This is a genomic window from Streptomyces filamentosus, assembly GCF_014654895.1.
GTDB lineage: Bacteria > Actinomycetota > Actinomycetes > Streptomycetales > Streptomycetaceae > Streptomyces > Streptomyces filamentosus.
On sequence record NZ_BNBE01000001.1, the window covers coordinates 2,851,911 to 2,905,924 of the forward strand.

The 54,014-nt window shown below is 73.2% G+C and carries 58 protein-coding genes, 1 tRNA gene and 1 riboswitch (2 of these 60 cut by a window edge); of the genes, 31 read left to right on the forward strand and 28 right to left on the reverse strand.

Annotated features, from left to right (window positions below; translation table 11 throughout):
- The 4 genes from IE326_RS12910 to IE326_RS12925 all read right to left on the reverse strand — a co-directional run.
- A protein-coding gene (locus IE326_RS12910) for a fibronectin type III domain-containing protein (protein ID WP_150229379.1) crosses the window boundary here: on the reverse strand, positions 1–309 show its 5' end (the start). 1,737 nt of this gene lie to the left of the window's left edge; the window shows 309 of its 2,046 coding nt (coding positions 1–309); the start codon lies at positions 307–309; the stop codon falls past the left edge of the window.
- Between the two features lie 95 nt (positions 310–404).
- On the reverse strand, positions 405–1,898 hold the full coding sequence (locus tag IE326_RS12915) for a precorrin-2 C(20)-methyltransferase (RefSeq protein ID WP_190041568.1): 1,494 nt from the start codon (positions 1,896–1,898) through the stop codon (positions 405–407).
- Positions 1,895–2,530, reverse strand: a complete 636-nt coding sequence (locus tag IE326_RS12920) for a precorrin-8X methylmutase (protein WP_150229376.1) — start codon at positions 2,528–2,530, stop codon at positions 1,895–1,897. The genes IE326_RS12915 and IE326_RS12920 overlap by 4 nt, the downstream gene beginning before the upstream one ends.
- A 2-nt stretch (positions 2,531–2,532) precedes the next feature.
- Positions 2,533–3,846, reverse strand: coding sequence for a ferredoxin-like domain-containing protein (locus tag IE326_RS12925; protein WP_190042232.1), 1,314 nt, complete (start codon positions 3,844–3,846; stop codon positions 2,533–2,535).
- Between the two features lie 79 nt (positions 3,847–3,925).
- Positions 3,926–4,056: riboswitch (cobalamin riboswitch) on the forward strand.
- Between the two features lie 40 nt (positions 4,057–4,096).
- Between IE326_RS12925 and cobN the strand changes: the two genes are divergently transcribed.
- A complete protein-coding gene (cobN, locus tag IE326_RS12930; protein ID WP_190041569.1) occupies positions 4,097–7,702 on the forward strand; it encodes a cobaltochelatase subunit CobN in 3,606 nt (1,201 codons plus the stop codon).
- A gap of 45 nt (positions 7,703–7,747) precedes the next feature.
- Here cobN and abc-f read toward each other — a convergent pair whose 3' ends face one another.
- Together abc-f and IE326_RS12940 are read right to left on the reverse strand one after the other, a co-directional pair.
- Entirely contained in the window at positions 7,748–9,343 is a 1,596-nt protein-coding gene (abc-f, locus tag IE326_RS12935) for a ribosomal protection-like ABC-F family protein (protein WP_190041570.1), read from the reverse strand.
- Between the two features lie 133 nt (positions 9,344–9,476).
- The gene (locus IE326_RS12940) at positions 9,477–9,824 is read right to left on the reverse strand and encodes a DoxX family protein (protein ID WP_150229370.1); all 348 of its coding nucleotides are present in this window, start codon (positions 9,822–9,824) and stop codon (positions 9,477–9,479) included.
- Between the two features lie 92 nt (positions 9,825–9,916).
- Here IE326_RS12940 and IE326_RS12945 point away from each other — a divergent pair, with 92 nt between their 5' ends.
- Complete coding sequence (locus IE326_RS12945; protein WP_229915313.1) at positions 9,917–10,357, forward strand: MarR family winged helix-turn-helix transcriptional regulator; 441 nt, start codon at positions 9,917–9,919, stop codon at positions 10,355–10,357.
- 158 nt (positions 10,358–10,515) lie between these two features.
- Positions 10,516–11,391 carry an alpha/beta fold hydrolase gene (locus tag IE326_RS12950; RefSeq protein ID WP_150229366.1) on the forward strand — a complete coding sequence of 292 codons (876 nt, stop codon included), beginning with the start codon at positions 10,516–10,518 and terminating at the stop codon, positions 11,389–11,391.
- Between the two features lie 13 nt (positions 11,392–11,404).
- Here the strand turns inward: IE326_RS12950 and IE326_RS12955 are convergent, their stop codons facing one another.
- Positions 11,405–12,373 carry a S8 family peptidase gene (locus tag IE326_RS12955; protein ID WP_150229364.1) on the reverse strand — a complete coding sequence of 323 codons (969 nt, stop codon included), beginning with the start codon at positions 12,371–12,373 and terminating at the stop codon, positions 11,405–11,407.
- 141 nt (positions 12,374–12,514) lie between these two features.
- On the opposite strand from IE326_RS12955, the gene IE326_RS12960 reads away from it, so the two are divergent.
- Both IE326_RS12960 and IE326_RS12965 read left to right on the forward strand, forming a co-directional pair.
- On the forward strand, positions 12,515–13,495 hold the full coding sequence (locus IE326_RS12960) for a DUF1648 domain-containing protein (protein ID WP_190041572.1): 981 nt from the start codon (positions 12,515–12,517) through the stop codon (positions 13,493–13,495).
- A 2-nt stretch (positions 13,496–13,497) separates the two neighbouring features.
- Positions 13,498–13,854 (forward strand): GntR family transcriptional regulator, encoded by a 357-nt coding sequence (locus tag IE326_RS12965; RefSeq protein WP_150229360.1) that lies wholly within the window; start codon positions 13,498–13,500, stop codon positions 13,852–13,854.
- A 77-nt stretch (positions 13,855–13,931) separates the two neighbouring features.
- On the opposite strand, the gene IE326_RS12970 is transcribed toward IE326_RS12965, so the two are convergent.
- Entirely contained in the window at positions 13,932–14,963 is a 1,032-nt protein-coding gene (locus tag IE326_RS12970) for a D-2-hydroxyacid dehydrogenase family protein (RefSeq protein WP_190041573.1), read from the reverse strand.
- Between the two features lie 95 nt (positions 14,964–15,058).
- Between IE326_RS12970 and IE326_RS12975 the strand changes: the two genes are divergently transcribed.
- From IE326_RS12975 to IE326_RS12995, 5 genes are all read left to right on the forward strand, one after another.
- Entirely contained in the window at positions 15,059–16,561 is a 1,503-nt protein-coding gene (locus IE326_RS12975; RefSeq protein WP_229915314.1) for a hypothetical protein, read from the forward strand.
- Positions 16,562–16,722: 161 nt separating this feature from the next.
- Positions 16,723–17,136 carry a VOC family protein gene (locus IE326_RS12980; RefSeq protein ID WP_150229356.1) on the forward strand — a complete coding sequence of 138 codons (414 nt, stop codon included), beginning with the start codon at positions 16,723–16,725 and terminating at the stop codon, positions 17,134–17,136.
- Between the two features lie 17 nt (positions 17,137–17,153).
- The gene (locus tag IE326_RS12985) at positions 17,154–17,396 is read left to right on the forward strand and encodes a helix-turn-helix transcriptional regulator (protein ID WP_150229354.1); all 243 of its coding nucleotides are present in this window, start codon (positions 17,154–17,156) and stop codon (positions 17,394–17,396) included.
- A complete protein-coding gene (locus tag IE326_RS12990) occupies positions 17,393–17,902 on the forward strand; it encodes a pyridoxamine 5'-phosphate oxidase family protein (protein ID WP_190041574.1) in 510 nt (169 codons plus the stop codon). The genes IE326_RS12985 and IE326_RS12990 overlap by 4 nt, the downstream gene beginning before the upstream one ends.
- A 109-nt stretch (positions 17,903–18,011) precedes the next feature.
- Complete coding sequence (locus IE326_RS12995) at positions 18,012–18,479, forward strand: iron chaperone (protein WP_190041575.1); 468 nt, start codon at positions 18,012–18,014, stop codon at positions 18,477–18,479.
- Positions 18,480–18,496: 17 nt separating this feature from the next.
- On the opposite strand, the gene IE326_RS13000 is transcribed toward IE326_RS12995, so the two are convergent.
- The gene (locus IE326_RS13000) at positions 18,497–19,372 is read right to left on the reverse strand and encodes an NAD-dependent epimerase/dehydratase family protein (protein ID WP_190041576.1); all 876 of its coding nucleotides are present in this window, start codon (positions 19,370–19,372) and stop codon (positions 18,497–18,499) included.
- Between the two features lie 199 nt (positions 19,373–19,571).
- On the opposite strand from IE326_RS13000, the gene IE326_RS13005 reads away from it, so the two are divergent.
- The 3 genes from IE326_RS13005 (at position 19,572) to IE326_RS13015 (ending at position 23,880) form a co-directional block, all read left to right on the forward strand.
- Positions 19,572–20,051, forward strand: coding sequence for an SAM-dependent methyltransferase (locus IE326_RS13005; RefSeq protein ID WP_150229347.1), 480 nt, complete (start codon positions 19,572–19,574; stop codon positions 20,049–20,051).
- A 155-nt stretch (positions 20,052–20,206) separates the two neighbouring features.
- On the forward strand, positions 20,207–21,487 hold the full coding sequence (gene glsA / locus IE326_RS13010; protein WP_150229345.1) for a glutaminase A: 1,281 nt from the start codon (positions 20,207–20,209) through the stop codon (positions 21,485–21,487).
- Positions 21,488–21,678: 191 nt separating this feature from the next.
- On the forward strand, positions 21,679–23,880 hold the full coding sequence (locus tag IE326_RS13015; RefSeq protein WP_190041577.1) for an FG-GAP repeat domain-containing protein: 2,202 nt from the start codon (positions 21,679–21,681) through the stop codon (positions 23,878–23,880).
- 95 nt (positions 23,881–23,975) lie between these two features.
- On the opposite strand, the gene IE326_RS13020 is transcribed toward IE326_RS13015, so the two are convergent.
- Positions 23,976–24,551 carry a YdeI/OmpD-associated family protein gene (locus IE326_RS13020; RefSeq protein WP_190041578.1) on the reverse strand — a complete coding sequence of 192 codons (576 nt, stop codon included), beginning with the start codon at positions 24,549–24,551 and terminating at the stop codon, positions 23,976–23,978.
- Between IE326_RS13020 and IE326_RS41855 the strand changes: the two genes are divergently transcribed.
- Positions 24,470–24,856: a TetR-like C-terminal domain-containing protein gene (locus IE326_RS41855; RefSeq protein ID WP_190041579.1), complete on the forward strand. Its 387-nt coding sequence runs from the start codon at positions 24,470–24,472 to the stop codon at positions 24,854–24,856. The two genes, IE326_RS13020 and IE326_RS41855, sit on opposite strands and share 82 nt — an antisense overlap.
- Before the next feature lie 303 nt (positions 24,857–25,159).
- Entirely contained in the window at positions 25,160–25,375 is a 216-nt protein-coding gene (locus tag IE326_RS13030) for a DUF6243 family protein (protein ID WP_190041580.1), read from the forward strand.
- A gap of 132 nt (positions 25,376–25,507) precedes the next feature.
- Here IE326_RS13030 and IE326_RS13035 read toward each other — a convergent pair whose 3' ends face one another.
- A complete protein-coding gene (locus IE326_RS13035) occupies positions 25,508–26,173 on the reverse strand; it encodes a TetR/AcrR family transcriptional regulator (RefSeq protein WP_190041581.1) in 666 nt (221 codons plus the stop codon).
- 169 nt (positions 26,174–26,342) lie between these two features.
- Between IE326_RS13035 and IE326_RS13040 the strand changes: the two genes are divergently transcribed.
- Entirely contained in the window at positions 26,343–27,839 is a 1,497-nt protein-coding gene (locus IE326_RS13040) for a serine hydrolase domain-containing protein (RefSeq protein WP_190041582.1), read from the forward strand.
- Between the two features lie 234 nt (positions 27,840–28,073).
- Here the strand turns inward: IE326_RS13040 and IE326_RS13045 are convergent, their stop codons facing one another.
- On the reverse strand, positions 28,074–28,412 hold the full coding sequence (locus IE326_RS13045) for a MerR family transcriptional regulator (RefSeq protein WP_150229333.1): 339 nt from the start codon (positions 28,410–28,412) through the stop codon (positions 28,074–28,076).
- A 765-nt stretch (positions 28,413–29,177) separates the two neighbouring features.
- On the opposite strand from IE326_RS13045, the gene IE326_RS13050 reads away from it, so the two are divergent.
- Complete coding sequence (locus IE326_RS13050) at positions 29,178–29,534, forward strand: GvpU-like protein (RefSeq protein WP_150229331.1); 357 nt, start codon at positions 29,178–29,180, stop codon at positions 29,532–29,534.
- Positions 29,535–29,757: 223 nt separating this feature from the next.
- Here the strand turns inward: IE326_RS13050 and IE326_RS13055 are convergent, their stop codons facing one another.
- The 4 genes from IE326_RS13055 to IE326_RS13070 all read right to left on the reverse strand — a co-directional run bounded on the left by IE326_RS13055 (position 29,758) and on the right by IE326_RS13070 (position 33,036).
- The gene (locus IE326_RS13055) at positions 29,758–30,099 is read right to left on the reverse strand and encodes a CBS domain-containing protein (protein ID WP_373310187.1); all 342 of its coding nucleotides are present in this window, start codon (positions 30,097–30,099) and stop codon (positions 29,758–29,760) included.
- Positions 30,096–31,658 (reverse strand): DEAD/DEAH box helicase, encoded by a 1,563-nt coding sequence (locus IE326_RS13060; protein WP_190041583.1) that lies wholly within the window; start codon positions 31,656–31,658, stop codon positions 30,096–30,098. The genes IE326_RS13055 and IE326_RS13060 overlap by 4 nt, the downstream gene beginning before the upstream one ends.
- Before the next feature lie 253 nt (positions 31,659–31,911).
- Entirely contained in the window at positions 31,912–32,115 is a 204-nt protein-coding gene (locus IE326_RS13065) for a cold-shock protein (protein ID WP_030747648.1), read from the reverse strand.
- Positions 32,116–32,814: 699 nt separating this feature from the next.
- Positions 32,815–33,036, reverse strand: coding sequence for a CarD family transcriptional regulator (locus IE326_RS13070; RefSeq protein WP_190041584.1), 222 nt, complete (start codon positions 33,034–33,036; stop codon positions 32,815–32,817).
- A gap of 141 nt (positions 33,037–33,177) precedes the next feature.
- On the opposite strand from IE326_RS13070, the gene IE326_RS13075 reads away from it, so the two are divergent.
- Together IE326_RS13075 and IE326_RS13080 are read left to right on the forward strand one after the other, a co-directional pair.
- A complete protein-coding gene (locus IE326_RS13075) occupies positions 33,178–34,032 on the forward strand; it encodes a hypothetical protein (protein ID WP_190041585.1) in 855 nt (284 codons plus the stop codon).
- A 580-nt stretch (positions 34,033–34,612) separates the two neighbouring features.
- The gene (locus tag IE326_RS13080) at positions 34,613–35,035 is read left to right on the forward strand and encodes an STAS domain-containing protein (protein WP_190041586.1); all 423 of its coding nucleotides are present in this window, start codon (positions 34,613–34,615) and stop codon (positions 35,033–35,035) included.
- A gap of 458 nt (positions 35,036–35,493) precedes the next feature.
- On the opposite strand, the gene IE326_RS13085 is transcribed toward IE326_RS13080, so the two are convergent.
- From IE326_RS13085 to IE326_RS13110, 6 genes are all read right to left on the reverse strand, one after another.
- A complete protein-coding gene (locus tag IE326_RS13085) occupies positions 35,494–35,766 on the reverse strand; it encodes a hypothetical protein (protein WP_030747630.1) in 273 nt (90 codons plus the stop codon).
- Between the two features lie 37 nt (positions 35,767–35,803).
- Positions 35,804–36,070, reverse strand: coding sequence for a hypothetical protein (locus IE326_RS13090; RefSeq protein ID WP_030747627.1), 267 nt, complete (start codon positions 36,068–36,070; stop codon positions 35,804–35,806).
- A gap of 105 nt (positions 36,071–36,175) precedes the next feature.
- Positions 36,176–36,385 (reverse strand): hypothetical protein, encoded by a 210-nt coding sequence (locus IE326_RS13095; protein WP_037707069.1) that lies wholly within the window; start codon positions 36,383–36,385, stop codon positions 36,176–36,178.
- Positions 36,386–36,389: 4 nt separating this feature from the next.
- Positions 36,390–36,944 (reverse strand): DUF5994 family protein, encoded by a 555-nt coding sequence (locus IE326_RS13100; protein ID WP_190041587.1) that lies wholly within the window; start codon positions 36,942–36,944, stop codon positions 36,390–36,392.
- 217 nt (positions 36,945–37,161) lie between these two features.
- On the reverse strand, positions 37,162–38,367 hold the full coding sequence (locus tag IE326_RS13105) for a PP2C family protein-serine/threonine phosphatase (RefSeq protein ID WP_190041588.1): 1,206 nt from the start codon (positions 38,365–38,367) through the stop codon (positions 37,162–37,164).
- A 140-nt stretch (positions 38,368–38,507) separates the two neighbouring features.
- Complete coding sequence (locus IE326_RS13110; protein WP_190041589.1) at positions 38,508–38,780, reverse strand: hypothetical protein; 273 nt, start codon at positions 38,778–38,780, stop codon at positions 38,508–38,510.
- A 226-nt stretch (positions 38,781–39,006) separates the two neighbouring features.
- Here IE326_RS13110 and IE326_RS13115 point away from each other — a divergent pair, with 226 nt between their 5' ends.
- Positions 39,007–39,531 (forward strand): DUF5994 family protein, encoded by a 525-nt coding sequence (locus tag IE326_RS13115; protein WP_229915315.1) that lies wholly within the window; start codon positions 39,007–39,009, stop codon positions 39,529–39,531.
- Between the two features lie 18 nt (positions 39,532–39,549).
- Here the strand turns inward: IE326_RS13115 and IE326_RS13120 are convergent.
- A tRNA-Gly gene (locus IE326_RS13120) sits at positions 39,550–39,620 on the reverse strand.
- A gap of 410 nt (positions 39,621–40,030) precedes the next feature.
- Between IE326_RS13120 and dcd the strand changes: the two genes are divergently transcribed.
- Both dcd and IE326_RS13130 read left to right on the forward strand, forming a co-directional pair.
- Entirely contained in the window at positions 40,031–40,606 is a 576-nt protein-coding gene (gene dcd, locus IE326_RS13125) for a dCTP deaminase (RefSeq protein ID WP_030495892.1), read from the forward strand.
- A gap of 13 nt (positions 40,607–40,619) precedes the next feature.
- A complete protein-coding gene (locus IE326_RS13130; RefSeq protein WP_150229323.1) occupies positions 40,620–41,117 on the forward strand; it encodes a phosphoribosyltransferase in 498 nt (165 codons plus the stop codon).
- A gap of 96 nt (positions 41,118–41,213) precedes the next feature.
- Here IE326_RS13130 and IE326_RS13135 read toward each other — a convergent pair whose 3' ends face one another.
- The gene (locus IE326_RS13135) at positions 41,214–42,080 is read right to left on the reverse strand and encodes a Yip1 family protein (protein WP_150229321.1); all 867 of its coding nucleotides are present in this window, start codon (positions 42,078–42,080) and stop codon (positions 41,214–41,216) included.
- A gap of 182 nt (positions 42,081–42,262) precedes the next feature.
- Here IE326_RS13135 and IE326_RS13140 point away from each other — a divergent pair, with 182 nt between their 5' ends.
- Positions 42,263–42,757, forward strand: a complete 495-nt coding sequence (locus IE326_RS13140; RefSeq protein WP_190041590.1) for an early set domain-containing protein — start codon at positions 42,263–42,265, stop codon at positions 42,755–42,757.
- Between the two features lie 59 nt (positions 42,758–42,816).
- On the opposite strand, the gene IE326_RS13145 is transcribed toward IE326_RS13140, so the two are convergent.
- Positions 42,817–45,075 carry a (Fe-S)-binding protein gene (locus IE326_RS13145; protein WP_190041591.1) on the reverse strand — a complete coding sequence of 753 codons (2,259 nt, stop codon included), beginning with the start codon at positions 45,073–45,075 and terminating at the stop codon, positions 42,817–42,819.
- A gap of 162 nt (positions 45,076–45,237) precedes the next feature.
- Positions 45,238–45,921, reverse strand: coding sequence for a sugar transferase (locus IE326_RS13150; protein WP_190041592.1), 684 nt, complete (start codon positions 45,919–45,921; stop codon positions 45,238–45,240).
- Between the two features lie 246 nt (positions 45,922–46,167).
- Between IE326_RS13150 and dnaK the strand changes: the two genes are divergently transcribed.
- From dnaK to IE326_RS13175, 5 genes are all read left to right on the forward strand, one after another.
- Positions 46,168–48,003 carry a molecular chaperone DnaK gene (gene dnaK, locus IE326_RS13155; RefSeq protein ID WP_150229314.1) on the forward strand — a complete coding sequence of 612 codons (1,836 nt, stop codon included), beginning with the start codon at positions 46,168–46,170 and terminating at the stop codon, positions 48,001–48,003.
- Positions 48,000–48,626 (forward strand): nucleotide exchange factor GrpE, encoded by a 627-nt coding sequence (gene grpE / locus IE326_RS13160; RefSeq protein WP_150229312.1) that lies wholly within the window; start codon positions 48,000–48,002, stop codon positions 48,624–48,626. Before dnaK ends, grpE begins: the two co-directional genes overlap by 4 nt.
- A gap of 34 nt (positions 48,627–48,660) precedes the next feature.
- Positions 48,661–49,836 carry a molecular chaperone DnaJ gene (gene dnaJ / locus IE326_RS13165; protein ID WP_150229309.1) on the forward strand — a complete coding sequence of 392 codons (1,176 nt, stop codon included), beginning with the start codon at positions 48,661–48,663 and terminating at the stop codon, positions 49,834–49,836.
- A gap of 4 nt (positions 49,837–49,840) precedes the next feature.
- Positions 49,841–50,287, forward strand: a complete 447-nt coding sequence (locus IE326_RS13170) for a heat shock protein transcriptional repressor HspR (RefSeq protein ID WP_150229306.1) — start codon at positions 49,841–49,843, stop codon at positions 50,285–50,287.
- Positions 50,288–50,469: 182 nt separating this feature from the next.
- Positions 50,470–51,486, forward strand: a complete 1,017-nt coding sequence (locus IE326_RS13175) for a helix-turn-helix transcriptional regulator (RefSeq protein ID WP_190041593.1) — start codon at positions 50,470–50,472, stop codon at positions 51,484–51,486.
- Here IE326_RS13175 and IE326_RS13180 read toward each other — a convergent pair.
- Positions 51,483–52,484 (reverse strand): helix-turn-helix transcriptional regulator, encoded by a 1,002-nt coding sequence (locus IE326_RS13180; protein ID WP_229915316.1) that lies wholly within the window; start codon positions 52,482–52,484, stop codon positions 51,483–51,485. The two genes, IE326_RS13175 and IE326_RS13180, sit on opposite strands and share 4 nt — an antisense overlap.
- A 171-nt stretch (positions 52,485–52,655) precedes the next feature.
- Between IE326_RS13180 and IE326_RS13185 the strand changes: the two genes are divergently transcribed.
- Both IE326_RS13185 and IE326_RS13190 read left to right on the forward strand, forming a co-directional pair.
- The gene (locus IE326_RS13185) at positions 52,656–52,931 is read left to right on the forward strand and encodes a hypothetical protein (protein ID WP_190041594.1); all 276 of its coding nucleotides are present in this window, start codon (positions 52,656–52,658) and stop codon (positions 52,929–52,931) included.
- On the forward strand, positions 52,928–53,248 hold the full coding sequence (locus IE326_RS13190; RefSeq protein ID WP_030747585.1) for a Rieske (2Fe-2S) protein: 321 nt from the start codon (positions 52,928–52,930) through the stop codon (positions 53,246–53,248). Before IE326_RS13185 ends, IE326_RS13190 begins: the two co-directional genes overlap by 4 nt.
- Before the next feature lie 178 nt (positions 53,249–53,426).
- Here IE326_RS13190 and IE326_RS13195 read toward each other — a convergent pair whose 3' ends face one another.
- On the reverse strand, positions 53,427–53,831 hold the full coding sequence (locus tag IE326_RS13195; RefSeq protein ID WP_190041595.1) for a pyridoxamine 5'-phosphate oxidase family protein: 405 nt from the start codon (positions 53,829–53,831) through the stop codon (positions 53,427–53,429).
- A 127-nt stretch (positions 53,832–53,958) separates the two neighbouring features.
- Between IE326_RS13195 and clpB the strand changes: the two genes are divergently transcribed.
- Positions 53,959–54,014 carry the beginning of an ATP-dependent chaperone ClpB gene (gene clpB / locus IE326_RS13200; protein ID WP_150229295.1) on the forward strand. The gene runs 2,530 nt beyond the window's last position, so only the first 56 of its 2,586 coding nucleotides appear in the window; it begins with the start codon at positions 53,959–53,961; its stop codon lies beyond the right edge, outside the window.

The following is a 54,014-nucleotide window of genomic DNA, read 5'->3' on the forward strand; positions in this document are numbered from 1 at the left end:
GGCCTCGGCGGTGAAGGTGAAGGGGCCGCCGGAGCCGAAGTCGCGGGTGAGGGTCCAGCGGACGGAGAAGTTGTCCTTGGGGAGGGTGACGCCGGCCGGGTCGCCGTAGCCGTAGTTCTCCGCGATGGCGGAGTCGCAGGTCGTCAGCTTGGGCGTGCCGGTGAGCGTGGTGTTGGCGTAGTACTCCGCCTTCCACTGGGGAGAGGCACAGGTGACGGCCGCGGCGGCCGGCGTGGCGGCCGACAGGAGACCGGAGGCGACGAGGGCGGCCGTGACGGCCAGCGCGCCCGGTCGGGGACGAGTGATCACGAAGGAGGGCCCTTTCCGGACCTGCGGGAAGCACGGGTATCGCCTGTGTGACTCACGGGGGCGGGGGAGGGTTGCCCCCGCCCCCGCCCCGGATCTCAGCCGTACCGCCGCGGCGTCCACGCGATCGTGCGCCCGTCGCCCCGCTCGACCGCACGGGTCTGGGAGGAGCCGACGAGGAGGAGGGTGCGCATGTCGACCTCGGAGGGTTCCAGGGTCTTCAGGGTCACCACGCGGACGGACTGCTCGGGGCCGCCGACGTCGCGGGCGACGACGACGGGGGTGTCGGGGGAGCGGACCTCCAGGAGGAGGTCGCGGGCGGCGGCCACCTGGTGGGTGCGGGACCTGGAGCCCGGGTTGTAGAGGGCGAGGACGAGGTCGGCCTCGGCGGCGGCGCGGAGCCGGGCGGCGATGACGTCCCAGGGCTTGAGCCGGTCGGAGAGGGAGATGGTGGCGTAGTCGTGGCCGAGGGGGGCGCCCGCGGCGGCGGCGGCCGCGTTGGCGGCGGTCACCCCGGGGAGGACCCGTACGGGGACGTCCGCGTACTCCGGCTCGCAGGCGACCTCCAGGACGGCGGTGGCCATGGCGAAGACGCCGGGGTCGCCGCCGGAGACGACGGCGACCTTGTGGCCGCGGCGGGCCAGGTCGAGGGCGAACTCGGCGCGCTCCGACTCGACCTTGTTGTCGGAGCCGTGCCGGACCTGGCCGGGGCGCAGGACGGGGACGCGGTCGAGGTAGGTGGTGTAGCCGACGAGGACGTCGGCGTTGACGAGCGCGCCGCGCGACTCGGGGGTCAGCCAGGGCGCGCCGGCGGGGCCGGTGCCGACGACGGTGACCTCGCCCGTCTCCCGTACGGGGTTCTCCCGGTCGATGCGGGAGGGCAGCACGGCGACGGAGAAGTACGGGACGGTCGACGGGTCGACGTCCGCCAGCCGCTCCGTCCGCTCGCCCGCCATGAACGCCCGCTCCACGTAGCGGGCGTCGTCGAGGCGTCCGGCCCGTTCCAGGGCGCGCCGCACGGCGGGGAAGGTGCGGCCGAGCTTCATGACGACCGCCGAGTCGGTGCCGGCGAGGCGGGCCGTCAGCTCGTCCTCGGGGAGGGTGCCGGGGACGATCGTCAGGACCTCCTCGGCCTCGCACAGCGGCTCGCCGAGCCGGGCGGCGGCGGCGCTGACGGAGGTGACGCCGGGGATGACGGTGGTGTCGTAGCGGTCGGCGAGCCGCTTGTGCATGTGCTGGTAGGAGCCGTAGAAGAGCGGGTCGCCCTCGGCGAGGACGGCGACCGTGCGGCCCGCGTCGAGGTGGGCGGCGAGCCGGGCCGCGGCCTCCTCGTAGAAGTCGTCGAGGGCGCCCCGGTAGCCGCCGGGGTGGTCGGTGGTCTCCACCGTGAGCGGGTACATCAGCCGCTCCTCGATGTGGTCCTCGCGCAGGTGCCCGGCGGCGATGGAGCGGGCTATCGAACGGCCGTGGCGGGCCGAGTGGTAGGCGATCACGTCGGCCTCGGCGATCGCCCGCACGGCGGCGAGGGTGAGGAGCTCCGGGTCGCCGGGGCCGAGCCCGACGCCGTACAGCTTGCCGGTCACGGTGCTCATGCCTGGATCTCCGGTTCGTGCGCGAGGGCGTTGAGGGCGGCGGCGGTGATGGCGCTGCCGCCGCGCCGGCCGCGGACCACGAGGTATTCGAGGCCCAGGTCGTTGGCGGCGAGGGCGTCCTTGGACTCGGCGGCGCCGATGAAGCCGACGGGGATGCCGAGGACGGCGGCGGGCTTCGGCGCGCCCTTCGCGATCATCTCCAGGAGGTGGAAGAGGGCGGTGGGGGCGTTGCCGATGGCGACGACGGAGCCTTCGAGGCGGTCGCGCCACAGTTCGAGGGCGGCGGCGGAGCGGGTGGTGCCCAGCTCGGCGGCGAGCGCGGGCACGGCCGGGTCGGACAGCGCGCACAGCACCTCGTTGTCGGCGGGCAGCCGCTTGCGGGTGACGCCGGAGGCGACCATCTGCGCGTCGCAGAGGATGGGGGCGCCGGCCCGGAGGGCGGCGCGGGCGTCCGCGACGACCCCGGGGGAGTACGCGATGTCCCGGACGAGGTCGGTCATGCCGCAGGCGTGGATCATGCGGACGGCGACCGTGGCGACGTCGGCGGGCAGGGCGCCGAGGTCGGCCTCGGCGCGGATCGTGGCGAAGGAGCGGCGGTAGATCTCGGCGCCGTCCTTCTCGTACTCGTACATCCTCAGCTCTCCATCGGTGTCGTGCGGGCCGCCGCGACGGCCTCGGCCAGGGCGGTGCGGGGGACGGGGACGCCGTCCAGCAGATACGTGTCGGGGCCGAGGGCGGTGACCTCGGCGCGGGCGCCGTGCGGGTGGCCGCAGCGGCGCTCGCAGCCGGAGTAGTGCACGGGCAGCGGCCCGCCGGGGGCGAGGGCCGCGTCCGCCCGCACGTCGGCGAGGGACTTGGCGCAGCCGGGCGTCCCGGTGCAGGCGGTGACGCCGGTCCGGGGGTCGGCGGGGTCGGTGACCAGGCCGTGGGCGGCGAGTGCGGGCAGCCGGCCGGCCCCGGGGCCCACCACGACCGCCCCGCGCCACGGCGTGAGCCGCACCTCGTCCGCGCCCTCGCCGAGCGCCCGCAGCTGCCCGGCGGTCAGCCGCCCGAGCGGGGCGAGGACGTGCACGGCGCGCTCCCCGACCGGCCCGGGCGGGGGCGGCGGCGTCGCGGGGAAAGAAGGAAGGAGGGGTACGGGCTCCGCGGTGATCCCCGCGCGGGTCAGGGCGCCGCCCCACTCCGGGAGGTTCCCGGGCGGGAGCTCGCGGGGCCGCCACGCCCCGGTCCCGGCGGCCTCGGCGGCGTCCAGGAAGGCGAGGGCGCAGGCGAGGGCGGCGGAGACGGCGGCGCGGGCGCCGGGGGCCTCCGCGCCGGCCGCGTCGCCGGCGTCGGTCCCGGCACGGGCACCGGCACCGGCGCCGACGGCGGGCAGCCGGAAGGTCGCGGAGCCCACCGTCAGCAGCGTCTCGCCGCCGGGTGCTGCGATCAAGGTCACATCGCCGCCGAGGCCGGCGACGTCGCCGCGGCCGTCGTCGAGGACGAAGAGGAAACGGCCGGAGAGGGCCGCCGCGCGGGGTTCCGCGCAGAGGGCGGCGTCCAGGGCGCGGGCCCACAACTGCACGTCGGCGTGGCCGAGTCCGTCGAGTCCGGCGGCCGGGGAGGCCACGACGTTCCGGACCCGCTCGTGGGTGGGGGAGGGCAGCAGTCCGCCGTCGGCGAGGAGCGCGGCGAGACGGGCGCCGCAGCCGTCGCGCAGGCCGCGCAGCTCGGCGTTGCCGCGCGAGGTGACGGAGACGCTGCCGTCGCCCAGGTCCTGGGCCGCGTCGGCCAGCAGCAGGAGCTGACGCCTCGTCAGTCTGCCTGCGGGGAGGCGGAGTCGGGCCAGGAGGCCGTCGGCGGCGGCGTGCAGCCGGAGCGCCCCGGGGCACGCGTCGCCACGGTCCCTTATCGGAGCTTCGCCCGGTTCGGGCGGTGTGGTCGGGGTCGGCGGCATGGCGGCGAGCATACCCACGGGGAACCGGACGACCACCGGGTGTGATCCGGCCGACTCCCCGGCCCCCTCCGGTACGCCGACGGCACGCTCTACTATGCAGATCGGCATGGGGTCCCAGGACCCCGGGGAGGAAGCCCGGTGAGAATCCGGCGCGGTCCCGCCACTGTGAACCCGTACCGGCGACGGTAGGGGCGAGTCAGGAACTCCCGCCGACCACACGACCCGGGGCGCGGAAACCCCGAGGAAGGGCCTGAGCCTCGCCATGCTCCTGCTGCTGTCGCACTCCGACACCGACCTGCTCAGCGCCCGTGCGGCCGGCGGTCCGGTGGAGTACCGCTTCGCCAACCCCGCCCGGCTCCCCCTCGACGACCTCCCGGCGCTCCTCGACGGCGTCGACCTCGTCCTGGTCCGCCTCCTCGGCGGCGTCCGCTCCTGGGAGGAGGGCCTCGACGCGCTCCTCGCCACCGGGAAGCCGGTCGTCGTCCTCAGCGGCGAACAGGCCCCCGACGCCCAGCTGATGTCCGCCTCCACCGTGCCGGTCGGCGTCGCCACCGAGGCGCACGCCTACCTCGCCCACGGCGGCCCCGGCAACCTGGAGCAGCTGGCCCGCTTCCTCTCCGACACGGTCCTCCTCACCGGCCACGGCTTCGAGGCCCCGGCCGCCGCCCCCACCTGGGGCCCGCTGGAGCGCACCGCGAGGGCCACGGACGGCCCGACGGTCGCCGTGCTCTACTACCGCGCCCACCACATGAGCGGGAACACCGCCTTCGTCGGCGTCCTCTGCGACGCGATCGAGGACGCCGGGGCCCGCGCGCTGCCGCTGTACGTGGCGTCCCTGCGCGCCCCCGAGGAGGAGCTGCTCGCCGCCCTGCGCGGGGCCGACGCGATCGTCACCACCGTCCTCGCCGCCGGCGGCACCAAGCCGGCCGCCGCGCAGGCCGGCGGCGACGAGGAGGCGTGGGACGCGGGGGCGCTCGCCGCGCTCGACGTGCCCGTCCTCCAGGCGCTGTGCCTGACCGGCTCGCGGGCGGACTGGGAGGAGAACGACGAGGGCCTGTCGCCGCTGGACGCGGCCGGCCAGGTCGCCGTCCCCGAGTTCGACGGCCGCCTCATCACCGTCCCGTTCTCCTTCAAGGAGATCGACGAGGACGGCCTGCCCGCGTACGTCGCCGACGCCGAGCGCGCCGCCCGCGTCGCCGGGATCGCCGTCCGCCACGCGCGCCTGCGGCACATCCCGAACGCCGAGAAGAAACTGGCGCTCGTCCTCTCCGCGTACCCCACCAAGCACTCCCGCATCGGCAACGCCGTCGGCCTCGCCACCCCCGCCTCCGCCGTCGCCCTGCTGCGCCGGCTGATCGAGGAGGGCTACGACTTCGGGCCCGGGGCCGACCTGCCCGGCCTGGTCTCCGGCGACGGCGACGAGCTGATCCACGCCCTCATCGAGGCCGGCGGCCACGACCAGGACTGGCTCACCGAGGAGCAGCTGGCGAAGAACCCGGTCCGCATCCCGGCCGCCGACTACAAGCGCTGGTACGCCGAACTCCCCGCCGAGCTGCGCGAGAAGGTCGAGGAGCACTGGGGCCCGCCGCCCGGCGAGATGTTCCTCGACCGGTCGCGGAACCCGGAGGGCGACATCGTGCTCGCCGCGCTGCGGCGCGGGAACCTCCTCGTCCTCATCCAGCCGCCGCGCGGCTTCGGCGAGAACCCGATCGCGATCTACCACGACCCCGACCTGCCGCCCTCGCACCACTACCTCGCCGCCTACCGCTGGATCGCGGCGCGCGCGGAGGACGGCGGCTTCGGCGCCGACGCCATGGTCCACCTGGGCAAGCACGGCAACCTGGAGTGGCTGCCCGGCAAGAACGCCGGCCTGTCCGCCGCCTGCGGTCCCGACGCCGCCCTCGGCGACCTGCCGCTCGTCTACCCGTTCCTCGTCAACGACCCGGGCGAGGGCACCCAGGCCAAGCGCCGCGCCCATGCCACCCTCGTCGACCACCTCGTGCCGCCGATGGCCCGCGCCGACTCGTACGGCGACATCGCGCGCCTGGAGCAGCTGCTCGACGAGTACGCGCAGATCTCCTCCATGGACCCGGCGAAGCTGCCGGCGATCCGCGCCCAGATCTGGACCCTCATCCAGGCCGCCAAGCTCGACCACGACCTCGGTCTCCAGGAGCGCCCGGAGGACGAAGGCTTCGACGACTTCCTGCTGCACGTCGACGGCTGGCTGTGCGAGGTGAAGGACGCCCAGATCCGCGACGGCCTGCACGTCCTCGGCGGCGCCCCCACCGGCCCCGAGCGGGTCAACCTGGTCCTCTCCATCCTGCGCGCCCGCCAGATCTGGGGCGGCACCCAGGCGCTGCCCGGCCTGCGCGAGGCGCTCGGCCTGGACGAGTCCGCCGCCACCCGCACCACCGCCGACGAGGCGGAGGCGAAGGCCCGCGAGCTGGTCGAGGCGATGGAGGCCGCCGGGTGGTCGGCGGACGCGGTCCCGGCGGTGGCCGCCGCGTACGGCTCCGAGGTCCACGACGTGCTCCGCTTCGCCTGCGAGCAGGTCGTGCCGCGCCTCGCCGCCACCACCGACGAGCTGACGCACGCCGTGCACGCCCTGAACGGCGGCTTCGTGCCCGCCGGACCGTCCGGCTCGCCGCTGCGCGGCCTGGTCAACGTGCTGCCGACCGGCCGGAACTTCTACTCCGTCGACCCCAAGGCCGTGCCGTCCCGGCTCGCCTGGGAGACCGGCCAGGCGCTCGCCGACTCCCTCCTCACGCGCTACCGCGACGACAACGGCGAGTGGCCGAGCTCCGTGGGCCTCTCCCTGTGGGGGACGAGCGCGATGCGCACGGCCGGCGACGACGTCGCCGAGGCCCTCGCGCTGCTCGGCGTCCGCCCGCTGTGGGACGAGGCGTCCCGCCGCGTCAACGGCCTGGAGCCGATCCCGCTGGAGGAGCTGGGCCGGCCGCGCGTCGACGTCACCCTGCGCATCTCCGGCTTCTTCCGGGACGCGTTCCCGCACGTCATCGGCCTCCTCGACGACGCCGTCCGGCTGGTCGCGGGCCTCGACGAGCCCGCGGAGGCCAACCACGTCCGCGCCCACGCCCAGGCCGACCTCGCCGAGCACGGCGACGAACGCCGCGCCACCACCCGCATCTTCGGCTCCCGCCCCGGCACCTACGGCGCGGGCATCCTCCAGCTGATCGACTCGCGGGACTGGCGCACCGACGCCGACCTCGCCGAGGTGTACACGGTGTGGGGCGGTTACGCGTACGGGCGCGGGCTCGAAGGCCGCCCGGCGCGCGCGGAGATGGAGACCGCGTACAAGCGGATCGCGGTCGCGGCGAAGAACACCGACACCCGCGAGCACGACATCGCCGACTCGGACGACTACTTCCAGTACCACGGCGGCATGGTGGCGACCGTCCGCGCGCTGCGGGGCACCGCCCCCGAGGCGTACATCGGCGACTCCACCCGCCCGGAGAGCGTCCGCACCCGCACCCTGGTCGAGGAGACCTCCCGCGTCTTCCGGGCGCGGGTGGTCAACCCGCGCTGGATCGAGGCGATGCGCCGCCACGGCTACAAGGGCGCCTTCGAGCTGGCGGCGACCGTCGACTACCTCTTCGGCTACGACGCCACCACCGGCGTCGTCGCCGACTGGATGTACGACAAGCTCACCCAGGAGTACGTCCTCGACGAGACCAACCGGGCCTTCCTCCAGGAGGCCAACCCCTGGGCCCTGCACGGCATCGCGGAACGCCTCCTGGAGGCCGAGTCGCGCGGCATGTGGGAGAAGCCGGACCCGGAGACCCTGGCCGCCCTGCGCCAGGTGTTCCTGGAGACGGAGGGCGACCTGGAGGGCTCCGACGACGAGTAGTCCGTGCCCGGGCCGCGCCCTCCGGAGCGATCCGGGAGGCGCGGCCTAGCTCCTCACGAGGGCGTGGACCGGGGCCAGTTCGAGACGGCGGCCCCGGAAGCCCTGCCGCAGGCGGCGGTCGTGGCTGACGATCACCAGCGTGCCCCGGTAGGCCGCGAGCGCGGCCTCGACCTCCTCCACGAGGGCCGGGGCCAGGTGGTTGGTCGGCTCGTCGAGGAGGAGCAGGTCGGCCGGCGCGGTCACCAGCCGGGCCAGTTCCAGTTTGCGGCGCTGGCCCGTCGACAGCAGGCGGACCGGGGTCGTCAGGTCCCGGGCCGCGAAGAGCCCGAGGGCGAGCAGTTCGTCCTCGCGGCCCTCTCCGAAGACCTCGCCCACCGTACGGGGGTCGTGGGGCGAGGCCGTGTCCTGGCGGAGCATGCCGATCCGGGCGGGCACGGTCACCGTGCCCGCGTCCGGGGCGACCTCGCCCGCCAGGACCCGGAGGAGGGTGGTCTTCCCCGCGCCGTTGGGGCCGGTGACGAGCAGCCGCTCGCCCGCTTCGAGGTGCAGCGCGTCCAGCCGGAGCCGGCCGTCGACGCGCACCCCGGTCAGGGTGACGGCCGCGCCCTCGCCCTCGGGCTCCGCCCGGAAGCGCAGCGGCTCGGGCGGCGCGGGCACCGGGTGCTCGGTGAGCCGGGCCAGCCGCTCGCGGGCGGCGCGGATCCGGCTCATCGCCCCGTGCGCCCGCGACCGGGCCCGGAAGGCTCCGGCCCCGCTGAAGGCGGCGGGGGCCTTGCGCGGGATGGCGGAGAAGCGGTCGATGTTGCTGTCGGCGAGGGCCCGGTGACGGGCCAGTTCCTCCTTCCACTCCTCGTGCTCGCGGACCCGGCGGGCCCGTTCGGCGGCGCGCCCGGCGAGGTAGCCGGCGTAGCCGTCGCCGTAGCGGCGCAGCACGTGCCGGTCCTCGTCGACCTCCAGGACGGCGGTGGCGACGCGGTCGAGGAAGGCGCGGTCGTGGGAGACGGCGACGACGGTGCCCCGGTGGGCGAGCAGCCGCTCCTCCAGCCAGGCCACGGCCTCGTCGTCCAGGTGGTTGGTCGGCTCGTCGAGCAGCAGCAGTTCGGGTTCGGCGGCGAGCACGCCGGCCAGCGCGAGCCGGGCCCGCTGTCCGCCGGAGAGCGTGGCCAGCGGCCGGTCCCGGTCGAGCGGGGCGGTCTCGCCGAGCCGTCGCAGCACGGTCGCCACCCGCCGCTCGGCCCCCGCGCCGCCGCGCGCCTCGTGGGCGGCGAGCAGGGCGGCGTACCGGTCGAGTCCCGCGGGGGTGAGGGCGGCCTCCGCCTCCCGGATCTCCCGCTCCAGCTCCCGGATCTCCGCGAGCGCGTGGTCGACGGCGTCGCCGACGGTCGCGGTCGCGGGGAGGTCGAGGGTCTGGGCGAGATGGCCGAGGCCGCCGGGGGCGTCGACGGCCACGGTGCCGTTGTCGGCGGCTTCGAGGCCGGCGAGGAGCCGGAGCAGGGTGGACTTCCCGGAGCCGTTGTCGCCGACGACGCCGAGGCGTTCGCCGGGACGGACGGTGAGGGAGGCCCGGTCGAGGACGGTCCGGTGGTGGACGTACCGGTCGTCGTAGCGCTTGGTGACCTCGGTGAGTTGTGCACGGAACAAGGGCGGTCTCCTGCCGTCGGGGAGGCGAGACGTGACGTCTCGTTGATTCGACGGTAGAGGACCCCCGGGGATTTGACAAGACGAATCGTCTCGTCTTGTCGGGGAGCGGGTGAGCGGAGGCCCGGAGGAGGGGTCAGGCGCTGGCTATGCGCAGCACCAGCGCGACCGCCGGGAGGACGGCCAGGGCGACGGCCGGGGCGATCGCGTAGTCCTTCACGCGCACGTGGGAGACGACCGCGCCCACGAAGTAGAGGACCAGGCCGATCGCCGCCGCCTCGCCGAGCACCGGGACCACCAGGCCGGCCAGCAGGCCCAGCGCTCCGGCCAGCTTGGCCGTGCCCAGCCAGGGCAGCCAGCCGTCCGGCACGCCGACCTTCGTCATGCTCCCCACGACCGCCGGGTTGCGGGTGAAGGTCGCGAAGGCGGAACCGGCCATGGCGAGGGCGAGCAGGGCGGCGAGAACGGCGTAACCGATGAACATGGGGGGACTCCAACGATCCGGGTACGAAAACCATTGAAGAGTAACAACGATTTATCTCGCTCCACAATGTGGTTGTTGTTACGGTGGACGACATGGCAGCCCACCCGACCGACCGGCTCGGTTTCCTCCTCTCCTTCCGCGGAGAGCTCACCGGCGCCCGCATCCGGGCCGCCCTGGGCGTCGCCGGGCTGCACCCGCGCAACGCGATGACCCTCATGCAGCTCGCCCCCGCGCCCATGAGCCAGCGCGACCTGGCCGCCGCCATGGAGATCGACCCCAGCCAACTGGTCGCGATCCTCAACGAACTGGAGGCGGAGGGGCTGGCCGAGCGCCGCCGCGACCCCGCCGACCGGCGCCGCCACATCGTCGAGATCACCCCGGCCGGAGCCGCCGTCCTCGACCGCGTCGACCAGGCCGTCGGCGAGGCCGAGCGCGAGCTCTTCGCCGACCTCACCGAGGCCGAACGGACCCTGCTCCGCGGCCTCCTGGACCGCGTCGTCGTCGACCCGGCCGCCCACGAGTGCGGCGAGTAGAAAAGCCGCCGCCCCCCGGCAGGTACGCCGAGCGGAAGAGCCGCCCCCTCCGCGAGTGCGGCGCTTGGAAAAAAGTTCGAAAAGATCGCGGCGGGCCGATGAGTTCTCCGGCCCGCCGTCGTCTACCCCCGTGAGAGCACACCACGGAGGAGAGAACGATGGCCGAGCCCACCACCCACACCCTGGAGACCGACGGCGCGACCCTGCGCTACGACGTCCGCCCCGGCACCGGCACGGAGCCGCGCCCCCTGCTGCTCATCGGCTCCCCCATGGACGCGACCGGATTCACCACGCTCGCCTCGCACTTCGCCGACCGCACCGTCGTCACGTACGACCCGCGCGGCGTCGGCCGCAGCGAGACCGCCGAGGGCGCGCCGGTGGAGATCCTCCCCGAGGAGCACGCCGACGACCTGGCCCGCCTGATCGAGGCGCTGGACGCCGGTCCCGCCGACGTCTTCGCCAGCAGCGGGGGCGCCGTCAACTCCCTGGCCCTGGTGGCCCGCAGGCCCGAGCTCGTGCACACCCTCGTCGCCCACGAGCCGCCCGCCGCCGGGATCGTGCCGGACGGCGCCGAGGCCCTGGCCGCCTGCGAGGCCGTCCGCGCCGCCTACCTGGAGGACGGCCTGGGCGCCGGCATGGCCCGGTTCATCGCCCTCGTCGGCCACGAGGGCCCGATCCCGGCGGACTGGGCGGACCTCCCCGTCCCGCCGCCGGAGACCTTCGGCCTGCCGGCCGGGGACGACGGCCGCCGGGACGACCCGCTGCTCGGCCGGAACATGCGCGGCTGCACCTCCTACGTCCCCGACACCGAGGCCCTGAAGGCCGCCGCGGCCACCACCCGGATCGTCGTCGCCGCGGGCGAGGAGTCCCGGGAGCAGCTCGCCGCCCGCGCCGGTGCCGCGCTCGCCGACCGGCTCGGCAGCCCGCTCGCCGTCTTCCCCAGCCACCACGGGGGCTTCCTGGGCGGCGAGTTCGGGCAGCACGGCGCTCCGGAGGAGTTCGCGAAGGCCCTGCGGGCGGTCCTGGAGGGCTGAGCCCCCCGCCGGGTCACTTCTTGCCGGCCGCCGCCTTCACGGCGGCGGCCGCGTCCACGTTCCCCAGGCCCAGCTTCACGTCGCCCGAGGGGTTCTCGGCGGTGTCCCGGATCGTCGTCATGATCTCGGCCGGGCTCAGGCCCTGCTGGTGCAGGAGCGCGGCCACGGCGGAGACGTACGGCGAGGCCATCGAGGTGCCGGAGAGCTTCCCGTACCCCGAGGTGTTCTTCAGGGTCTCCTTGGCCGTGTACGTCGGCAGGGTGGAGAGGATGTCCACGCCGGGCGCCGCGACCGCGTTCTGCGCGCCGAAGTTGGTGAAGGAGGCCGGCTTCCCGTTCCGGTCGGCGGCGTTGACGACGAGGACCGGGGTGGTCAGGGCGTAGGGCTGGAGGAGGGTCGCGTCGTTCCCGGCGGCGGCGACCACGACCGCCCCCTTGCCGTTGGCGACGGAGATCGCGTCGTTGAGGACGCCGCCCTTGAGCAGCCGGGCCATCAGGCCGGACTCGCCGAGGGAGAGGTTGATGACGTCGGCGCCGTGCTGGGCGGCCCAGACGATCCCCTTGGTGATGTTCGCGTCGCTGCCGCTGCCGTCCGCGCCCAGCACCCGCACCGGCATGATCTTCGCGCCCGGCGCGCCGCCCGCGATGCCGACGCCGTTGTCGGTGTGGGCGGCGGCGATGCCGGAGACGTGGGTGCCGTGGCCGTTGAGGTCCTTCGGCTCGTCGTCGCCGTCCACGAAGTCGTAGCCGTCCACGAGCCGTCCCTCGAGGTCGGGGTGGTCGAGGTCCACGCCGGTGTCGACGACGGCGATGACCGTGTCGTCGCCCTCGGCCGTGCCCCACGCGGCGGGCAGTTCCAGCGCGTCGAGCGCCCATTGCTGGGCCCGCAGCGGGTCGGGCTCGTCGTCGCTGCCGCAGCCGGCGGTGAGGGCGGCGGTGAGGGCGGCGAGGGCGGTGAGGGCGGCGGCGGACCGACGGCGCATGAAATCTCCCCATTCGGCGGCATTAGTCAGCGTTTGAACCAGTGAACAGGGGGTGGCGGGGGCCCGCATCCGGAGTCAAGGAGAGGAGGGACGCTCCATCAAAGCGACTTGTTCTAGTAGAGTGCAAACAAGGAGGTTGTCATGAACCCTGTCGCACCCCCCGCGCCGCTCCGGTCCGGACTCCACGCCCCGCTCCGGCTCCGCATCCTCACCGCGCTCCCCTTCGTCCTCGCCGCGGGCACCCACCTGCTGCTCCTCGCGCTCTGGTCCGACCGGCTCCCGGACCGGCTCGCCACCCACTTCACCCTCGCGGGAGAGCCCGACGGCTTCACCGGGCGGACCGCGTTCGCCGCCGCCGGCACGGTGGCGCTGCTCGTCCTCGGCGCCGCCTGGACCCTCTTCACCCAGCGCGCCGCCCTGTGGGGCGCGTGGCTCACCGCGGGCCTGCTCGGCACGCTGCTCTGCCTCCTCCTCGGCGACAACCTGGACGTCACCGACCCCGCCGCCGTCTCCTTCCCCCTCGGCGGCCTCGCCGTCGCGGCGGGCGCCGGCGCCGTCCTCGCGCTCGCCGGGCACGCCCTGTCCCGGCTGGTCCCGCCGGAGGACGGCCCCGCGCACGACACGGGCGTCGACCCGGAGGCGCCCCGGCTCGACCTCGGCTCCGGCGAGGTCGCCGGCTGGTCCCGGGCCACCGCCTCCGCCCCGCTCACCGCCCTCGGCCTGCTCCTCCTCGCCGTCGGCGCCGTCGCCCCGCTCCTCGGCGGCCGGCTCCTGCTGCCGCTCGCCGTCCTCCTCGCCGTCCCCGGCCTCGCCCTCGCCCGCGTCCGGGTCAGCGTCGACCGGCGCGGCCTCACCGTCCGCTCCACGCTCACCCCCCGCCCCCGCGTCCACGTGCCGCTCGCCGACATCGCGGGCGCCGACGCCCGGGACGTGCACGCCCTGCGCGAGTTCGGCGGCTGGGGCTACCGCTTCCGCGCCCGCCGCACCGGGATGATCCTCCGCTCCGGCGAGGCCCTGGTCGTCCGCCGCGGCGACGGCCGCGAGTTCGCCGTCACCGTGCCCGACGCCCGTACCGCCGCCGCCCTGCTCAACACCCTCGTCGAACGCCGTGGAAGGCTCTGACCGTGCTCTTCCGCGTCGACCCCGCCTCCTCCGTCCCGCTCGGCGACCAGATCGCCGCCTGCGTCCGCGGCGCCCTCGCCGACGGCACCGCCGCCCCCGGCGAACGCCTCCCGGCCGCCCGGGAGCTCGCCGACTCCCTCGGCGTCAACGTCCACACCGTCCTGCGCGGCTACCAGCGGCTGCGCGAGGAGGGCCTCATCGAACTCCGCCGGGGCCGCGGCGCCCTGATCGTCCCCGGCGCCACCGCCCCCGACCGCGCCCGGCTCCTCTCCCGCCTCCGCGAGACCGCCGCCGAGGCCCGCGAACTGGGCCTCACCGAGAAGGAGTTCCTCGACCTGGCCCGTACCGCCCTCGGCTAGGGAGCGGTGCGGGAACGGTACGGGAGTGGTGCGGGGAAGCGGTACGGGGCGGCCCCGGGCACGACTCGGGGCACGGCTCAGGAAGCGGGACCGCCCAGCTCGCGGACCGGCGCGCCCGCCAGATACGCCTCGATGTCCTCCACCGCCTGCCCGAAGTACCGGGCGTAGTTGGCCTCGGAGACGTACCCCAGGTGGGGGAGGGCGAGGACGTTCGGCAGGGTGCGGAGGGGGTCGCCGGCCGGCAGCGGTTCCGTCTCGTACACGTCGAGCCCGGCCCCCGCGAACCAGCGCCCGCGCAGCGCCCGCAGCAGTGCCGGGCCGTCCACGAGCCCGGCCCGCGAGGTGTTCACCAGGTACGCCCCCGGCCGCATCGCCCGCAGCTCCGGCTCGCCGACGATGCCGCGCGTCCGGTCGGAGAGCACCAGGTGCAGCGAGACGACGTCGCTCGCCGCGAACAGCTCCGCCTTGTCCTTCGCGAGCCGCACGCCGTCCCCGTGCGCGGCGACCCGCTCCTCCGTCAGGTTCGGGCTCCAGGCCAGGACGTCCATGCCGAAGGCCCGGCCGACCGCGGCGACCCGGCCGCCGATCTTCCCCAGCCCCAGCAGGCCCAGGGTGCGGCCCGCGAGGTCGCCGCCCACGGTCGACTGCCACGGCCCGCCCTCGCGCACCGCCCGCGCCTCCGTCGTCACGTGCCGGACGAGTCCCAGGATCAGCGCCCACGTCAGCTCGGCGGGCGGCTCGGATCCGCTGGCGGTGCCGCAGACGGTGATCCCGCGCTCCCGGCAGGCGGCCAGGTCGATCGAGGCGTTCCGCATCCCCGAGGTGACGACCAGCCGCAGCCGGGGCAGCAGGTCGAGCAGGGCGGCGTCGAGCGGCGTCCGCTCCCGCATCACCACCAGGATCTCGCAGTCCCCGACGGCGGCGGCCAGGGCCTCCCGGTCGGCCAGGTGCTCGCGGAGCACCCGCACGTCGACCCGGCCGCGCAGCGGACCCCAGTCGGCGGAGGACAGGGCGGCGCCCTGGAAGTCGTCGAGCACGGCACAGCGCGGCAGGGAGGCGGGGGAAGGGGCCGGGAGGGTATTCGGGAGGGGAGTCGGGAGGGCAGTCATGACGGCATGATCGCCCACCCCTCCGCCCGGCGGCGGGGTCACCCGTTCGGCCCGCCCGGGGCGCCGGGGCACGACCGCGCCCCCACGGTGGACCCATGGGTACCCCGGACGGCGTGACCGGCGACGACGAACTCACCAGGCTGCGGGCCCGGGTGGCGGCCCTGGAGGCCGTGTCGGCACAAGGCGCCCGGGGCGGGCCGGGCGCGCCGGGCCGCGAACACCACCGGCTCCGCTCCTTCTTCGCGGGCCTGCTGGTCGTCCTCGGCTGCCTGCTGCTGCCGCTGGGCCTCGTCGCCGCCTGGACCGCCGACCTCCTCGGCGACACCGACCGCTACGTGCAGACCGTGAAGCCGCTCGCCTCCGACCCGGACGTGCAGGCGGCCGTCGCGACCCGGGTGACCGACGCCGTGATGGAGCACATCGACCTCCCCGCCCTCCTGGAGGGCGTCGCCCCCGACCAGCGCCCGCTGGCCGAGAAGGCGCTCGGGAAGCTCGGCGGCTCCCTGGAGGGCGCCGTCGCGAGCTTCGTCCACGACCGGGCGCAGGACGTCGTCGCCTCCCCGGCCTTCGAGACGATCTGGACCGACGCCAACCGCGCCGTCCACACCTCCCTGGACCGGGCCCTGACCGGCGACGAGGACGGGGCGGTGAAGATCGAGACCGACGCGGTGACCATCGACCTCGCGCCGGTGATCGACCGCGTGAAGGAACGCCTCGTCGACTCCGGGCTCACCGTCGCCGGCAGCATCCCCGAGATCCACACCGACTTCACGGTCCTGCGCTCCGACGACATCGGGAAGGCGAAGACCGGCTTCGCGCTGCTCCAGTCGCTCGGCCTGTGGCTTCCGGTGATCGCCGTGCTGTGCGTGGCCGGCGGGGTGCTGCTCGCGGTCCGCAGGCGGCGGGCGCTGGTCGCCGGGGCGCTGGGCTTCGCGGTGACGGCGCTGGTCCTCGGGATCGCGCTCACCGTCTTCCGCACCGCCTACCTGAACGCGCTGCCCGCGTCGGTCTCCCCGGCCGCCGCCGGCACGGTCTACGACACCCTGGTCCGCTTCCTGCGCACCTCCGTCCGGGTCGCGGCGGCCCTCGGCGTGCTGATCGCCCTGGCCGCCTGGCTGTCCGGGCCGAGCCGCCCGGCCGTCCTGACGCGCGGCCTGTGGCACTCGGGCGTCGCGGCGACCCGCGCGACCGCGGACCGGGCCGGGATGCGGCTGGGCCCGGTCGGCCCCTTCGTCCGCCGCTTCCACCCCTGGATCGTGGGGATCCTCGTCGCGGGCACGGCCCTGGCGTTCGTCCTGTGGCCGCACCCGACCGGCTGGGTCGTGATCGGCCTGGCCCTCGGCCTGCTCTTCGCCCTGCTGGTGACGGACTTCCTGGCGGGTGAGCCGGGGGCGGTGGCTGAGCCGGGGGCGGTGGGAGACCTGAGGACGGCGGAGGACCTGAGGACGGCGGGGGAACCGAAGACGCAGGGGGAGCCGGAGACGGCGGGGACCCCGACGGCGAGGAAGACGGTCCAGGACACCGGCCCGGACCAGCACGCCCGGACGGACGACACCGGCACGGACCCGAAGGGAGGCCGCCCCAGGGGCCCGGCCTGACGTCCGCCCCAGAGGTCCGGCCTGACGTCCGCCCCAGAGGTCCGGCCTGACGTCCGCCCCAGAGGCCCGGCCTGACGTCCGCCGCCTCCCTCCGGGGCCCTGTCCGAACCCGGTCAGGATCAGAGAAGCGCGCCCCGCTCCCGCCAACTACCTTCGTCCGCATGGACATCGCCATTCACACCACGGTCCTCCCGCACGAGGACCCGGACGCCTCCCTCGCCTTCTTCCGCGACGTGCTCGGCTTCGAGGTCCGCAGCGACGTCGGCCAGGGCCGGATGCGCTGGATCACCGTCGGCCCGGCGGGCCGGGGCGGCACCTCGATCCTGCTCGCCCCGCCCGCCGTCGACCCCGGCATCACCGAGGACGAGCGCCGCACCATCACCGAGATGATGGCCAAGGGCACCTACGGCTGGATCCTCCTCGCCGCCCCCGACCTCGACGCCGTCTTCGAGAAGGTCTCCGCCGCCGGCGCCGAGGTCGTCCAGGAGCCGACCCACCAGCCGTACGGCATCCGCGACTGCGCCTTCCGCGACCCGGCGGGCAACCTCATCCGCATCCAGGAACAGAAGTCCTGAACCCCCGGGAGACCGACATGTGCCGACCCGCATGGGCCGGGGCCCGCACCGAGGCGGTACGGCTCCGGGCGCTGAAGGACCTGCGCCGGATCCGCGACCGCATCGACCGCGCGTACGCCCGCCCCCTCGACGTCCCCGCCCTGGCCCGCGAGGCGGGCCTGACCGCGGGGGCCCTGCACCTCGCCTTCACGGAGGCGTACGGCACGACCCCGTACGGCTTCGTCACCGCACTCCGCGCCACGAGGGGAACCCCGGCATGACCACCGAAGCAGAAGCCGAAGCCACATCTGCACCCACAGCCACATCTGCACCCACACCCACACCCACACCGCACCCCGGCCCGAGGACCCGCGAGGAACGCGTCGCGGACACCCTGGCCCGCCTGGAGGCGGACGTGGACCTGTGGGTGGCCTCCCGGGGGCACCTCGTCCCGCTCTCCTTCCTCTGGGACGGGGCCGCCGTCCTGATCTCCACCCCGCGCGACTCCCGCACCGGCCGCGCCCTGCGGGCCGACTCCCGGGTCCGGCTCGCGCTCGGCCCCACTCGCGACGTCGTGATGATCGACGGCACGGCGGAAGCCGTGGACCTCGCGGACCTCCCCGCCGGCACCGGCGACGCCTTCGCCGCGAAGACCGGCTTCGACCCGCGCGAACTGGCCACCTCCTACCAGTACTTCCTGGTCAGGCCCCGGCGGGTGCAGGCATGGCGGGAGGCCGACGAGCTGGAGGGCCGCACCCTGATGCGCGACGGGACCTGGCTCCCCTGAGCCTCCCGGCGACCCGGTCAGTTTCCGAGAAGCCCCCGGGAACGCCGGAACCTAGCCTGGAACCAGCACCGGAAAAGACGAGAACAGCACGCCGACGAGGGGAACAGCCATGGCCGCCACGAAGAACGAGACCGCCGCGTCCTACGACGGCTTCACCGCCGACGAGCGCGCGGCGATGAAGGACCACGCCAAGGAGATGAAGGCCGCCAAGACCCGCGGCACCCGCTCCAAGGCCGCCGCCCGGGCCGACGGCGAGGCCGACCTCCTCGCGAAGATCGCCGAGATGACCGGCGAGGACCGCGTCCTCGCCGAAGGCGTCCACGCCCTCGTCACGAAGGTCGCCCCCGACCTCACCCCGAAGACCTGGTACGGCATGCCGGCCTACGCCAAGGACGGCAAGGTCGTCCTCTTCTTCCAGAGCGCCGCCAAGTTCAAGGCCCGCTACGCCACCCTCGGCTTCAGCGACTCCGCCGCCCTCGACGACGGCGCCATGTGGCCCACCTCCTACGCCCTCACCACCCTCACCCCCGACACCGAGACCCGCATCGCCGCCCTCATCGAACGCGCCACCGCCTGACCCCCGGCCGCCCCGGGTCACCCTCCGTGCCGCGGCGTCCAGCCGAGTTCCCGGGTGGCCTTCGCGCGGGAGGCGCGGAGGTGGGTGTCGAGCATGAGGCAGCCGAGGTAGGGGACGGCCAGGCGGAGCAGGGGGGCGGGGAGGGCGAGGGGGCGGCGGCGGACGGCGGCGGCGCGGGCGCCCCAGGTGGCGGGGCGGTCGTCGACGATGTTGTACGCCTCGCCCGCGCGGCCCCGTTCCAGCGCGGCGACGGTCGCCTCGGCCGCGTCCTCGACGTGGACCCACGCCATGGTGCCGCCGCCGCCCCGGGGGACGGGGAAGGGGCGGCTGCCGGGGGCCGGGTCGAACCAGGTGCCGGGGCCGTGGAAGACGCCGTAGCGCAGCGCCGTGCCCGCCACGTGGTCCGCGGCGAAGACGCGTTCCTCCGCCTCGACGAGGCCCGTGACGACGTGGTCGGCGACGGTGCCGGCGCGCACGCCGAAGGGGTCGTCCTCGGTGAGGGGACGGTCGCCGTGGTCGCGGTAGCCGTAGCCGAGCACCAGCGACTGGGTCACGAACTTCTCCGCCCCCAACACGCCCGCCGCGTCCAGGAGATGGGCGGTGCCGCGGGTCCGCAGCACGTTGCTGGGGTCGTCCGCAGTCAGCCGCAGCTTCGGCGCCTTGAGGGCGGTCAGCTGGTGCACCACCGCGTCGGCGGACAGTCCGTCGAGCGCCCGCAGCAGCCCGTCCCGGTCGAGCGCGTCGGCCCGGACGGGCGTCGCCCCCAGCGCGCGTACGGCCCCGGCGGAGTCCTCCGTGCGGGCGAGGGCCAGCACCTCGTGCCCCTCCCGGGCCAGCGCCCGGGTCAGCGGGCGGCCGATGGCGCCGGTCGCGCCGGCGAGCAGGATCCTCATCTTCCTCGTCCTCCAGTTCCACGGTCAGTTTCCTGGCCGGGTCCCCGGTCAGGCCCCCGGGCGTTCCGCGGGGGCACAGGGAAGACAAGGCAGCTTCCCCGTTTGTGACACCCGCCCGCGTTCTTCCGGGTGATGATCGGTCGTCATCCGGGTCGTGGCCGTGGCCGCGTCCGGGTCCGTCGCTCGAAAGGTGTCGCACATGCCGGAGGACAGCACTCCCCTGGAGGTCGTCGTGGAGCCGGTCGGCCGGGTCGTCGGAGGCCGGGGCGAGGTCCGGGACGACGAGTGGGGCGGGGAGGCGGCGGTGATCCGCCTGGACGACCGCTTCGGCCCGGAGGCACTCGCCGGCCTGGACGCCTTCTCGCACGTCGAGGTCGTCTACCACTTCGACCGGGTGCCGCCGGAGAAGGTGGAGACCGGCGCCCGCCGCCCGCGCGGGAATCCCGACTGGCCCCTGGTCGGCATCTTCGCCCAGCGCGGCAAGAACCGCCCCAACCGCCTCGGCGTCTCCCGCTGCCGCGTCCTCCGCGTCGACGGCCGCGACGTCCACGTGGAGGGCCTGGACGCGGTCGACGGCACCCCCGTCCTCGACCTCAAGCCCTACATGGCGGAGTTCGGCCCCCGGGGCCCGCACGTCCAGCCCGACTGGGCCACCGAGATCATGCGCCGTTACTACTGATCCGCCGCCGCCGCCCCGCCCCGCCGGGCGGGTCGCCCGGTGGGCCGATCGGGGCGCGGGCCGGGCGGCCCCCGCGTGCCGTGCGCACCGGGGGCGCCCCGCCCGGGGCACGCTGGACCCCGCCCGTACCGCCCCCTCCTGCGAAGGCCGATGCGATGGATCCGGTGACGGACTCCCTGAACGAGGTCCACCGACGGCTGCGCGGCCTGCGCGACGGGAAGGTCGCCGACTACATCCCGCAGCTCGCGACGGCCGACCCGGACGACTTCGGCATCGCGCTGGTCAGCATGGCCGGCCACACGTACCGGGCGGGGCGGACGGACCGCCCGTTCAGCATCCAGTCCGTGTCCAAGCCCTTCGTCTACGCCCTCGCGCTCGGCGACCTCGGCCCGGAGGAGGTGCTGCGCCGCGTCGACGTCGAGCCGAGCGGCAACCCCTTCAACGCCATCAGCCTGGAGCCGGGCACCGGCCGCCCCGCCAACCCGATGATCAACGCGGGCGCGATCGCCACCACCGCGATGGTCCGCGCCGACGGCCCGGCCGAACGCTTCCGCCGCATCCTCGACTGCCTGTCGGCGTTCGCCGGCCGGGTCCTGGACGTCGACGAGGAGGTGTACGCGAGCGAGGCCGCGACCGGCGACCGGAACCGGGCCCTGGCCTACCTCATGCACTCGGCGGGCTCGCTGGGGGCCGACCCGGAGGAGACCGCCGACACCTACTTCCGCCAGTGCTCCGTCCGCGTCACCGCCGTCGACCTGGCGGTGATGGCCGCGACCCTGGCCAACGGCGGCCGCAACCCGGTCACCGGCGTCCAGGTCGTCCCCGAGCCGCACGTGGTGCGCACCCTCTCCGTCATGGCCACCTGCGGCATGTACGACGGGGCGGGCGCGTGGCTCCTGAACGTCGGCCTGCCCGCGAAGAGCGGGGTCTCCGGCGGTCTCATCGCCGCCAGCCCCGCCCGCTTCGGCGTCGCCGTGCACAGCCCTCCGCTGGACGGGGCGGGCAATCCGGTCCGCGCGGTGGCGGCCCTCGGCATGATGTCGGAGCGCTTCGGCCTCCACATCATGCACGGGCCGGGCCTGCGCGCCACGACGGTGACCGGCGCCCGGCGGCTGGAGCACGGCGACCGGACCATCGGCGTGGTCACGGCCCAGGGCATCCTGGAGTTCACCGAGTTCGAGGCGCTCGTGCAGGCCGTCCGCGAGGTCACGCCCCCGGTCCCGGGCTGGATGATCCTGGACCTGACGGCGGTCACCGGCGTCCTCCCCGGCCCGGCGGCGGGCCTGGCGTCCGTACTCGGCGACCTCGCCGCCCGGGGGCACCGCACCGCCGTCGCCGCGCAGGAGACCTTCGTCGAGGCCACCGAGGGCCACCCCCGCACCTGGGAGGTCTTCCGCACCCGCGAGGAGGCCGTGGCCTGGTGCCGGAACGGCTGATCCGTCCCGTACGGCCCCCTTCGCACGGTCCCTTCCGTACGGTCCCCTCCCCACGGTCCCCTTCCGTACCGGTTCCTCCGCAGGACCGGCTCCCGCGCTCGCACTCATGTCCCGCACCCGTACAACCATTTGACCGCTCGCGGGTCTCAACGGGCGGGGCGCACGGTGCGCCCGATGCTTTCCGTAGGGGGATGTACGTGCCTCTTGCCCGTTCGGCACGACGGCGGCTCGCCGGCGCCGTCACCACCGTTCTCGCCGTCACGCTCGGGGCGACCGCGCTGACCGCTCCCGCGTCCGCCCTCCCGGCCGCTCCGGTCGCCCCGGCCGCGGCGACCGCGGCGGAGGCCGCCGACCCGATCGCGTACCCCGGGGGCGAGAGGCTCACCGGGGCGGGCCTGACCGGCTTCCTGACGACCTCCGACGACAACGTCTCGACCTTCCGGCGGTACAAGGACGGGTCGGGGCAGGCGTACGACGGCCCGGTGTACCTGCGGTCGACGGCGACGACCGACTTCCTGGTCTTCCGGGGCGCCTACAAGATCACCCAGCGGAACCTGACGACGAGCGGCTCCCTGGAGGTGCCCGTCGGTTCCCTGGAGGGCGACGCGAAGTGGGCGGGCGCAGCGGCCGACGCCGTCTTCACGACCGTCACGGGCGAGGCGGGCACGGTGCTGCGGCAGCACGTCGCCGGGGCCGCCGCGGCGACCGTGACCGGCCTTCCCGCCGACGCGACCCTCGTCATGGTCACCCCCGCCACCCCCGCCCACGCCAAGGTCTCCTACCGGCGCAACGGGCTCGGCGAGTGGGGCCTCCTCGACCTCGCCACCGGGGTCCTCACCCCCGGCGCCGCCGGCACCGGCGCGCAGGCGGTCTCCGAGACCCGCACCGCCTGGTCGGCCGCCACGGCGACGGACCCGGGCCCCCGGGTCTTCGTCGCGGACCGGACCACCCACGAGGTCCAGGAGGCCCCGGTGCCCCCGGCGCCCTCGTCCGGCCTCCTCCAGGTCGGCCTGGTCGGCGACTGGGTGCTGTACGGGCAGAAGGGCGGCATGAACCTCACCCAGCCGAGCGTCCACCACGCCGTCACCGCCTACGACGTCGTCACCAAGGCGAAGACGACGGTGCTCGACCACGCCTACGAGTTCGTGGCCGCGCCCGACGGCAGCCTGTACGCGCGCGGCGGTCTCGTCGGCCGGGGAGAGGGCCTGTACCGGATCACGGCCCAGCCGGACGGCACCCTGAAGGCCGACCTGGTCGCGGCCACCGGCGAGCCCACCGAGGTCGTCGCCACGTCCGCCACCGTGCCCCCGGCGGTCCTCGACCTCGACCGGACCGACGGCTTCACCTTCCGGTGGGCGCTCTCCCGCGACGTGTCGACCCCGAAGCTCACCGTCCGGCACGTGCGGACCGGGAAGACCCACGACATCAGCTGGCAGTCCCGCACCGACGCGCCGGTGTTCTCCTGGGTCGAGAACAACTGGACCGAGAACCCCCCGAACGGCGACTACACCTGGGAGATGACCGCCGCTCCGGTCAACGGCGTCGGCCCGGCCTTCACCGCCAAGGGCACCTTCAAGGTCGTCCGCAAGGTCCAGCCGCACGACTTCAACGACAACGGCAGCCCCGACCTGATCAGCCGGGACCCCTCCGGCCGCCTGTGGCGCACGGACCTCTTCTACCGCCCGATCGACGAGTGGCGCGGCGTCAACGAGGCGTCGGAGCGCACCTACCTGGGCTCCGGCTGGGGCGTCTACGACCGGATCGAGGCCGCCGGGAACCTGGGCGGCACGGCGGTCGGCGACCTCCTGGCCCGCGACAAGGACGGCGTCCTCTGGCTCTACCAGGGCAAGGGCACCGGCAACTTCGCCACCCGGGTCCGGGTCGGCGGCGGCTGGCAGGCGTACGACAAGATCACGTCCGGCAGCGACCTGACCGGCGACGGCCGCGCGGACGCGGTCGCCACCGACCGGACCGGCGCGCTCTGGCTCTACGCCGGCACGGGCGACGCCGCGAAGCCGTTCCTCACCCGCAAGCAGATCGGCACCGGCTGGGGCGTCCACAACGACATCACGGCCGTCGGCAACCTCGCGGGCGGCCCCGCGGGCGACCTCGTCGCCCGTGACAAGGACGGCGTCCTCTGGCTCTACCTGGGCAAGGGGGACGGCACCTTCGCGCCCCGCACGAAGATCGGCGGCGGCTGGAACGTCTTCGGCGGCCTGATCGCCGCGGGCGACGCGGACGGCGACGGCCGTCCCGACCTCATGGGCGTCGGCGCGAGCTACCAGGACCCGAAGCTCTACAAGGGCACCGGCGACTGGAAGGTGCCGTTCCGCTCCGGCGAGACCATGTACCTGGACCGGATCATCGCGAACGGCGACAGCCAGGTCTTCTGACCGGGAGCCCCCAGGGGCGGATCAGACCGTGAGCCCCCGGGGGTGAAGGGGAGGCCGGCGAGCTCGCCGGCCTCCCCTTCCTCCTGGCCCTCCCCTCACGGGTGGAGCTTCTCGCCGTTCGCGAGCATGGCCACGAACTTCTCGATCCGGCGGGCGCGGGTCTCGGGCCGCCTGGCGTCCTGGACGCGGTGGAGCACCGCGAACCGGTTCGCCCGGTCGAGGGTCTCGAAGAAGGCCGCCGCGGCCGGTTCGGCGGCCAGCGCGGCGGCGAGGTCGTCCGGCACGACGGCGGTCCGCGAGCCGTCGTAGGCGGCCTCCCAGCGTCCGTCGGCCTTGGCCCGGTCGACCTCCTCCTGCCCGGCGGGCCGCATCCGCCCCTGGGCGGCCAGCGCCTCCGCCTTCTCCCGGTTGACCTTCGACCACCGGCTGCGCGGCCTGCGCGGGGTGAACCGCTGGAGCCACCACTCGTCGTCGAACTTCGCCTTCTGCCCGTCGATCCACCCGTGGCAGAGCGCCACGTCGAGGGCCTGCGCGTAGTCGAGCGCGACGACCCCGGGCCCCTTCTTCCGCAGCTTCAGCCAGATCCCCGGTGAAGCGGCGTGGTGCTCCCCGAGCCACGCCTCGAACTCCCCGGCCGATCCGAACGCGACGATCTCCAGTTCCTGAGCCATCCCCGCAGCGAACCACAGAAGGCGCGGCACCGGCAGGCCGGTCAGGAGGATCCGAGCGCCGGACGGTTCCCGGCGGCCTCCGGGGCGGCGGCCCGCGGGGCGAACCGGCCGGCGACGGGATCCGCGACGAACGCCTCCGCCGGCTCCGGGCCGTGCTTGACCGCGCCCGCGAACGCGACGAGGAGGCCCCCGGCGCCCCGGCCGTCCTCGACCACGTCCTGGCCCCCATGTACATCAGGGTCCTGTTCGGCCTGGTCCCCCTCGCTCCGGACCACATCGACGGGCTGGTGGACCGGCTGCCGTGACGCCGTCCGGGGCCGGGCCCTCCGCTCCCGGCCTCCGGCGGGGGCGCGGATGCCCGAAGGCGCCGGCCGCTTCCTCCTCTCCGGGAAGCCCGAGGAGGCCGACCGGCGCATCCGTGCCTTCCTGGCCGGCCGACGGTCCCCTCCCCGCCGAAGGCGGGGACCGGACCCGGGCCATAAGCTGGGGGACCGGAGGACCGGGTGACGTCCTCGCCCCGCTCTTCCGGGCGCCGGTCCGCGGGTGAGAGTCCGACGGGCCTCCGTCGAGAACCCGCAGACCACTCCACCTCACCCCCGGGACGGCCCGTGACCGACAGCAAGAACATCAACAACCCCGTGGGCCAGGGCGGCGGCCAGCGCAAGAGGCAGTCCCGCGCCGAGCGCCAGAACAACGGCCCGCACCGCAACCTCGACCGCCAGGGCGCCGCCGACCGCAAGGCGGAACTGGTCCGCAAGATGCGCGAGAAGGCCCGCACGCCGGAGACCGGCGACCAGGCGGACGGCGGCGCCGCGCAGAGCTGAGCACCGCCGGCGCCCGGACCGGGACGACGGCGAAGCCCCGGCCCTTCCGACCTGGGGGCTTCGTCCGTTCACGGGCGGGCGCCGGTGCCGCCCCGGGGCGGCCGCCCTCCCTGACCCGACCGTGGCGTCGGATCAGGGTGACCGGGGCGAGGCCGCCCGGCCCGCGTACTGGCGGCACTCGCCGGTGAAGACGGCGGCGAGTTCGGCGTCGAGCACGGGAGCCACGAACCGGGTCACGGGCACGCCCGCGGCTCCCTCCGGCTCGCGGTAGACCTGGAGCGCGAGCCCCTCCATCACGGCGGCGAGGCGTACGGCGGCGGGCAGCGGGTCCAGGTGCTCGTCGACCTCGCCGCACTCCTTGCCGTTGTGGACGGCCCGGGCGATGTCCTCGCGCAGCCGCCGGGCGGCCTCGGTGTCGACCTCGGCGAGGGCGGGGGCGTCGAGCGCGCGGCCGGCGAACGCGCGGGCCACGCGGTACTCGGCGCGACGGGCCTCGTCCAGGGGGATGTACTCGGTCATCACCTCCGCCATGACCCGCGCGATGGGCCGCTCGTGCCGGACGCCGTCCCTGATGCGCTGCTCGGCGCGTGCGCGGATCCGCGCGGAGACCTCGCGGAAGGCGTGGAGCAGCATCTCGTCCTTGGTGCGGAAGTAGTGCTGCACGAGGCCCACGGACATGCCCGCGGTGGCAGCCGTGCGGGCGACGGTGACGGCGTCGAGCCCGTGCTCGGAGATCAACCGGCTGACGGCGTCGGCGATCTGACGGCGTCGTTGTTCGTGATCGGCGGTACGCGGCACTTGATGACCGTACCAGCGTACGGTTATAACCGTATCTCCGTACGGTTATCTGGCCGTGCCCAGGGCAGGGCACGGCATGCCTTGCCCTGCCCTGCCCCCTGCCCCGTGCCCCTGCCCCGTGCCCGCGCCCGTGCCCCGTGCCCGCGCCCGCAGTAAGGACGAGACGCTCATGCCCAGCCTGATCCGACGCGCCACCGCGGCGGCGGTCGCCCTCCTGGTCGGCCTGCTTCCCTTGGCCGAGGCTTCCGCGGAGACCGGCCCACCCGCCCCGACCGGCCGCTTCGCGGCGATCGACGCCTATGTGCGCGCACGCATGGAGGCCACCCGGACACCGGGGCTCGCCTACGCCGTGGTCGGCCCCGACGGGCCGGTCCACTCGCGTGCCTGGGGCACCGACGGCCGCGGCGAACCGGTCACGGACGGCACGCCGTTCCTGTGGGGATCGGTCGCCAAGCCGATCGCCGCGAGCGCCGTGATGACGCTCGTGCAGGACGGGCGGCTCCGCCTCGACGACCGGGTCGTCGACCACCTGCCGGCCTTCCGCTTCGGCGGCACCGGCCACGCCGCCCGGGTCACGGTCCGCCATCTCCTCCAACAGACGGCGGGCGTACCGGAGTCGGCGACCTTCGAGGTCACGGACTGCGTGGCCGACGACTGCCCGGACGCGGCCGCGCGGGTCGCCGCGCTGGACGGTGTGCGCCCGCTCGGCCCGCCGGGCACCACGTACGCCTACAGCAGCGCCAACTACCTCGTCCTGGCGGCCGTGGTCGAGTCCGTGACGGGCCGGCCCTTCGCCGATCACCTCCGGGCCGGCGTCCTGCGCCCGGCCGGCATGGACGGGGCGATCGCCGACCGCGCGTCCGCCCGCGCGCGGAACCTTCCGCCCGGACACCAGCTCCTGTGGGGCGTGCCGTCGGCCATCGCCGACGGCGTGGACGACGACGGCGCCGCCTACGGCTACACCGGCGGCGACCTGAACGACCTCGCCGCCTTCGCCTCCCTCCAGCTCCGGTCGGGCAGGACGCGCGACGGCACGACGGTCCTCACTCCCGGGTCCGTCCGCCTGATGCGGCAGTCCGGCCGGATCCACCCGACGGGCGAGGACACCGGATACGGGCTCGGCTGGCGCGTCGGCGGCCTGGAGGCCCCCCTCGACACCGCGATCTGGCACACCGGCGCCACCCCCGGCTACTCGGCCGCGCTCTTCCTCCTGCCGGAGCGGAACCTCGCCCTCGTCGTCCAGCAGAACCTCCACGGCCTCCTCCACGACGGCAGCGTCATGCAGGTCGGCTTCGGCGCGGCCCGCATCCTCGCCGGAGGCACCGCACCCCCCGGCGCCCCCTCCGCCGCGGCCTACCACGCCACGGTCTGGGGCCTCAGCGCCCTCGCCCTCGTCCTGCTCGCCGCGGCCTTCCACTCGGTCCGCCCGCTCCGCCGCCGCCCGCCCGGCCGCCGCGTCCTCCCCACCGTCCTGTGGTGCCTGGCCGGCGTCCTGCCCTGGGCCCTCCTGGCGGCGTCCTCCGCCCTCGTCGGCCCCCGGGCGCTGTGGGTCTGGACCCCCGACGTCCTGATCACCCTGTGCGCGGCGGCCGCCGCCGGCACCGCGGTCGTCGCCCTGCGGCTCACGACCGCGTACGGCGGCAGGAGCCGCGGGCGGGTCACGTAGCGGGACCGCGCCGCGCGCAGGGCGCGACAGCCCCGAGACGGCCGGAGGACGAAGAAGCCCCAGGTCGCCGACCTGGGGAAACCTTCGTGGGGTGGGACGTGGTGGCCGTCCTGGACGGTCACCCTCGTCGGACACCGCACCACGGCGACCTGCCCCGACTCCTCGGCGCCGGTGGGCCGGAGGCCGTACCCCCCGCCCGGGCGTGAGGCGGCGCGGCCGGGCGGGCGGAGGGGTTCAAGCCTGGTCGGGGGGCACGTCGGACTCGGCGGCGCGGCGGTACTCCTCGTTGATGCGGCGGGCTTCTTCGAGCTGGTCCTCGAGGATGATGATGCGGCAGGCCGCCTCGATCGGGGTGCCCTGGTCGACGAGTTCGCGGGCGCGGGCGGCGATGCGGAGCTGGTAGCGGGAGTAGCGGCGGTGGCCGCCCTCGGAGCGCAGCGGCGTGATCAGGCGGGCTTCGCCGATGGCGCGGAGGAAGCCCTGGGTGGCGCCGATCATCTCGGCCGCCCTGCCCATGGTGTAGGCGGGGTAGTCGTCGTCGTCGAAACGGTCGTACGAGTTCTCTGCTGTCATTCGCACCTCTTCGTGAAACGCATAGAGGGCCCTGGTGCCAGTACTGGCACCAGGGCCCTGAAGGAACTACTACACCACCTGCCGGCCCTGATGAAACGCCGGCCTTCTGTGTCCGCCCGCCCGGCCTTACCGCTGCCGGGTGCGCGGGGATCGCGGCTGCTTGACCGGAGACCACCTCGCTGTCGATGTCCTGCGGTACCCGGACGCGGGACTTCCGTCCGGGCGATCCCGATGGCGCCGTACTCCTCCGTTCTTTCCTTGCCTTGCCGATCTGCTGCTTCTCGTCCTGCGGATACTGCGCACTGCTGGTGATGCGTACTACTCGGCGGCCCGGGGGAGCGCCGCCGTCTCCGTGCCCCCGGTGCGCGCGTCCGCAGCCGACGCCTTCACCGGGGGTACCGCTCGTGGAGGCCCCTGATCACTGCGGGCCGCCCAGTCCGGCCGTCAGTTCCGTCGCCGTCCTGCGAAAGCCCTGGCTTCGGAACTCCACCGCCGCACTGTCCTGCTCACTGCGACTACCTGTACTGCTTCCCGGCAGTCCGTCTCTGCCGGGCCCTTTTGTCTCTCCGGGTTACGAGAGAAAACATAACTCGCCCACTCGTCGATGTCTACTGCGGCCGCAATAGATTTTCGGGCGTGCGGAGAGGAGACAAGGCAAGCGGCGCGGGAACGGCCTCCGGACTCCGCGGCGCGCCCGCCGCACCGGCCGTCCCACTCGGCAGGACGACCGGCGGGCGGGGAGGAGGGGCTCGTAGGATCGACCCCATGTCGAAGATTGACGAGCTGCTTGTCTACGTCGCCCGGCTGGTGGAGTCCGGACGGAGCAACCAGATGTCCCTGACCGTCGTCATCGGGGGCGCTGTCATCACGGGCCGGCTGGCCCCCGAAGCGGTGTGGCGACAGCGGGTCTCGGAGGTCCTGGCGGACTCCGACCGGCTGGCCGAGTTCTCCGTCGCCTTCGCCGCCGAGGGCGGTGAGGAGCCGCCCACGCACCTGCACTTCCACATGGCCCGGATCCTCCAGGGCACGACGGCGATCCCGGAGACCGGAGGCATGTACCGCGTCTCGATCGCGGACGTCAGCGCCTGGACGATCGGCGACGTCACGTACTCCGACCACTGACCCCGCGCGGAAGGACCCACGGGGACGTGCTTGCGTAGGGACGTGCCTGCGCGGGGACGTGCCTCCGCGGACACGGACTTGTGCGGGGACGTACGTACGCGGACATGGGAGAGGGCCCGACCGGCAGGGTCGGCGCCGCCTGTGCGGTGCCGGCCGGGTGCCGGTCGGGCCCTCTCGGGTCCGGTCTTCGGTTCGTGTCCGCGCCGTGGGGCGCGGACCGCGGTCAGGCCGCCGGGGCGCCGAGCGCCGCGGAGGCGTCCCGGAGGGGCCCGGTGCCATGGGCGGGGGCGCTGCTCCGGGGGAGGTCGCGCAGCCGGAGCCGGTCCGTGTAGGCGGCACCGTCGCGGACGGTGGTGAGCTGGGCGCGGGTGACGAGGCCGGTCCGCTGGTCGTCGTTGTCGCAGACGAGCAAATGCCCGGTGCGGGCACCTGCCATGACGGCCAGGGCCACCTCCACGGTCATGTCGTCGCAGACCTGCGGTCCGGCGGCGTCCGCGGCGCCGGTGCCCGCCGGGCGCACGGGGACGGGGCGGGACGGGCGGGGTTGCGCCGGGGTCGGCGTCACGATGTGCCTCCTGAGGGGATGGACCGGCTTCCGGACGGTGCGGGGGCCGGGCCGCCGCGCCCGGCGGGACGCGGCGCGTCCGGGTGCCGTGCTGTGGAGAAGGGAGCGCGTCGACCGCGGGGGGCCGCGCCCCGGCGGCCGCGCCGCTCGGCGGGCGGCGCCGTGATCGTCACCGGAACGCCGGAGGGGGTCCGCGCGCCGGTGATCCGGACCAGCGCGTCCTCGCCCGAGCGGACCTGGTTGGTCTCGGGCACGATCCCCGCCTCCTGCATGAGGCGGTTCACGCCACGGCGCTGCTGGGGCGTGACGAGGGTGACGACGCTCCCGGACTCGCCGGCCCGGGCGGTGCGGCCGCCGCGGTGCAGGTAGTCCTTGTGGTCGGTCGGCGGGTCCACGTTGACGACGAGGTCGAGGTGGTCGACGTGGATGCCGCGCGCGGCGACGTTCGTCGCGACCAGGACGGTCACGTGGCCGGTCTTGAACCAGGCGAGGGTGCGGGTGCGCTGCGACTGCGTCTTCCCGCCGTGCAGGGCCGCGGCCCGCACGCCGTTGCGGAGGAGGTCCTCGGTGAGGCGGTCCACCGCGTGCTTGGTGTCCAGGAACATGATCACCCTGCCGTCGCGCGCCGCGATCTCGGTGGTCAGCCGCTGCTTGTCGGCGCCCTGTACGTGCAGGACGTGGTGCTCCATCGTCGTGACCGCGCCCTGGGAGGGGTCGACGGAGTGGACGACGGGGTCGATGAGATGGCGCCGGACCAGGAGGTCGACGTTGCGGTCCAGCGTCGCGGAGAACAGCATCCGCTGGCCTCCGGGCCGCACCTGGTCGAGGAGCGCGGTCACCTGGGGCATGAAGCCCATGTCGGCCATCTGGTCGGCCTCGTCCAGGACGGTGACGGCGACCCGGTCGAGCCGGCAGTCGCCGCGGTCGATGAGGTCCTGGAGACGGCCAGGGGTGGCCACGACCACTTCGGCGCCGTGGCGCAGCGCGTTCGTCTGCCGCTGGATCGGCATGCCGCCGACGACGGTGGCCAGGCGCAGCTTCACGGCGCGGGCGTAGGGGGTGAGGGCGTCGGTGACCTGCTGGGCGAGTTCCCGGGTGGGGACCAGGACGAGCGCCAGCGGCCGGCGGGGCTCGGCGGACTGTCCGGCGGTGCGGGCGAGCAGGGCCAGGCCGAAGGCGAGGGTCTTGCCGGAGCCCGTCCGGCCGCGGCCCAGGACGTCACGGCCCGCCAGGGAGTTCGGCAGCGTCGCCGCCTGGATGGGGAAGGGGACGGACACGCCCTGCGCGGCGAGCGCGGAGAGGAGACGACGGTCCAGAGCCAGGCCGGTGAAGTCCTCGGCGGCCGGCAGCGCCGGAGTGATCGTCTCCGGCGGGGCGAACTCCCCCCGCGCGGTGGCCGGACGCCCGCCGCGCCCGCCCGGTCGTCCCGGACGCCCCGTCCGCGCCGCGCCGGGCGAAGCGGAACGACCGCCCCTTCCCGTCGCGGCGGAGGAGTCGTGCGCGGAGCCGCCCTCCCGGCGGCTCCGGGAGGGACGGCCGTCCGTGTGTGTGGGGTTCATTCAGAACCTTCCTCGATGCGGCGCGCGACGATGATTCCGGCAGCGAACGAAAGCGCGCGAAATCGCCGGAACGGTCGAAGCGGATGAAGAAATAAGACGATGGTGGTCCAGGAGTGGGAAGAATGATCGGTGCGGTGGAGCGTGCGAGAGCGGCAGCCGCGGCGCAGGGATGCGGAAAATTCCCGGAAAACGCATGCAGCTGGGGCCCGCACCCCGAAGGATGCGGGCCCCAGCTGCGTACGGCGCGTCAGCGTCAGGCGGGAACGATGTTCTCCGCCGTCGGGCCCTTCTGGCCCTGCGCGATGTCGAAGGAGACCTTCTGCCCCTCCTGGAGCTCGCGGAAGCCCTGGGCGGCGATGTTCGAGTAGTGGGCGAACACGTCAGGACCGCCACCCTCCTGCTCGATGAAGCCGAAGCCCTTTTCCGCGTTGAACCACTTCACGGTACCGGCAGCCATGTCATATCTCCTTCAGGCAGTGCAGCGGAATCCGCACTTTACGGACCCCGTGTCGCCGCGATGATTCCCTGCCCGGAAAAAGACCGGAATGCGAAACGCTTCCGTGCGGCATGCGCCCGGTGAAGCGTGCGAAATTCGGGGTACCAAAACTGCAACTGATTCGACAGTAGCACGCCGGGGCCGTCCGTGTGCGTTCCGCATTTTCTCGCGCGTGGCCTCGGAAGAAATCCTCTCCGTGACGTCATTGAGAATCTGCACCGGCGGCGACAGGTATTTATCGATTTCCGGACGGGGCATCCACTCCGGCGCCGCCGGGGGTGTCACCTGAAATGACCGCCCCGGCGCCCGGTCCCGACCCGAACCGGCCCCCCGGGAGCCGCGGCGCCGCCCGGTCCGCCGAGGGCTTCCCGTCCGCCCGGGAAGACGCCCCTCGTGTCGTCACGAGAGGGGCTGGACCGCCTCGCGTCGAGCCGCGCGCGTACCGGAGCCGGAGGCGTGCTCGTCCTCGTCGAGCAGGAAGGTCTCGACCTCCCCGAAGTCGGGCGCCTGAAAGGGATTCGTGGCGGGATGCGGTGATACCGCGGCGGAGGGGAACGCCTCCACCGGAGCGGAGAACGGCGAGATCAGGTCGATGACAGGGGTCCTCTTCGGTGCGGGTCCATGAACGGATCTGGTGTGCCGTGACCGGGCACGACGGCCCTACAGCTTGCTCATCTTGGCGTACGGACTCAGGATCCGCTCCTGCGTCGAGCCGAAATCCACGACCGCCGCCACCCCGACCTCGATGCCGACGACCCGGCCGAGGCCGTGCACGTCGTGGGTGACCTGGTCGCCCACGGCGAACTGCTTGAGGGGCGGCGCGACCGGGGCCTTGAAGGGACTGGTGGGCAGAAAGCGCTTGGGTGCACTTGGCTTTGTCATTGCCCTCAGTATGCGCCCACGCGCATCCGCTACGGCCGCTCACGCACGCAGCGCCCGGTGGCCGAGAAGGAACCCGCTGAAAGGTGACAGCCCCAGCCCTTCGACCTTGGGCTTCGCCGGGAAGCGGGCAGGGAGAGGGAGATGCCGGATCGGAATGCCACCGCGCAGCCGGGCATCGCACCCACCGCTCGCCCCACCGAGGGAACCATGTTCGCCGCGCTCTACGGAGAACTGGTCCCCCACGCGTGGCGCGACCCTGCCCCGGAGCACGACGCGTACCGGTTGTTCCCTCAGCGGTCGCTCGCCATGGGCCGGCTCGACGACAGGCCGGGCACCGGGGAAGAGAGCGCCTCCGGTGGTCGCACGCACGTCGCGCCCGAACTGTGGGCCATGAATGACGCGGGTCGGGGCCACCCCCCTGCCGCTCCGGCGCCGGACCTGATCCCGTGGTTCCAGGTCGAGGCGAGCGCCTTGGCCGATGACGGGCCGCTTCCTGCACAGCCGTTCCTGCGCTGCGCGCAGGACACAACGGAGCGGATCGGCGCCGTTCGTCTCGCCGCGGCCCAGGTCCCTCTGCCGGTGCAGGGCATCGATGCCTCGGCTCGCCCGCCGTACGCGCTGCTGCCCTCCATGCGGACGCCGGCCCGGTTCGGCGAGTGCGACCCGCGGGCGCGTGTCCCGGTGAAGGTCCGCATCGACGGCGGCCTCAACCCGTCGATCCCGGGTGTGGCACCGCAGTTCGCCCGCCGCGTCGCCCCTCCCGGCCAAAACATGTTCGCGAATGGCCTCGGCGAGGCCGTTCCCCCGGAAGACTCTCTCCCGCCGCCGTCCGACGACCGCTTCTGGAACGGCCCACCCCTGCACGGCAAGACGCTCTCCAGCGAATCGGCGGAGTGGTCCTGTGACGCGGTCGGCTGGCTCGCCGCGACCGTGGCGGACTCCGCCGCGCACGTCGGCATCCGCACCCCCGCGCTGCTCACTGTCGTACGGGCCTGACCGCGCGGCGGGTCGGGCCGCCGGGGCGGCCCGGATCACGGCCCGGACGTCCCGCCGCCGGGCCGGACGCCGACCGAGGTGGCGCGGAGCGCCCGAGGAGGGCTGGACAACGACGAAGCCCCAGGTCTCTGACCTGGGGCTTCGTTCAAGAGCGGATGACGGGAATCGAACCCGCGCTATAAGCTTGGGAATCACCGTCGCCTTGGCCGCCCACATGGCCTCTGACCTGCGAGCAAGCATCTTCGCAGAGTGTTCCGAGGGGTTCCGCCCGCACCCCTGGTGACCGCTGTTCACCGCCGTGAAGGGCACGGATGGGGCACGCGACGGGTCTCCGGTCGAAGTCCACGGTCCATCGAGGTCTCGAGTCGGCAGGGTGCCCGGAGAGACGCTCCCCCTCACAGCCGCTCCCACTCGGGGCGCGGTCGCGGCGATTGCGGAGGACAGCGGTCGCATCATGGGCGTCCGCCTGCCTCGTTCGGGTGGAATCTTTCCCCCTTGTCGGGGATCGGTGCTGGTCACATGGGGTGAAAGGGTCGCGTGGCTCGTTCCCCGTCCCCGGGCGGGAGGCGTTGATGGGGACGTGAGTACTTCAAGCGCCGCACCGATACTGTCCGCCGCTCTCGCCGCCCCCGCTCCTCCCGTCGTGCACGACTCGGGCGCGGACACCGCGCCCGGTGTCATAGTCGTCGACTCCTGCACCACCCTCGGCACCACCCTGGTCCTCCGCCTCGCCGGAGAGATCGACCACTTCAGCGCCGCCCCGCTGCGGGCACTGCTGGCCTCGGCGGCCGACGACGGCTGCACCGGGCTCGTCCTGGACGCCTCCCGGGTCACCTTCTGCGACTCCGGCTTCCTGGCCGTCCTCGACTGGTGGCCCCGGCAGGGGCGCCGTCTCAGACTCGCGAACCCCTCCCGGGCCGTTCAGCACCTTCTGAACGCCGTTGCACCAGCACGACGGCAGCGGGCCCATGCAGGCTCCCTGACGACGGCAGGCAGGTCATGATGTTCCTGCTCCTGACCTGCGTTCCGATGCTCGCAGCGGTTCTCCTCGCACACGGGGAACCGCGCGAACCAGGGCACCGCCGTCCCGCCCCGCCTCCGCGACCCGCACCTCGCAGGACTCTGATCCACTGCCGCCCGGCGCCCCCGCTCCTCTGCGCCATGCAGTAGACGACGGAAGGGGCCGGGGGCCCGCGACAGCGCGCGGGCCGCGACGGCGCATCTCCGGGCCGGCGCTGACTGCCGTCGCGAGGACGACGGGCGCCGACGTACCGGCCGGTGCCACGTCCGAGACGCCGGGTGCGCGGGCCTGGCGGCGGTCGTCACAACGGCCCCGGCGCATTCACTCCGTCGGGGCCGCCCTTCCGGATCGTCACACGTGAGCGTGCTCGATCCGTGTTCAATCGTACGACTTCTCGGCCGGGCGGGCCGGGCGAGAGCGGGACGCCGGGGTGGTCCGGCTCACCCGCGCTCTTGTTCCTCGGTCTCCATGCGGAGGATTCCCTGGTGGGTGAGGGAGACCATCGCGGGTGTGTTGCCCGGTTCCCAGTCGACGCTGATCAGGCCCTCGCCGGTGAGGTAGGTGCAGGCGGCGGCCAGGTCTTCCTCCGGGATGCGCAGGTCGTTGCGCAGCTTCCGTCCCGTGATGCCGAGGAGGCGGTTGCCTTCGGTGGCTTCGTAGAGGGCGGTCAGGACCCGCTCGCGGTACCCCTGTCGCTCGTGGAGTGTGGCCATGACCGAGTCCTTTCGTCGTGTGAAGGTCCGATTCCGCTCAGACTTCGTCGACGTGGGTGCCGGTGAGAGGGGACGATCTGCTGGTGGTGAGCCAGGAGCGGGCGGGCTCTGCGGCGGTTTCGGTGTCGACGGTGAGGTGGAGCCGGGTGCCGCCGTCGAGGACGGGGTAGCTGCGCTGTTCCGTCCCGGCGAACGAGCGGCGGATCACCTCGGCGACCGCGCGGGCGGCTTCGGGGGTGGCGGCGACGATGCGGATCTCGGCCTGTCCGGCCGAGGGCAGGGCCGCGGTGTCGGTGCGGTACAAGGGGCGGGTCCCTTCACGGGTGAGCGAGAGGCCGGCGGGTGGGTTGTCCCGGATGTCCGGTGCCCCACCCGCGGCCTTCGGTCGGAGGAGTGGTCTCTGGAGCGGTCAGGGCCAGGTGCCCGTGGCCCTGCGGCGGGCTGCTTGCTCTGTCGGCGTGCGGGGGCTGTGACCGGGCGGTCGGAAGATGGCCGGGAAGGGGTCGCTGTAGCGGCGGGCGGCGATGCGTGCGTCGTGCTGGGCGTTGAGCCGGTGGACGATGCGCGTGCCGAGTGTGATCAGCACAGCGGCGGCCACGAGCGCGATCAGGGTCTCCATGTCGTCACCACCGCCTGTTCTTCGGCAGCGGAATCATCCGCGCGCCGACGACCGGGTGCCGGAGGGGCGGCAGGGCGGCTCCTCCGTCCGTCTCCCAGGCGTCCTCGCTGCTGCGGGCGTCGCGCATGCGGCGACCGGTCGCTGCTTCGTCGGACATCAGGACACCGGCGGTGAGGACGCTGCCGGGGACGGCGGCGGCCGCCATGAGCCGGGTGGCCGCGGCGGGTTCGGTCTCGGGCGGTATCACCAGCAGGTCGACGCGGCCGACGGTGTAGGAGAGCAGGATCATCTTGTCGGGATCCTGTTCGGTGAACCAGCCGACGTGCACGGTGTGCCCGGTGACGGCGACCTTGTGCGGGACGACGGGCCAGCGGGTGGGGTTCACCGTGGCCCGTGTGATGCGTCCGAAGCGCTCTTCCAGCGCGTCGACCAGGGGCGGAAGCTCAGCGGCGAGGTCACGCGAGCGGGGCCACCAGGCGCCGTCCAGGAGACCGGCGAGTGTGGTCTTCGGCGTCAGCGAAAGGCGCGCCGAATGCGAGGGTGCGAGGGTGGTGGTCATGATCGCGGACCCGTCTCCGGGCCGCCCTGCAGGGCGGCCCAGTGTCTTGATCGCCGGAAACGACGTCCGCATGGGAGCGGGTGTTCGAGTTACTCCCGGTACCTTCAGCCTACTCCGCGCCGGGGGCGGACGAGTGGTGTCCGTCCAGCCGATTTCCCGGGCCGGGAGCATCCGCCCGGTCGGCGTCGGTGACCCCACCTCGCGGCACGTCCCCCCGTCACCCGCGCCACTCGACCAGGAGGAGCGTGGCGTCGTCCGAAGTGGCCTCGCCACGTGCCCGCTTGAGGGTGTGGGACAGGTCCCGCGCCACCGCGTGCACCTCCCGGTCCGCCCTGTCCATCTGATTCACCCAGTTGATCAGCTGGTCCTCGCCGAACTCCTCCTGTCCGCTCTCGTGTTCCTCGATCAGGCCGTCGGTGAAGCAGAGGATCCGGTCCCCGGGATCGAGCGCCACCTCGCTGACCTGCGGCTGGTCACCGCCGAAGCCGACGGGGAGGGTGGTGGGGCTGTCGAGGCGGCGTACGACGCGGTGGTGGCGGATCAGCATGGGGGCGGGGTGCCCGGCGTTGACCCACTGGAGGCGGCCGGTGCCGGTGTCGAGCCGCAGCATCTGGGCGGTGACGAAGTGGTCGGGGGCGAACTGCTCGGCGACGGCCCGGTCCATGAAGAGGTAGATCTCGGAGAGTTCGACGCTGGTGCGGCGGGCGTGCCGGTAGGCCCCGATGGTGACGGTCGCCATGGTCGCCGCGTCCAGGCCGTGGCCCATGGCGTCGATCACGGCGAGGTGGAGGACGTCGCCGTTCAGGGCGTAGTCGAAGCTGTCGCCGGCCACGTCGTAGGCGGGTTCCAGGACTCCCGCCACGGCGACGCGGGGCATCGTCATGGCCAGCGGTGGCAGGAGCGACCACTGGATCTCGGCGGCGACGCTCATCGCTTCGCCCCGGCGGGTGCGGAAGAACAGGTCGGTGTAGCCGTTCTTGGTCCGGATGGTGTCGGCGGCCAGGGCGGAGAGCCTGCGCAGGAGGCGGCGGGCGTGGTCGTCGACCGCGTCGAGGGTGACGGCCAGGACGCCGGCCTGGTCGCCGCCGTCGAGCAGCGGGACGTGGACCCGCACCCCCTCGACCACCGGCACCTCGACAGGACGCGAGGTGAGGAAGCAGTGACCGGCCGCCGAACCGTCGATGGGCACGGGATCGCCGTCCGCCAGTCCGTCCCCGGCGAGGGGGACCAGGCTCCGCTGCCCGTAGTCCTGGAGCAGGATCTGCGGGTCCCGGCCGCCGATCCGGGTGAGGACGTCGGCGAGGGCCGGCCCCACCCGATCGGGCGGCAGCGCGTGGGCGTGGTCCAGGAACCCGCCCAGCAGCACCTCTTCGAAGCTCTCCGAGCGGTCGGGGCCCCCGTCCTCGTGCGGTCCGACGGTCATCCGGGGGCCTCCAGGCGGGCAGCGGGGCAACACCCTGGTCCTGTGCCGACGGGCCGATCCCTCGGCAGCGCGGTGCGGCTTCCAGGATGCTCCGCGGCGGCCGGGGCCGCCACGCGCGCCCGACGGGCCCGGTTGCCTGGTCAGGGTTCCTGGGAGTGGGGCCCGGTGCCGCTCGGGGGCCTGCTGGTGGCCAGCCAGGACCGGGCCGGTTCGGCGGTGTGGGCGGTGTCGACGGTGAGATGGAGGCGGGTGCCCCCGCCAGGGGCGGGGTAGCTGCGCTGCTCGTCACCGGCGAAGCAGTGACGGAGGACATCGGCCACCATCCGGGCGGCGTCCGGGGTGGCGGCGACGATGCGGACTTCGGCGTATCCGGGCGGCGGCAGGGCTTCGGCTTCCGGCTCGTTGCGGTCCAAGGCGGCATCGTCCTTTCCCGTCGAAGGCCAGGCTGGTCGGGTCTCTGTACGTCCACGGTACGTCCGAAGGCCCGGCGCCGATCGGTTCCGAGGCGGGGAGCGGCGCGTCCGCGAGTCCCCCGGAGTACGGTGAAAGAACGGGGCCGCCGCCCCGCTCACCGGTTCGGCGTCCGCCGTAGCACCGGTCGGAGCGGCAGCGGACCACCCGTGGACGGGCGGACCGGCCATGACCGACACAGGCATTCCCCACGCGCCCCCGCGCCTTCTGCCGGACGAGATCCACCGGGCCGTCGGACCGGGTATCGCACTGCTCCGACTGGAGACGACGGGGTCCCGGCAGAGCCTGCTCGACGGGGCCTGGTGGCCGCGTTCACGTGACGTGGAGCAAGAGCTCCCGCCGCTGATCACCGCCCTGACCGAACACCTCGGACCCCTTACCCGGGTAGGTCTGGACGCCTCGGCCTGGAACGCCATCCCGACCCGCCTGGTCGTCGACGACCGGGTCGTGCACCTCGACTCCTTCCCCGTCGGCGACGACACCGTCCTGATCACCCGCGGCGACAACGACCACTTCTCCCTCATGGTCGTCCCGCCCACCACCACGCCCGAGGCCGCCCGCACGGCCATGGCCCGCGCCGTCCACACCGGCAACGCCACCCAGGCCGCCGAGATCCTCCTCGCCGAACTCCACCACGCCGCGGCCCCGTCGGTCGGCACCCCCCTGGAGAACGACGAAGCCCCAGGTCGCTGACCTGGGGCTTCGTAGAAGAGCGGATGACGGGAATCGAACCCGCGCTATAAGCTTGGGAAGCTCATGTTCTACCATTAAACTACATCCGCACAGCGGCCCTACGAGGCAACCGCATCGTTGCACACTGTACCCCATGTGCCACTCGGGGCGTGGACGGGTCCCTTTCGGTGGGGCGGAGTGGTGTGTGGAGGGTGTCCTCTTGATCCCCTAATGTGGCTGTCTCGTCCAGCATGTGTGTAGGGGAAGGGACTTGATGGGTTCCGTGGATCGCACCGTCGTCCGCTGTGCCGAGGGGCACGTGTTCAGCACCGCGTCGTTTCCGCTTCAGCAGCTCGGGTCCGGGCGGATCGGGCCGGGGAGGCTTCTTCGGTGTCCGCGGTGCGCGCGGCTGAGGCATGCGGTGCCGGTGGAGGTTCAGCAGCGCTGAGCAGGGCGGACCGGGTGGGCGCGGACGTGGTCCCGATTGGGGAGGTCCGCGCCCTCTGCGTATCGTGGGGGCGTGCTTCTCTCAGACAAGGACATCCGGGCCGAGATCGATGCCGGGCGGGTGCGCATCGACCCGTACGACGAATCCATGGTGCAGCCGTCCAGCATCGACGTGCGCCTCGACCGCTTCTTCCGGGTGTTCGAGAACCACCGCTACCCGCACATCGACCCCGCGATCGAGCAGCTCGACCTGACGCGCGAGGTGGAGCCCGAGGGCGACGAGGCGTTCATCCTGCATCCGGGCGAGTTCGTGCTCGCTTCGACGTACGAGGTCATCACCCTGCCGGACGACATCGCGTCGCGGCTGGAGGGGAAGAGCTCGCTGGGCCGCCTCGGGCTCGTCACGCACTCCACGGCCGGCTTCATCGACCCCGGTTTCTCGGGGCACGTGACGCTGGAGCTGTCGAACCTGGCGACCCTCCCCATCAAGCTCTGGCCCGGGATGAAGATCGGGCAGCTGTGCATGTTCCGGCTGAGCTCGCCCGCCGAGTTCCCGTACGGCAGCGAGCGGTACGGGTCCCGGTACCAGGGGCAGCGGGGGCCGACGGCGTCCCGCTCGTACATGAACTTCCATCGGACCCAGGTGTGAGGCGGTAGCCGGCATGAGTGAAGTACGCGAGAACCTGACGTACGAGGGCTTCGGGACGGCCGTCCGCGAGCTGGCGCAGACCATCGCCGACGACGGGTACGAGCCCGACATCGTGCTCTCCATCGCGCGCGGCGGCGTGTTCGTGGCCGGCGGTCTGGCCTACGCGCTGGACTGCAAGAACATCCACCTGGTGAACGTGGAGTTCTACACCGGGGTCGGGACGACCCTGGAGATGCCGGTCATGCTGGCGCCCGTGCCGGACGCGATCGACTTCTCCGACAAGAAGGTCCTGATCACGGACGACGTCGCCGACACCGGCAAGACGCTGAAGCTGGTCCACGACTTCTGCAAGGACCACGTCGCCGAGGTCCGCTCCGCCGTCATCTACGAGAAGTCCCACTCCCTCGTGAAGTGCGAGTACGTGTGGAAGAAGACCGACGAGTGGATCAACTTCCCCTGGTCGGTCGAGCCGCCCGTGGTGAAGCGCGAGGGGCAGGTCCTCGACGCCTGAGGCACGGTACGGCCGCTGTTTCTCCGGAGACGTCGGACATGCGGAAGGGCCCCCGTCCGGGGGCCCTTCCGCATGTCCGGGCCGCTGTCGGTCCGTCTACAGCGTGCCCAGCTTGATCAGGCTCAGGAGGGCGGCCAGCTGGATGGCCGAGGCGCCCAGTGCCTTGGGCCAGGGGAGGTCGTGGGAGCGGCCGACCATGAGGGTGAGGAGGGCGCCGGCGGCGAGCCAGGTGGCCCAGCCGATGACCTGCACCAGGCCGTTCTCGCCGCCCAGGAAGAGGGCGAAGAGCAGGCGGGGGGCGTCCGTCAGCGACATGATCAGCATGGAGAGGCCGACCGTGGGCTGCCAGGCGCCGTCGCCGCCGAGCTGGCGGGCGAGGGTGTGGGTGACCGCGCCGAGGATCAGGCCGCCGAGGACGAAGCCGACGCCGGTCATCAGGACGTACGGGATCGTGCTGGAGATCGTCGCGTTCAGCACCTCCTCGCGGGCCTGGTCGAAGCCGAAGATCGCCAGCAGGCCGTAGAGGAAGGTGACGACCAGCGCCGGGCCCCAGACCGCGTGGTCGCGCATCCGGAGGAAGGTGTCCGCCGGGCGGAGCACGATGCCGCTCAGGAGGGCCTTCCAGGGCAGGCGGGGGCCGACGGGGACGGGCGGGGCGGCCTGGTGGGCGCCCGCCTGGCCGTAGGGGTCGTCGACGCTGAACATCTGGGTGTGGCCCGGGTTGTTCGCCGCCGCGTGCTGCTGCGCGTGCGGGTCGCCGAAGTACTCGGGCTCGCCGTAGGGCTGCTGCTGCGGGTGTTGCGGCTGCTGCCGCCACTGCTGCTGCGGGTAGCCCTGAGGGGGCGCGTCGTACCCGTACGGCGCCTGCTGCGGTCGCTGCTGGTGCTGCGGTCGATGCTGTTGCGGTTGATGCTGCTGCGGGGGGCGGTTGTCCCGGCCGCGTCCGTTCCTGAATCCAGCCACGTCCATGAACGTACCCGCTTCCGCGGCGGCCCCGCGCCTTCGGTGCCGACCTGTGACATCCCCTAGGGGGTCACGGGGTCGCCGGACGGCCGTGCGGTCGCTGCTACAAAACGGACTTATCGCCTCAATGTGCGGTCCGTGGCTTCGGTGGGGTCAGCAGCGAAACCCCTCTGGAGTTCTCCATGCTTCCCAACTGCCGCACCCGTGTCCTGCGCACCGCCGCCGTCGCCACCGGCACCTCCGTCGCCCTCCTCCTCCCGGCCGCCGCCGCCTTCGCCGACGGTGCCTCCGCGGCCCCGGGGGCCGCCGTGCGCGACCAGGTCTCCGGCCGGCCGCCGGCCGACGGGTCCACCGCCCGGGTGCGGCAGACCGGGGAGGGCTCGTACCGCCTGAACGCGCAGATCAAGCTGCCCGACGGCAACGTCGCCACCTTCGCCGGGAACGTCAGGAACGGGCCCCGCGTCCAGGTGTCCCGGACGAACGACCGGCGGATCGCCACCGTCGACGCCGAGCACCTCGCCGCCCGGCACCGCGGCTGGACCTACGAGCTCGCCGTGCAGCCCGGCAAGCACCAGTACCGCTTCGTCGTCGTCGACCCCCCGAAGCAGGGCGGCAACAGCTGGGTCTACGACCTGAACGGCAGGCTCGTCGCGAAGCAGCACGCCCAGAAGCGGTGAGGACGCGCACATGGAGAAGGGCCGCCCCCGTCCGACGGGGGCGGCCCTTCCTCATGGCCTTACGCGACCGGCTCCGGCTCCTCCGCCGGGGCCTCCGGCTCGGGGTCGACCGGGGTCTTCACCGAGTCGAGCAGCAGCTGGGCCACGTCCACGACCTGGAGCGACTCCTTGGCCTTGCCGTCGTTCTTCTTGCCGTTCACGGAGTCCGTGAGCATGACGAGGCAGAACGGGCAGGCGGTGGAGACGATGTCCGGGTTGAGGGACAGGGCCTCGTCGACGCGCTCGGTGTTGATGCGCTTGCCGATCCGCTCCTCCATCCACATCCGCGCGCCGCCGGCGCCGCAGCAGAAGCCGCGCTCCTTGTGGCGGTGCATCTCCTGCTGGCGCAGGCCCGGGACGGCCGACATGATCTCGCGCGGCGGCGTGTAGACCTTGTTGTGGCGGCCCAGGTAGCACGGGTCGTGGTAGGTGATGAGGCCGTCGACCGGGGTCACCGGGATCAGCCTGCCCTCGTCGATGAGGTGCTGGAGCAGCTGGGTGTGGTGGATGACCTCGTACTCGCCGCCGAGCTGCGGGTACTCGTTGGCGATGGTGTTGAAGCAGTGCGGGCAGGTCGAGACGATCTTCTTCGCCGACTTCGGCTTCTTCGTCTCCGGGTCGTCGTCGTCCTCGCCGAACGCCATGTTCAGCATGGCGACGTTCTCCTGGCCGAGCTGCTGGAACAGCGGCTCGTTGCCCAGACGGCGCGGGGAGTCACCCGTGCACTTCTCGTCGCCGCCCATGATCGCGAACTTGACGCCCGCGATGTGCAGCAGCTCCGCGAAGGCCTTGGTGGTCTTCTTGGCGCGGTCCTCCAGGGCGCCGGCGCAGCCGACCCAGTAGAGGTAGTCGACCTCGGACAGGTCCTCGACGTCCTTGCCGACGATCGGGACCTCGAAGTCGACCTCCTTGGTCCACTCGACGCGCTGCTTCTTGGCCAGGCCCCAGGGGTTGCCCTTCTTCTCCAGGTTCTTCAGCATCGTGCCGGCCTCCGACGGGAAGGCGGACTCGATCATGACCTGGTAGCGGCGCATGTCGACGATGTGGTCGATGTGCTCGATGTCGACCGGGCACTGCTCGACGCAGGCGCCGCAGGTGGTGCAGGACCACAGGACGTCGGGGTCGATGACGCCGTTCTCCTCGGCGGTGCCGATGAGGGGGCGCTCGGCCTCGGCCAGGGCGGCCGCGGGGACGTCCTTGAGCTGCTCGGCGGTCGCCTTCTCGTTGCCCTCCATGTCCTTGCCGCCGCCCGCGAGCAGGTACGGCGCCTTGGCGTGCGCGTGGTCGCGCAGCGACATGATGAGGAGCTTGGGGGAGAGCGGCTTGCCGGTGTTCCAGGCGGGGCACTGCGACTGGCAGCGGCCGCACTCGGTGCAGGTGGAGAAGTCGAGGAGGCCCTTCCAGGAGAACTGCTCGACCTGGGAGACGCCGTAGACGTCGTCCTCGCCCGGGTCCTCGAAGTCGATCGGCTTGCCGCCGGTCGTCATCGGCTGGAGCGCGCCGAGCGCGGTGGCGCCGTCGGCGTTGCGCTTGAACCAGATGTTCGGGAAGCCGAGGAAGCGGTGCCAGGCGACGCCCATGTTGGTGTTCAGCGAGACCACGATCATCCAGATGAACGAGGTGCTGATCTTCACCATGGCGGTGAAGTAGATGAGCGTCTGGAGGGTGGGGAGGGAGAGGCCCTTGAAGGCCAGGACGAGCGGGTACGAGGCGAAGTACGCGGCCTCGTAGTGCTCGACGTGGTGGATCGCGCCCTCCAGGCCGCGCAGCACGTAGATCGCGAGGCCGATGGTGAGGATCACGTACTCGACGAAGTACGCCTGGCCGGCCTTGGAGCCGGCGAAGCGGGACTTGCGGCCGGCGCGGCCGGGGAGGCTCAGCAGGCGGATGACGATCAGTACGGCGATGCCGAGGATCGTCATGACGCCGATGAACTCGATGTAGAGCTCGAACGGCAGGAAGCCGCCGATGATCGGCAGCGTCCAGTCGGCCTGGAAGAGCTGGCCGAACGCCTGCGCGAGGGTCGGCGGCAGGGTGAGGAAGCCGACGGCGACGAACCAGTGGGCGAAGCCCACGATGCCCCAGCGGTTCATCCGGGTGTGGCCCAGGAACTCCCGGACCAGGGTGACGCTGCGCTGGTAGGGGTTGTCCGTGCGGGCACCGGCCGGGACCGGCTGGCCCAGCTTGAAGTACTTGACGAACTGGCCGACGGCGCGAGCGAGCAGGGCAACGCCGACCACGGTCAGCGTCAGCGACACGATGATCGCGGCGAGTTGCATGACGGGCTCCTCGGGCGGGCCTGGGGCGCGGCGGGGGCGGCCTGTGCTCGCCTCGCCCTCACTCTCGCCCTGAGCCTACTAAGCGGTAACTTATTTAGTCCGTGCTGAGATTACCGTTTCCCGGCGCCGCGCTGTAGCGGGCCTCGCGGTGATCTGTGTCGCTCAGGCAAGCCTTGCCGCGCGGGCGGAGGCGCGACGGAGACGACGTCGGCGGACTGCTGGAAGCGTACGCGCCAGGACGGCCAGGTCCATCCCGAGCCAGTGGTGGTCCACGTAGTGGAGGTCCAGCAGCTCGCGCTCCTCCCACGGAAGGTCGGAGCGGCCGCTGATCTGCCACGGCCCCGTCAGCCCCGGCCGGACCGAGAGCCGGCGCCTCGCCCCGCCCGTGCACTCCGGGTGGCCGGGCGCGAGCGGGCACGGCCCGACGAGCGACATCTCGCCCCGCACGACGTGCAGCAGCAGCGGCAGCGCGGCCAGCGGGCTCCGGGTGCGGAAGGTCAGCATCGTGAAGGTCCGGCCGCCGCGCCCGGCCATCGTGCGGCGGCGCAGGACGGGCCCCTCGTCGGCGAGCCGGAGCGAGAGGGCGACGGCGCCGAGCGCCGGGGCGAGCAGGAGGAGCAGCGCCGCACCTCCCAGCAGGTCGATGCCGCGCTTGAGGCCGGAGCCGTGGGCGGGGCCGGAGCCGTACGCGGGGCCGGAGCGGTACGGCAGGACGGAGCCGTGGGTGGGGCCGGGGCGGTGCGGGAGGCCGGGGCCGCGTCCGCGGCCCGTGCCGCGCCCGGGGCCGAAGCCGTGCGGTCCTGCCGTCCCGTGGTGCGGAGCCGTCCCGCGGTGCTGCGCCGTCATGCCCCAAACCCCTCCGGCTGGAATCATGGGATGTTCGTGGGATATGCCTGGTTTGCCCGACACGGGGCACCAGGACTCTCCCACTTCCGGCGGCGCGTGTCAGGGAACGACGCGCCTCCGGCGTCCCTTTGAGTGAGAGGCGCGGCGAAGAGTTGAGTCGACTCGACTCAGGTCTGTTGACGCCCCGCGTTCCGTGATGCATCCTTGAGTCAGTTCCACTCAAGTCAGTCAGCTGGAGGAATCGAAATGGCACGTGCGGTCGGCATCGACCTGGGCACGACTAACTCCGTCGTCAGCGTTCTGGAAGGCGGCGAGCCCACCGTCATCACGAACGCGGAGGGCGCCAGGACCACGCCGTCCGTCGTCGCCTTCGCGAAGAACGGCGAGGTGCTCGTCGGCGAGGTGGCCAAGCGCCAGGCCGTCACCAACGTCGACAGGACCATCCGGTCGGTCAAGCGCCACATGGGCACCGACTGGAAGATCGACATCGACGGCAAGTCCTTCAACCCGCAGCAGATGAGCGCCTTCATCCTGCAGAAGCTGAAGCGCGACGCCGAGGCCTACCTGGGCGAGAAGGTCGTCGACGCGGTCATCACCGTCCCGGCGTACTTCAACGACTCCGAGCGCCAGGCCACCAAGGAGGCCGGCGAGATCGCGGGCCTCAACGTCCTGCGCATCGTCAACGAGCCGACCGCCGCCGCCCTGGCGTACGGCCTCGACAAGGACGACCAGACGATCCTCGTCTTCGACCTCGGTGGCGGCACCTTCGACGTGTCCCTCCTGGAGATCGGCGACGGCGTCGTCGAGGTGAAGGCCACCAACGGCGACAACCACCTCGGTGGCGACGACTGGGACCAGCGCGTCGTCGACTACCTGGTGACCCAGTTCAAGAACGGCCACGGCGTCGACCTGTCCCTGGACAAGATGGCCCTCCAGCGCCTCCGCGAGGCCGCGGAGAAGGCGAAGATCGAGCTGTCCTCGTCCACCGAGACCTCGATCAACCTGCCCTACATCACGGCCTCCGCCGAGGGCCCGCTGCACCTGGACGAGAAGCTCACGCGCGCCCAGTTCCAGCAGCTCACCTCCGACCTGCTCGACCGCTGCAAGGTGCCGTTCCACAACGTCATCAAGGACGCGGGCATCAACCTCTCCGAGATCGACCACGTCGTCCTCGTCGGTGGTTCGACCCGCATGCCGGCCGTCGCCGAGCTCGTCAAGGAGCTGACCGGCGGCCAGGACGCCAACAAGGGCGTCAACCCGGACGAGGTCGTCGCCATCGGCGCCGCCCTCCAGGCCGGTGTCCTCAAGGGCGAGGTCAAGGACGTCCTGCTCCTCGACGTGACCCCGCTGTCCCTCGGCATCGAGACCAAGGGCGGCATCATGACCAAGCTCATCGAGCGCAACACCACGATCCCGACCAAGCGGTCCGAGATCTTCACGACGGCCGAGGACAACCAGCCGTCCGTGCAGATCCAGGTCTACCAGGGCGAGCGCGAGATCGCGGCGTACAACAAGAAGCTCGGCATGTTCGAGCTGACCGGCCTCCCGCCGGCCCCGCGCGGCGTCCCGCAGATCGAGGTCGCCTTCGACATCGACGCCAACGGCATCATGCACGTGACCGCGAAGGACCTTGGCACGGGCAAGGAGCAGAAGATGACCGTCACCGGCGGCTCCTCGCTGCCGAAGGACGAGGTCGACCGGATGCGCCAGGAGGCCGAGCAGTACGCGGACGAGGACCACCGCCGCCGCGAGGCCGCCGAGTCCCGCAACCAGGGCGAGCAGCTCGTCTACCAGACCGAGAAGTTCCTCAAGGACAACGAGGACAAGGTCCCGGGCGACGTGAAGTCCGAGGTCGAGGCCGCCCTCGCCGAGCTGAAGGAGAAGCTCAAGGGCGAGGACACCGCCGAGATCCGCACCGCCACCGAGAAGGTCGCGGCCGTCTCCCAGAAGCTCGGCCAGGCCCTCTACGCCGACGCGCAGGCCGCCCAGGCCGGTGCCCCGGCCGGCGAGGCCAAGGCCGACGACGACGTGGTCGACGCCGAGATCGTCGACGACGAGCCCAAGAAGGACGGCCAGGCGTGAGCGAGGAGACCCCGGGCTTCGAGGAGAAGCCCGACGTCCCCTCCGGCGACGCCGCCGAGGCCGCCGAGTCCTCCGAGGACGCGGCGGCCCCGGCCGGGGACGCGAACAGCACGCCGGCGTCCGACGCCGGCCTCACCGCCCAGCTGGACCAGGCCCGCGCCGCGCTCACCGAGCGCACGGGGGACCTCCAGCGGCTCCAGGCCGAGTACCAGAACTACCGGCGCCGGGTCGAGCGGGACCGGGTCACGGTCAAGGAGATCGCCGTCGCGAGCCTCCTGTCCGACCTGCTCCCGGTCCTCGACGACATCGGCCGGGCCCGGGACCACGGCGAGCTCGTGGGCGGCTTCAAGTCGGTCGCCGAGTCGCTGGAGACCGTCGTCGCCAAGATGGGGCTCCAGCAGTTCGGCAAGGAGGGCGAGCCCTTCGACCCGACGATCCACGAGGCCCTGATGCACTCGTACGCGCCGGACGTCACCGAGACGACCTGCGTCGCGATCCTGCAGCCGGGGTACCGGATCGGCGAGCGGACCATCCGGCCCGCCCGCGTGGCCGTCGCCGAGCCCCAGCCGGGCTCGGCGGGCAAGGCCGAGGAGTCGGACGACTCCGAGAAGGACAGCGAGTAAGAAGCCGTACCCGTACGCGGGAGGAGGGACGTCGATGAGCACGAAGGACTTCGTCGAGAAGGACTACTACAAGGTCCTCGGCGTCCCCAAGGACGCCACCGAGGCAGAGATCAAGAAGGCGTACCGGAAGCTCGCGCGCGAGAACCATCCGGACGCCAACAAGGACGACGCCAAGGCGGAGGAGCGCTTCAAGGAGATCTCCGAGGCGAACGACGTCCTCGGCGACCCCAAGAAGCGCAAGGAGTACGACGAGGCCCGCGCCCTCTTCGGGAACGGCGGCTTCCGGGCCGGCGGCCCCGGCGCGGGCGGCTCGTTCAACTTCGACCTGGGCGACCTCTTCGGGGGCGCCCAGGGCGGGCCCGGCGGCTTCGGCGGGGGCGGCGGCATCGGCGACGTCTTCGGGGGCCTGTTCAACCGCGGCGGGGGACCCGCCGGCCGCACCCAGCCCCGGCGCGGCCAGGACATCGAGTCCGAGGTGACCCTCAGCTTCACCGAGGCCATCGAGGGCGCGACCGTCCCGCTGCGCATGTCCAGCCAGCAGCCGTGCACGGCCTGCTCCGGCACCGGCGACAAGAACGGCACCCCCCGGGTGTGCCCGACCTGCGTCGGCACCGGCCAGGTCTCGCGCGGCAGCGGCGGCGGCTTCTCGCTCACCGACCCGTGCGTCGACTGCAAGGGCCGCGGCCTCATCGCCGAGAACCCCTGCGAGGTCTGCAAGGGCTCCGGCCGGGCCAAGTCCTCCCGCACCATGCAGGTCCGGATCCCCGCGGGCGTCTTCGACGGCCAGAAGATCCGGCTGCGCGGCAAGGGCGCCCCGGGCGAGCGCGGCGGGCCCAACGGCGACCTGTTCGTCGTCGTGCACGTCGACGCCCACCCGGTCTTCGGCCGCAAGGACGACAACCTCACCGTCACCGTGCCGGTCTCCTTCGTGGAGGCGGCGCTCGGCGGCGAGGTGAGGGTGCCGACCCTCGGCGGCCCCGCGGTCACCCTCAAGCTGCCCGCGGGCACGCCGAACGGCCGGACGATGCGCGCCCGCGGCAAGGGCGCGGTCCGCAAGGACGGCACGCGTGGCGACCTGCTGGTGACGGTGGAGGTCGCGGTGCCGGCGGAGCTGGACGACAAGGCCCGCGAGGCCCTGGAGACCTACCGGGACGCGACCGCCTCCACGGACCCCAGGGCAGAGCTGTTCGAGGCGGCGAAGGGAGCCTGACGCGGTGGACGGACGCAGACGCAACCCGTACGAACTGACCGACGAGACCCCGGTGTACGTCATCTCGGTGGCGGCCCAGCTGTCGGGGCTGCACCCGCAGACCCTGCGGCAGTACGACCGCCTCGGGCTGGTCTCGCCGGACCGCACGGCCGGCCGGGGCCGCCGCTACTCGGCCCGCGACATCGAACTGCTCCGCCAGGTGCAGGAGCTGTCGCAGACCGAGGGCATCAACCTCGCCGGGATCAAGCGCATCATCGAGCTGGAGAACCAGGTCGCGGCGCTCCAGGCCCGCGTCGCCGAGCTCTCCTCGGCGGTCGAGGGCGCGGCCGCCGCGATGCGCCAGCGCGAGGCCCAGGTCCACGCCTCCTACCGGCGCGACCTGGTCCCCTACCAGGACGTCCAGCAGACCAGCGCCCTGGTCGTCTGGCGCCCGAAGAAGCCGACGGGCTGAGCACCCCCCCGGCACCCAGGAGCGCCCTTCCCGGGCCTCCGCCGGGTGCCGGGGGTCCTCGCGCGCCCCCGCACGGCGCGGGGGCGCGCGAGGACCCCCGGCACCCGCGGGACCCCTCCCTTGCGGCTCGTGAGGCGGGCCGGGGAGAATCGCCGGATCGCCGGGAGAGCGGGGGAGCGGAGATGGGCCGGGGCGCCCCGGACGGGGAGGAAGCGCACGAGCACGGCGTCGGCGACCTGTGCGAGGCCGGCGAGCGCGCCTACGCGCAGGCGCTCCGGGAGGGGCGGATCACCCGGTCGGACGCGCGGGAGGCCGTGTGCCTGGTGTCCCTGGGGCTGCTGCACCCGGACCCGGACCGTCTCGACGAGTACGTTCCGACGCTGCCGGGCGCGGCGCTGTCGCGGTCGCTGCACGAACTCTCGGCCGCTCTCGAAGGCGTGCGGAGGCGCATGAGCGCCGTGGGCGGGGTCGCGGAACGCTTCGCCGGGTTCGAGGCGCGGGAGGTGCCGCCCGCCGGGGTGATCCGGGTCCTGGAGGGCAAGCGGCGCATCCGGGCCGTGATCGCCGAGGAGGCCGGCCGGTGCGTCTTCGAACACGTGGGCTTCCAGCCCGGTGGCATCCGCACCTCGGAGGTCCTGGAGAACGCCCTTCCCCTCGCCCTGGGCATGGCGGCGCGGGGCGTCCGGATGCGCAGCCTGTACACGCACGTCGCCCGCCACGGGCAGGGCATCCTGGCCTATCTGGAGCAGGTCGGCGACCTCGCGGAGGTGCGGACCCTCGACGAGGTGCCCGAGCGCCTGGTGATGTTCGACCGCACCGTCGCCTTCATACCGGCCTCTCCCGACCGTGAGCTGGCCCTGGAGATACGCAACGCGGCGGTGATCGACTACCTGCACGGCGTCTTCGAGCGCATGTGGAGGGTGGCCGTGCCGTTTCGCGAGGCGCTGCCGGCGGTCGGCGGCGCGGAGGGCTTCACGCACCGGGAGCGGGCGATCGCCGCGCTCCTCGCGGAGGGCCACACGGACGCGGGCGTCGCGGAACGGCTGGGCATGAGCGTGCGGACCTGTCGGGCGCACATCGCCAAACTGGCCCAGGCGCTGGGGAGTTCGAGCCGGGTGGAGTTGGGGGTGCGCATCGCGCGGGCCGGCCTCGACTCGCCTCCGCGGTCCCCGGGGCCGGGTCCGGAGGGCGCCGCCTAGATCCCTTCCGGCGCGCCGTGGTCCTGCTCCAGGATCCCCGACTGCGCGATGAGGAAGCCGAGTTGGGTGCGGCTGTTGCTGCCGAGGGTGGTGGCGAGCCTGGCGATGTGGCCGCGGCAGGTCCGGACGCTCATGCCGAGGCGGCGGGCGATCGCCTCGTCCACGTGTCCCTCGACGAGCAGTTGCGCGATGGAGCGCTGGACGCCGGTGACGCCTTCGGGGGTGCGGTCCGTCGGAAGGTGTTCGCCGAGCGGGAGGGCGCTGTGCCAGAACTGCTCGAACACGCTCGTCAGATAGGAGACGAGGCCGGGGTGGCGCAGTTGCAGGGCGACCTGGCTGTCGTGCCCCGCGGGTATGTAGGCGACCTTCCGGTCGATGATGATCAGGCGGTCGATCAGCTGTTCCAGGGTGCGGATCTCCATGCCGCCCGGCCCGGCCTGTTCCAGGTACGCCTGGATCCCCTGGCTGTGGCGGGCGGTGTGCTGGTACAGCGTGCGGACGCGGACGCCCCGGTCCAGGAGGGGGCGCACGCGCGTCAGGGCCTGGCTCAGGATGCCGGGGGAGCGCCCGCCGCCCGGTTGCAGGGTCAGCAGTTCCTGCGAGCAGTCGGCCGTGGCCCGGCTGAGGGAGGCGTCGATCCTGCTGTAGCCCTCCAGCACGGTGATGGCGTGCGTGGTGGGCGGGTCCTGTGCGGTGATCTCCATGAACGGCTCGAACGCCGCGCTCAGTTCGACGGCCTGCCGGCGGCGGTCCTGGATCTCCTGTTCCAGCGGCAGCAGGAGCTGGGCCAGGACGGCGGTCGGGGGGGCGGGGCGGAGCCAGTCCGCGTCGTCCGGGTCGGGGTGCAGCAGGGCGAGGTCGATCAGGCAGGGAGCGTGCCGCACCTCCGACCGGGCTATTCGGCCCGTGCGCAGGGCGCTCGCGTAGAGGCGGGCCCCGTCTCCGCACAGTTCCCGATGGCCGTGCGAATGTACGGCTTCATCACGATGTGTCTGCATTTGGGCACCCCCCATACTCCTGCACTTCAGGAACATGATGCACGTAGGCGGTAGTGCAAGCGCGCAGAGTCGGTCATTGTCTTGATCGCGGGGGAATAAAGCAATCAAGTGAGGTCGAAGCCGCCCATGTCAAAGAGAATGGTTCGCTCGGTACTTACTCTTGCCTTTGTCGTGGCAGCTGCTGTGGGCACCGTCGGCCAGATCGAGCACTCTGCGCCCTCCGCCGTCGCCGCTGATCCGATCTGGCAGAGCGCCGGACAGGACCCGATCTGGGAGAGCACTCCCGCCAAGGACCCGATCTGGCAGAGCGCCGCCGCGCTGGACCCGATCTGGCAGAGTGCTCCCGCCAAGGACCCGATCTGGCAGAGCGCCGCCGCCAAGGACCCGATCTGGGAGAGCACTCCCGCCAAGGATCCGATCTGGCAGTCCGCGGGGGCCGGGGCATGACCGTCCCTCCGGACGACCGGGTCTTCCGCAGGGAGATGGCTTCGGCCTACCGGTCCGGCTGGCACTTCGTCGATCTCGTCACGGCCATCCCCCACCGTGGCGACTCGCTGAGGGTCACCCTGTTCGGAGAGCCCGTGGTCGTCGCCCGGGAGCAGGACGAGGACGTCCGCGCCTACCGGTGTCTCAGGCGGCCCCGCGGGGCCCCGCAGCCGATCCGCTGTGCCGTGCGGTACGGCATGATCTTCGTCAACCTCGACCAGCGGGACCACCGCCTGATCGAGCCCGAGACCCTCTCCGCCACCCCCCGCAGTGCCTGAGCGATTCCCCCGTCGTTGCAGATCGCTCAGGTGCTTCCCCCACACAACGGCGCCATCGCGGACCTGAACCGCGATGGCGCCGTTGTGCTTTTCCGTGCCCGGCCGGGCGCAGGAGAGGCCGGCCGGGCCGAAGTGAAGACCGGCCGGGCCGCAGAAAACGCCGGGCGGGCCGGGAGGGCTACGCGCGGCCCATCGCCCGGGTGAGGGCGATCTCGATGACGACCCGGTCCGGGTTGGGCGTCGGCGTGCGGCCGTAGCGGTCCGCGTAGCGCGCCACCGCGTCGGCGACCTCCGCCTCCTCCGTACGGATCCGGGCGACGCCCTCCAGGGTCGCCCAGCGGCCCTTGTCGACCTGGCAGACCGCGACGCGCGCGCCCTCCGGGCCGGCCGCCAGGACGTTCGCGGCCTTCCGGCTGTGCTTGTTGGTGATGACCCGCGCGAGGCCGTTCTCGGGGTCGTACGTGACGCCGACGGCCACCACGTGCGGGGTGCCGTTCGGCCGGGGGGTGGTCAGCGTGCACATGTGGTACTCGCGCCAGAAGCTGAGATACGAGTCCGTGGGGTTCCTCGGGTCAGTCGCCATGCCCGGAAACTACCGCCGCGCCGGATGTCTCCGATACCTTGAGCGGAATAGACTCAACTTTATGTACGCTGTATGAGTCAGAACAGGCAAGGATCCAGAGGACCGCACCCAGGAGGAGACCCCGCACGTGGACGCAGAACTGACCAACAGGAGCCGGGACGCGCTGAACGCGGCGAGCAGCCG

Coding starts and splice junctions, on each gene's coding strand:
- IE326_RS13140 (WP_190041590.1), top strand. CDS start 42,263: ATGCTTCCCAACTGCCGCACCCGTGTCCTGCGCACCGCCGCCGTCGCC.
- IE326_RS12960 (WP_190041572.1), top strand. CDS start 12,515: ATGAACCCTGTCGCACCCCCCGCGCCGCTCCGGTCCGGACTCCACGCC.
- IE326_RS12975 (WP_229915314.1), top strand. CDS start 15,059: ATGGGTACCCCGGACGGCGTGACCGGCGACGACGAACTCACCAGGCTG.
- IE326_RS12985 (WP_150229354.1), top strand. CDS start 17,154: ATGTGCCGACCCGCATGGGCCGGGGCCCGCACCGAGGCGGTACGGCTC.
- IE326_RS13070 (WP_190041584.1), bottom strand. CDS start 33,036: ATGACAAAGCCAAGTGCACCCAAGCGCTTTCTGCCCACCAGTCCCTTC.
- IE326_RS13085 (WP_030747630.1), bottom strand. CDS start 35,766: ATGGCCACACTCCACGAGCGACAGGGGTACCGCGAGCGGGTCCTGACC.
- IE326_RS13005 (WP_150229347.1), top strand. CDS start 19,572: ATGCCGGAGGACAGCACTCCCCTGGAGGTCGTCGTGGAGCCGGTCGGC.
- IE326_RS13045 (WP_150229333.1), bottom strand. CDS start 28,412: ATGACAGCAGAGAACTCGTACGACCGTTTCGACGACGACGACTACCCC.
- cobN (WP_190041569.1), top strand. CDS start 4,097: ATGCTCCTGCTGCTGTCGCACTCCGACACCGACCTGCTCAGCGCCCGT.
- IE326_RS13150 (WP_190041592.1), bottom strand. CDS start 45,921: ATGACGGCGCAGCACCGCGGGACGGCTCCGCACCACGGGACGGCAGGA.
- IE326_RS13015 (WP_190041577.1), top strand. CDS start 21,679: ATGTACGTGCCTCTTGCCCGTTCGGCACGACGGCGGCTCGCCGGCGCC.
- IE326_RS13195 (WP_190041595.1), bottom strand. CDS start 53,831: ATGGCGACTGACCCGAGGAACCCCACGGACTCGTATCTCAGCTTCTGG.
- IE326_RS13050 (WP_150229331.1), top strand. CDS start 29,178: ATGTCGAAGATTGACGAGCTGCTTGTCTACGTCGCCCGGCTGGTGGAG.
- IE326_RS13075 (WP_190041585.1), top strand. CDS start 33,178: ATGCCGGATCGGAATGCCACCGCGCAGCCGGGCATCGCACCCACCGCT.
- IE326_RS12980 (WP_150229356.1), top strand. CDS start 16,723: ATGGACATCGCCATTCACACCACGGTCCTCCCGCACGAGGACCCGGAC.
- IE326_RS12995 (WP_190041575.1), top strand. CDS start 18,012: ATGGCCGCCACGAAGAACGAGACCGCCGCGTCCTACGACGGCTTCACC.
- IE326_RS13115 (WP_229915315.1), top strand. CDS start 39,007: ATGACCGACACAGGCATTCCCCACGCGCCCCCGCGCCTTCTGCCGGAC.
- IE326_RS13130 (WP_150229323.1), top strand. CDS start 40,620: ATGAGTGAAGTACGCGAGAACCTGACGTACGAGGGCTTCGGGACGGCC.
- IE326_RS13040 (WP_190041582.1), top strand. CDS start 26,343: ATGCCCAGCCTGATCCGACGCGCCACCGCGGCGGCGGTCGCCCTCCTG.
- IE326_RS12915 (WP_190041568.1), bottom strand. CDS start 1,898: ATGAGCACCGTGACCGGCAAGCTGTACGGCGTCGGGCTCGGCCCCGGC.
- IE326_RS13060 (WP_190041583.1), bottom strand. CDS start 31,658: ATGAACCCCACACACACGGACGGCCGTCCCTCCCGGAGCCGCCGGGAG.
- IE326_RS13095 (WP_037707069.1), bottom strand. CDS start 36,385: ATGGAGACCCTGATCGCGCTCGTGGCCGCCGCTGTGCTGATCACACTC.
- IE326_RS12920 (WP_150229376.1), bottom strand. CDS start 2,530: ATGTACGAGTACGAGAAGGACGGCGCCGAGATCTACCGCCGCTCCTTC.
- glsA (WP_150229345.1), top strand. CDS start 20,207: ATGGATCCGGTGACGGACTCCCTGAACGAGGTCCACCGACGGCTGCGC.
- dnaK (WP_150229314.1), top strand. CDS start 46,168: ATGGCACGTGCGGTCGGCATCGACCTGGGCACGACTAACTCCGTCGTC.
- IE326_RS13175 (WP_190041593.1), top strand. CDS start 50,470: ATGGGCCGGGGCGCCCCGGACGGGGAGGAAGCGCACGAGCACGGCGTC.
- IE326_RS12940 (WP_150229370.1), bottom strand. CDS start 9,824: ATGTTCATCGGTTACGCCGTTCTCGCCGCCCTGCTCGCCCTCGCCATG.
- IE326_RS12945 (WP_229915313.1), top strand. CDS start 9,917: ATGGCAGCCCACCCGACCGACCGGCTCGGTTTCCTCCTCTCCTTCCGC.
- IE326_RS12950 (WP_150229366.1), top strand. CDS start 10,516: ATGGCCGAGCCCACCACCCACACCCTGGAGACCGACGGCGCGACCCTG.
- IE326_RS13100 (WP_190041587.1), bottom strand. CDS start 36,944: ATGACCACCACCCTCGCACCCTCGCATTCGGCGCGCCTTTCGCTGACG.
- IE326_RS12970 (WP_190041573.1), bottom strand. CDS start 14,963: ATGACTGCCCTCCCGACTCCCCTCCCGAATACCCTCCCGGCCCCTTCC.
- dnaJ (WP_150229309.1), top strand. CDS start 48,661: ATGAGCACGAAGGACTTCGTCGAGAAGGACTACTACAAGGTCCTCGGC.
- IE326_RS12955 (WP_150229364.1), bottom strand. CDS start 12,373: ATGCGCCGTCGGTCCGCCGCCGCCCTCACCGCCCTCGCCGCCCTCACC.
- IE326_RS13020 (WP_190041578.1), bottom strand. CDS start 24,551: ATGGCTCAGGAACTGGAGATCGTCGCGTTCGGATCGGCCGGGGAGTTC.
- IE326_RS13000 (WP_190041576.1), bottom strand. CDS start 19,372: ATGAGGATCCTGCTCGCCGGCGCGACCGGCGCCATCGGCCGCCCGCTG.
- IE326_RS13145 (WP_190041591.1), bottom strand. CDS start 45,075: ATGCAACTCGCCGCGATCATCGTGTCGCTGACGCTGACCGTGGTCGGC.
- IE326_RS13180 (WP_229915316.1), bottom strand. CDS start 52,484: ATGCAGACACATCGTGATGAAGCCGTACATTCGCACGGCCATCGGGAA.
- IE326_RS13105 (WP_190041588.1), bottom strand. CDS start 38,367: ATGACCGTCGGACCGCACGAGGACGGGGGCCCCGACCGCTCGGAGAGC.
- IE326_RS12925 (WP_190042232.1), bottom strand. CDS start 3,846: ATGCTCGCCGCCATGCCGCCGACCCCGACCACACCGCCCGAACCGGGC.
- IE326_RS13190 (WP_030747585.1), top strand. CDS start 52,928: ATGACCGTCCCTCCGGACGACCGGGTCTTCCGCAGGGAGATGGCTTCG.
- IE326_RS12990 (WP_190041574.1), top strand. CDS start 17,393: ATGACCACCGAAGCAGAAGCCGAAGCCACATCTGCACCCACAGCCACA.
- IE326_RS13065 (WP_030747648.1), bottom strand. CDS start 32,115: ATGGCTGCCGGTACCGTGAAGTGGTTCAACGCGGAAAAGGGCTTCGGC.